This window comes from Estrella lausannensis, from assembly GCF_900000175.1.
Lineage (GTDB): Bacteria > Chlamydiota > Chlamydiia > Chlamydiales > Criblamydiaceae > Estrella > Estrella lausannensis.
Map to the genome: position 1 here is coordinate 1 of NZ_CWGJ01000014.1, position 55,469 is coordinate 55,469.

A 55,469-nucleotide genomic window follows, 5' to 3' on the forward strand; every position below is an offset into this window, starting at 1 on the left:
ACCGAAACCATGCAAGTAGTGTAGGCTATGCGGCTTCTAAGCGGATTTCAAGCCGCCGGGGCCCAGGTTTTGAAAGGTTACAACGTCTCGCCGAAAGCCTCGGGAACTTGGATGTCCCCTTGAGCCTGAAGGGATCGGCTGGAACTTTCTTCCCAAATAGCATCCACTTCTATATCCATTTTTCGCGCCTGTTCATAGAAAACTTCGAAATTCTCCCTTGTCCAACGGGAACCCATGGTTCGCATGCACCCTCTTCTAACCTGATCGAAAGACGAAAAATGGCTTCCGATATATTGCAGAAGATGATGTCTAAACGCCTCGGGATCTTTCTTAAAAGCCTTCACACACTCATAGGCCATAAACCTCTCCAGTTCAGGCGATGCGGAAAATCCTTTACCGAGCATCTTCCAATAGCGAAATATCTTGATGGGGCGCTCCGACTGCCCACCATATAGCCACTCGGAAAGATTTTTAGCCTTGACGGCCAGCTTTCGATCATTGAGATCCTGAATGCCTTTCTTGAACTCGGGTTCGAAAGTCGCTGTGTTGACGTGATAGTATATATTATTCACTGTAAATTCCCGCTCTTCGTCCCTGGCATGGATCGCATACGCGCTCTCGATCCCCTCCATAGCCACACCTTCCCGGGTTCCGATATTGATCACCAGGTAGTTGGGGATTTTGGTATAAAGCACTTCGTTACGCGTTAAAATTTCCTCAAGCTGTTCGATAGTGCAGTCAAATGAGAAATCCAGATCGTTGAGCTGAGGATTATCCGAAAGAATAAGATCGCGGATCGCGCCTCCGGTAAGCCACACATTGTACCCTTCATTCATCACCAGGTTGAATACGTCGCGATAGGTGATATTCATTCCGGGTACCCGGGTGTAGAGGTAGCCTTCAATCCGTTGAGCCAGAAGGATCTCTTCGGTTGTGACCCCGTCATGCTCGAGCGAGACCTGCAGCGGATGCTCTGCCTGGTAAGGTATTGAAACAAAAGATGAAAATGCCAGAAGGCAAGCCAGCGTAAACGAGGAGAGAACCCACAGCCTGCTGTGGAAATAATTCGAGATCATGACACTACCAGGAAATTAAAATTTTGTTTTGCGTAAGAGTATATCACAATTTAAATTAATTTTAAACTCAAAATTTATTAAGATTTGTTAAAGATTCTACTATCAAGCAAACAAATACTGATCAAAACACCTTAGAAAAACAATACAAAAAATAGCACCGATAGGCACTTGTGAGAGGTAAATGAGTGTTCAAACACAAAGACGGGAGCCATCATGAGTACGACAGCTATGGAACGCACAACTTGTGCCTAAATGTCTCAAAATCTGGGTGGGGCAAAGACAGAGTGCTCGCGATTAGAAGTTTGTAAGTCTCTAAACATTTGAAATATGAGTTGAGTTGCGGTCTTTTTAGGGGAGGCTCTTGCTCCGATCAACAACACGCTTTTGAACCACCGAGCTTAAGGGTATCGAGCCGCCATAGAGGTGGTAATATTTGTTGCTTCCACCCGGATTGGCTTCCAAAACCAATCGTCCCGGCAGCTTGGAAGTTTGCACTACTAAAACGATCACTTTTCGCTCTTCGCCAAAAAATTTTTCGATGATGCGGCCAAGCTGCTCTTCGGTCGCGAAATGGATAAATACCTGATCGTGACTCGTGAGGTAGAGATTTACAGAGCCTTGGCTCTTCTCCCAGTTTTCCTCAGTCACCACTTTGTAAAGATAGCGGGGGGTGCTTTGCTGTTCCGTAGCCATGCTAGTACCTAGCCTTATCATTTCTATAGGTTGGGCAGCAATCCATGCTGCAAGAAAAGGGGAAAAGAGATTCATCCTATGCATGTCGGTATAATGGAAGTGGAGAGATGCTTTCAAAACTTTTAATTAAGGTGCTATGAAAGAAACTCTCTGTCCACTGGTTGGTTTGGCTAATGGCTAGGCATGTCCAGTTCCCACGAGGTTGTCAAAAAATAGATGGTTTCCTGTTAGAATTGCTCCATTACAGAGCGAACTCTGGACATATCAATACCTACGGATTCAGAGAATCCAATCAAATCGTATTCTATAGCCATCTGGAGCTCTATGGCCTTGTTTGAAATTTCTTTGATGCGACGAATTAATAGAGCTCGCTTTGAGGCCGTATGCATATCTTCTAGGTTGTTACATACAAAGTTGTGAATTAACCAATTTCTCTCATCAAGTAATGCTCTTAGCTCACTAAAGAAAGTTTCAGGGTAGAGGTCGTTATCGTGTGCAAGTTGAATAGCCTTGCCAAGTGTATGACGTTGGTTGCGTTTTAGACATATGTCTGCCCTATCCTTGGACAAGCTATGTGGATACCTCACATCCTTTTTCAAGGTGATTGAATGGCTGAGGGCCCCCTCCAAGTGTTGGATCATGCATACAGCTTCTCCGATGAGGCAATATAGGTCTTTAACATCTTGCGCTGAATGAGCAGTCATTTAGGATTCCCAAGTCTATAATTTCTGCTTTTTTGCTATGGTGTCTAGACGTTTAAACCGGGCATCAGAAGCGAATGTCGACTCGGACTCAAGGATTTCATCAAGACATAAACTCAAATCCCGTTTGAGATTAGAAAGGCTGTTGGATACGATGTGGTCAAGAAACTCGAGTGATTCTGCGGGAAACTTGGAACATATCTTACTGCCACTTAGGCGGTGAATTGCTATCTCGCAGGAGGTCGTCTTTACCAGCCAACTTTTCATCAGCTTGAAAGCTTCAGAAAACTGATTATCCGCCAAAATGCATATCTCTGCCAAGATGTCTGAGATCCGAGGGTCAATTATGAGTGCTTTGGCTTTGGGCCAGATCTTTTGAAAGTATGGTTCAACGCGGTTTTTCCAGAAGTTTTCTTTTTGGGTCGTACTACCGTTCGCTTCAAAGCTCATTAAAAAGCTTCGGATAGTGCCTAGTGACGCACAGAGGCCCTCCTTTCCTAAATTTGCCGATGCTTCCTGTAGCTCCGAGTTTGAAAATGAATCTTGAGGCTGTAAGGAAACCCATGTGAGTAATGAGGCGTATGATTCAGCGTACTCACCAATTTGGTTGAGGTGGGCACTTGTAGCGAGGAACTCTGCTTTCAACTCCTCCAAGAGAGGAAGGTAATCTCTTGCCGCACTTAGGAACCCGACCCATGTATTTACGACCTCGACTTGGACTTGCGTCCAGGAAAATAATGGTAGCAGGTTTACTTTAGTCCAATCGGGATCCAGTCGAAACAAAGCAATTGAATTGCTTGCCAATTGAAGTCTAGCGTACCTATAACTATCAATTTGCATATCACAGAGTTTAGTGAGTAGAGTTCTCATCGGTTCCTTGATCCCTTGGCAATCTGATGGATTGTCCTTAAATACCCACTTTATGACTGCCTGTGCGGTAATTCCTAACGTATGGTTTATCGCGGAGTGTATCTGATCTTTCGAACAAACCCATGAGTGACTAATTTCCGACTCAAGAATCTTACAACATATGGTTGTAAATTGCTCTTTTTCCTCTATTAAAAGTGCTGCTGCAGCCCTATCGAGGTACCAGCTCAGGCTGTGTGAAATTTCCTTGATTAGCTTGTCAGGGGCAGAAGTAAGTAGCGCGGACACTTTCTCCCAAGATCTTGCAGTCAGTTCTTTGTCTTTGTACCAGCCTGAAAGAGCTTCCTTCCAGCGATAGGGTAGCCACTGATTCATTTGGGAAAGTTTCGAAAGGACTTGAAGAGAAAGGTCTAGGTTGTTTTCGCAAATGTCTTGCCACTCATCTTCTTCGCCCCATTCAGGAGCTGGATGCTTGAGTAGCCAATCTACGAGCTCTGAAACAGATTGGGGCACTGGCTTTTTGGCAAATGGAGAACCACCCCCATAGCTAAACCTAACAGAGGTCTCGAATGCCTCGTCATATAGGTCCCACTTCGGGTATTTTTTGGATATCTCATCTAACTTAGCTTGAGCTTTGGCACAAAGGAGTACTTTGGATGCTTTCGCTTTCGCAAGCCGAACGGCAATTGAGTAGTCCACAATTCGGGCCCATTCCCCACCATTGAGATTATCGGAATAGAGAAATTTCGGAGGCCCTTTGAGAATAAGCTTTTCTAGTTTATTCCATTGGTTTTTACTCAGTTCCGGAGCGATCGCTAAAATCAGTCGTAGTACCTCAGGCTGAGTTTCTACCGACCACAGCCATCGCTGATCGTCCATCGTCAACCAGGCGAGAGCCATTTTTGGAGCAACCACTTTGGTATGGGTCGCGGCAAAAAAAGCAAGACGTTTGAATACAGGAAAGGCTTGGTTATACCAACTTTGGGCAGTGAGGGAAGCCTTTGTGGGCGATATTTGAGCTGCTTCTAGCCATGCATCCCTAGTCAATTCGATTAAGGCTGTCCAATCCTGATATCGGTGGTTTTGCTTCGAGTCATGGATGTATGGTTGGGAGATGTACGAGAGATCTTTTAGTTCATCTGCTTTACCCAGCTCTTGCATTATATTGAGGGCATCCAAAAGCAGTGAGGACGCCTTCTCCAGAAGCTTTGGTAAGTCACCTTTCCAGCCCGGAATATTCCTCAGCTGAGACAAGCTGTAGTGAGGTTCTAACAAACCCAAGAGAATCTGCGAGTCAAGAGGCGAATTAGTCGGGATGCGGTTGTCTTTAAACGATGGATTCAGGCGTACTCGAGGAGAGTAAATCTGGCAAAACTCCTCTGTGAGACCCAGGTGCATCCCCTCTTTTCGATAGCGACTTTCCCAATCAAAAAAAGAGTATTCAGGTGTAGGATGTGCGCATCTTCCTGCGAGAATTAGAGACCAGTATACCTGGATTTCTTTGGGCAGCTTATGAAGGCGTACCTCAATCATTTTCCTAAACCTGTGATGAAGTCTACCACCGCTATTCTGAATCCAATACAGTAATTTGGGGTTCTCCAGATGTCGGCATAGCCATTTGCTGAGGTGCTCCGCAATACGATCTAGTGGGCTAGCCCATAGAGGTAGAAGAGGAGAGGTCCACGCTCCTGGGTATGATGAGTGAGGTCGGGAAAGCAGGTTATATCGGTTGTATGTATCATCCTCTTCTTTTTGATTATGGTCGGTCGGAAGCAGGTCTGCATTGATGCTTTGTTCTAAAATAACATCAAGCCATTCGATCGGAGGGGGAGGATCGAGGTCTGCAAAGCACTTGGCGGGAATACCAGTCGTGTCAGATATGGCCCAGAGCACCCTCCCTACAAAGTTATCCTCCGCAGTACTTAACATTGGTTTAAGGGACGCATATTTAGTGACAAATTGCTCCTTTCCTCTTATGCCTTCCCTGTGATAATCGGCCCATGCTTGCAGCGTGGAATGAAGGGCTGTGTGATCTCTATCCTTGTATCGATACAGAATTGGAACAACATTCTTTGCATCCCATTCGTTCATGACATTTTTACGTTCACCCTCTTTGTATCCAGCGAAAGCATAGGCTTGGGTGGCGGGTTCGCCATCTAACTTGTCAGCTGCGAACGCATCCATAAGATAGCGAAGTACAGGGTCATTTATGCTGTATCCGACGAAGCATACAGTAAATTTCTTAAACAGATCAGTTACAAACTGTGATGCCCATCTTTCGGTTAGATATGCGCGACCAAAATCTCCGCTAGAGAGAATCAGCTGATCGAGTTCTTCATCTGTAGGGTTTTCACGAATTAGCCCATGAAGATATACAAGTCCATTTAATTTGCTTTTAGGAACAGGAAGAAGGGGGGCATAAAAGGGCTCTACCACCCTGTCTTCGTAAATACAGACGTTTTCAAATAATCGATCAAAATTGGTAGTTACCAGCCGGACTTTTCCTACTTTGCTTGTTGCCAATGCAAGCAATGCAGTGTGGGTAGGAGCTACTTTGTGGCGTAAATTAGCCGGGCATAATAGATCGGGCAGATGCTGTCGTACGGTTCGTCTTCCACCTGCGGTACGTCTCTCAAGTAAGTCAATGGCACGATCCAGCTGCTCGAGCTTTATTGCGTTCTTCTGTTGAGTATCCGGAATGACTCCTGCTCGATCGAAGAGGGCAGTGGTGAGTTCAGGGAAACTAGGGAGCCCTTCAGGAAGAGATATTCCTGCACCACAGAAGAATACTACGTCACCTTCCTCGTGCGCTTGAAGTAGTCCCCCAGGAATTTCCGGGCCACCGCTGATAAACTGCATAATAGTTCTCCTATTTTGGCGCTTTTATCCGGGTTCTATTAGCTCGGCCGCCTCAAGACTGCTAATGATTCTACCATCATTTAATACATCCATACCAGCAGCTTAAGTAAAACTTTTCCCATTTCGAACTTAGATAAAGCTTCCCATCTGAGCCAGTAGCCGTGTTCTAAAACTCCTTTAAGTACAGCTTTTATTTCAGCACTATGGATATCTTGCAATGAATAGGAATTGAATAATGAATTTTTCACTTGATCCAGCATACTAACCTCTAGCAATCGGTGTTTTTTTCGTTAGTTAAGTAATCTGAATTTAATTTCGTTATATTACAGCTCTTTAATAGGGTTCCCGTATATACCCATATGCCTTCTCGAAAAGTTCCTGCTCTTTATGGAGCTTGTATTTAAACAGCACTTGCCGAATAACCTTCTAGATTTCTTTTGACCAGCATGTGTGCTTTGCCAACCGTTAAACCGTGTAACCCGAACAATCTTGTCTATATCTTCAACTACATTGGCAGTGATCTACGGAGGGGTATTAATCTTCAACTCAAGAAATATTTCTGTTAGAACTTGCTTGTCTTCCGGAATCACTTCTTCATGAGTCTGATTTTCGAGGTGTACCAAATCGCTCTAAGCGAAGAACAGATTGAATCAATCACGCAATACCTCAAAAAAATCTACCAATCAGGGTCAAAGTTTCATGGTGACAGCCTAGCGGCTCTTCGAACGGAGCAGGATAAAATTCAGAAAAGAATCAATCAGGTGTATGATGACAAGCTCGACGGTTTTGTTGATTAAACGATGAATCTTGAAAGGGTAAAAGATTCAAAGGCTCGTCAGGCTGAAATTTTAGAAGAAATGAAAAGGTACGAAGAGGCCAACGAGAATTTTCACCTTACCGCAAAGATGTTTATGAAATTAGCCTCCCGTGCGAGGGAACTTTTTGAAAGTACTGAAGTGGATGAAAAACGGCAGTTAATGAATTTCGTATTTCAGAACTTGCAACTAAAAAACCTAAGTCTCTCAGTACAAGTACAAGAACCCTCTAATATAATGATGAACTACGATGGTTATCCAGACAGTTGGAGCCGAGGGGATTCGAACCCCTGGCCTCTACAATGCGAATGTAGCGTTCTAGCCAACTGAACTACGGCCCCGCAGCTGTTTTTGTAAATCATATACATAAGGCAAAGGTTGAAATAAACTAAAAAAAAGCCCCCTTGTCCCATCCCGGGACAGGGAGCCTTGTAGGCAGAGTATTCGACTAAGAATGCTTTTTTTAAAGCTGCTCGACCTGATCGATATTTTCAGTTGCAGCACGCTGTACTTCATGCAGGTGCTCGCGTGCCAGATTGCGTTGGCCGATTTCAGCACCTATTTTCAAGGAAAACACAGTTCCTGCTGCGGTGAAGAAAAATGTGGGATCGAAGTAAGACACGGATGCAACTCCGACTGCGGCTACCGTCACTTTTTGATTGAATGACATGCGGGTCCAAATTCCCGATATAGCTCCTTCGATCATCGAAATCCCTGTTTTTGCCATCTCAGGTTTTAATTGGACAAATGCAGCTCCCACTAACGCCGAGACAGGAAACTGGCTAACAGCGTAGATGCCGATCATCGAGCGAAGTCCGGCCTGGCAAGTCCGTTGAACAACACCGGGTTCTTGGGCATAGTGAACAACTTCCGCCCCTTTTTCGATCATATAGTTGGCTGCGTTCCCCAATGTCTGGAAACAGGTTGCTGAATTAGACATACCTGTAGCTTGTGTCGTCATATTAAACTCCTTGATTATGTTTATGTGGATTAAAGCCTGTACTAAAACTTAAATATGTATGCTTTGCCGGCGGATTTAGCTATTCCGAAAGTATACCGAAAATGTCTCAAAATTTGGGTATAACCAAATTCAGCAGTAACGACTACTGATTCTAATTGATGGACAGTCTCTTGTTGGGGATTATAAAATATGCAAGGGAGGAAGACCTCCCTTGCGCTAGGATGGAAATCAATTAAGGCGTACTAAAGGCCCAGAACGTAGTGGAAAACGAGTGGAGCCACAATGGAGGCATCCGATTCGATGACAAAGCTGGGCGTGTCGATGGAAAGCTTACCCCAGGTAATCTTCTCGTTCGGCACCGCTCCGCTGTATCCCCCATAAGATGTCGTGCTGTCAGAAATCTGGCAGAAATAACTCCAAAGGGGATACTTTTCCTGAAGATCCTGACGGATCAGCGGCACAACACAGATCGGGAAGTCGCCGGCAATACCGCCGCCAATCTGGAAAAATCCAATAGGATGATCCTTCGCGGTCTTTTTGTACCAGTCAACCAAAAGTCCCATCTGCTCAGCTCCGGAGCGGTATACGTTGTATCGTGAGATCTCTTTGGTGATGACATGGGAGACAAAAATGTTGGCAAGCGTCGAGTCTTCCCAGCCGGGTGTAAAGATCGGCAAGTTTTTCTCGGCAGCCGCAATTAGCCATGAGTTCTTAGGATCGATCTGATACTTATGCTCGAGCTTCTTGGAGCGGATCAGCTCATACATGAATTCGTAAGGATAAAGGCTTTTGCCTTCCTTATCGGCTTTTTCCCAAAGCTCCAAAACTTCATCTTCGATGTAGCGGATAGCGTGCTCTTCCGGAATGCAAGTATCGGTGACACGGTTCATTCCCTTGTTCAGCAGGTCAAGCTCGTCTTGCTTGGTGAGCTCCCTCCAGTTAGGCACTCGGGCATAATGGTTGTGCGCCACCAAATTGAAGAGATCCTCTTCCAAGTTAGCCCCTGTGCAGGAGATGGCGTGTACCTTGTCTTGCCTGATCATTTCAGCGAGGGATATGCCAAGCTCGGCGGTGCTCATGGCGCCCGCCAGAGTCAGGAACATCTTGCCGCCTTTGTCAAGATGCTGGATCCAGGCCTCAGATGCTTCCACACACACAGCGGCGTTGAAATGCTTATAGTTTTTCTTCATGAACTCGGAAATTTTCATCGCTCTTACTCTACTTTTGACTTTTCGTGAAAAAGATAGCTTAAAATTTTATAGACCAGCTTGGCTGCCAAAAAGTCCGGCGCCGGGTTACCCTCTTTAGGGAGAAGTTCAACGACATCAAGTCCTATGACATTTTTTTTCTCGCTCACTTTCTTAATCAGCGGAAGCACCTGGTGCCAGAAAAGACCACCCGGCTCAGGGGTTCCTGTCGAGGACATCAACGAACTGTCAAACACATCGAGGTCAAAGGTGATGTATACGTTGTCAGCAAGCCTGTCAATCACCTCATCCCACCACTTAGTGTCCTGATGCAGTTCGTGGGCAAAAAAGGTGTTTTCCCTGTCTAAGTTATGCAACTCATCGCTGCTCATGCTGCGGATGCCGACAGAGACGATCTTATCGACCTCTTTTATCTCTTTAACCCTGGCCATGACTGATGCGTGGCTTAGAGGATCGCCAAGATAGGCGTCTTGAAGGTCGGCATGGGCATCAAACTGCAGCACGGAAAACGGAGCGAACTTTTTGGCATGGGCGCGGATGGGGGCTGCGGAGATGGAGTGCTCTCCACCCAGAGTTACCACAAACTTACCCTGGTTTAGATAGTCCAGCGTGCGCTCTTCGGCCTTCTGAAGCATTGCTTTCGACGACGATTCCCTGACAGGTTCGGCTGTATGGATACCGACTTTGTAAACTTCCGAGTGTGTTTCGATGTCATACAGTTCCAGATTCCTCGAAGCTTCGATAAGCGCTTCGGGCCCTTTGTCAGTTCCCTGCTGATACGAAGTTGTCATATCAAAAGGAACGGGCAGAATGACGACAGTGGCGTCATTAAGGGAGGTGTACTCGGCCGGCAGCCCGCCAAAACTTCCTTCGATGCCATGGCCTTGGGTTATTGAAGTTTGTGCCACAATAGGTCCTTTAGTGTTGTTTATACGACAAGATATGTATAGCTTTCGAGCGCCTGCTTGAATTTCTTCTGCAGTTTGGCGCTCTCTTCATTAGTGAGGCGTCCGGCTCGGAGCGATTTTTCGATCGTGCTTCTCAGCCTTTCGTTCAGCGCGTCGGCGTCATACTCGACGTAGTCGAGCACTTCGCTGATGGTGTCTCCTTCGACAACGTGCGTTACCTCCCACATCCCGTCTTCATCGACGTCGACATGGACTGTGTTGGTGTCACCGAAGAGGTTGTGCATGCCCCCTAAGATCTCCTGATAGGCACCCACCAAGAACACACCCAGATAGTAGGGCTGCTGGTTGGGCTCGTGGAGCCTTAAGAAATATTTCGGGCCGATGCGGCTTGAAAAGCAGTCGATTTTTCCGTCGCTGTCGCAGCTTAAGTCGGCGATGATGGCGCGGCGCTTCGGTTCGTCTTTCATGCGGTGGATGGGCATTACCGGGAAGATCTGCCCGATTGCCCACGCGTCCGGCAACGACTGGAAGACCGAGAAGTTGCAGAAATAGACATCCAGGAGCGTTCTGTCGATCGCGTCAATTTCCTCAGGAACATAATCGAGGTTCTTGGCAAGGTGAGCGATTTTCGAGATAAGCTGCTTGTACACCTTCTCCGCATACGCTCTCTCGATCAGACTCATCCCTTCATAAATAAACGAATTGAGGATTTTCTCCTTAAGCTCGATCGCGTCATGGAGGAACTCCTCGCAATTAAGAGTGGTCACCTCGTTATAGAGGTAGCAGAGAGTTTCCAAAATCTCATGGTCTGTCGGCGGCTTTTCAATGTTTTCAAGCGGATCCATGGTCGGAGAGACGTCAATCACCTCGGTGATCAGCACAGAGTGGTGCGCTGCGATCGCGCGGCCGGACTCGGACAAGATCACCGGATGAGGCATGTCCGCCTTATCGCATGCGTCGCCGATTGCCGCCACAACGTCCTTGGCGTATTCATCGATGGTGTAGTTCATTGAAGAGTCGTTGGCAGATTTGGAACCGTCGTAGTCCACACCAAGACCTCCGCCTACGTCAAAGAAGCAAAGGGATGGGCACTCTTTGGCAAGCTCGATAAACATCCGCGCTGCTTCGTTGAGTACTTTCTTGATGGTCGCGATCGTCGGAACCTGGCTTCCCATGTGGTAGTGCAAAAGCTTCAGCCAATGGGTTTTTCCATAGGCTTTCAGCTGATCGAGACCGGCAACGATTTCATGGATCGAAAGACCGAATTTAGCCAGATCGCCACCGGAAGAGCCCCAGCGTCCGCTACCTTTATTGTAAGGTTTCATGCGGAAACCGATCTCCGCTTCCACATTCAGGCGGATCGCGGCGTCGAGTACCATTTTTAATTCATAGAGCTGCTCGATGATGATAATGGAGCGGCGGCCGAGTTTTCTTGCCAGCAATGCAAGTTCGATATACTCGGCGTCTTTGTAACCATTGCAAAGGAGCAGGTTGTCAACGCTGTCATAAGCTAAAACGGCGATCAACTCTGGCTTGCTTCCCACTTCAAGTCCGATATGGCCGGGACGTCCACACTCGTGGACCATGTCGACAACGTGACGCTGCGGGTTGACCTTGATAGGATACGCGGCCTGATAGCGGTTTTTATAACCGTAGTCATTAATGGCTTTATCGAAAGCGGCGTAGATCGCCTTGATCCTGTCGCGAATGATGCCATCAAAGCGCAAAAGAATGGGTGGTTCCACTCCCCTTTGCACAAGCGACTGCACCAGCTGATAAAGATCGCCTGACCGGCCCTCTCTATTGGGCTTGACGAGGACATTTCCTTGCTCGTTAATGTCAAAATATCCGTGACCCCAATTGGCGATCCAGACTTGAGTATTGTGTTTTGGCGATTTTTCTTTATCCATAATGTCGAGTAAAGCCTCCCGATTTTTGAAAGGATGGTAAAATTATCGGGTATTTCGGTTTCTTAGGTCAACAACTATTCCCTTTTTTTTTGTGCAGCTTCCCCGCTGGGCACGCTCCTCTGGTTAAAGGACCCGGCAAGACCGCTTTTCAATTATTTGTTTCACAAAAAAGAAACACCAAGTTATAGCCCGCGATCGACATCCGAAAACTCGTGGTAGTAAAAACACTCTTTACGTGCTGAGTCACAGGTTTTAAGGGATTCCCCCTCTGGCAACTCCCTCTTCAGGCGCGTCAGATCCATTGCCTCTTTGATCACCTCGGGATTTGAAAAGCCCACTTCTTGAAACATCGGAACGGATGACGCCGGCATTTGAACTTGCATCTTATGGCAGCCTCTGCCAAGCGCAAACATCTCGATAAGAGGGATGACTTGCCGTAGCAAGGGAACTTTCTCGACAAACAGGTAACCCGGGCTAAAAACCAAGGAGTGGATTTTGAAGACACCGGCCGCGGAATCGGCAGCCAGCAGGGCGACCACGCGGCTCTCATTGACCAAAATGAGGTGAGAGTCTCCCGCTTCTTCCTTAATGACAGCCCGCTTGGCGATGCCGATAAGTGAAACCACCCCTTTAAGTTCCTGTCTATTATCAACTTGTTCTCGCGAATCGAGTAAAGCGACCGCTTTTTGCTCCCACTCTTCTAAAATTTTAGCGCAAAAATTTCTGTTGGAGGCAAAAGTCACTGGATACAAAAAAACAGCACGTGCCGGATCAACCTGCATATTACGCTCTCCTTATGTTTAAAAATCTTCTTAAGACATGATCAGGCGGATTCGGCGCTGATTTTTTTAGCTTAAAGACTGTCGAAGACAAGCGAATGGTTATAGCAAGAACATTCTATTCAATCCAGCGACATGCTCTTCTCAATAATCGTTGTATACCCTAGAATCCGTGAAAAACAACCATCCCCACCATAAACCACGGCAAGCTCCTTTAGAGACCCTCATGCTTGAAATCGCGATCAAAATGCTTTTTGGAGACCGGGCAAAATACCTGATGCTTGTTTCAGCGATCGCTTTCTGCTCTCTATTGATGACACAGCAGTCGAGCGTCTTCACCGGTCTTATGCTCTGGACGACAGCAACGATCCGCAACACGAACGTTCCCATCTGGGTGATGGATCCTAAGGTTCAGCAGGTCAATGAAGTCAAACCAATGCGAGACACCGATGCCGCAAGGGTGCGCTCCGTCAAAGGAGTGGCCTGGGCAATTCCGTTCTACTTCTCCATTCAGCAGGCCAGACTCTACGACGGCCGTTTCAGATCCATTCAAATGATCGGCCTTGATGCCACCACCCTGATCGGAGCGCCGAGTGTGATGCTCCAAGGGAAAATCACCGATCTTTGGCAGGCCGATTCCGTCATTTTAGATCAAGTGGGCATCGAAAAGCTCAGCGAAGGGCGGCCTAAGCCGATTGAAGTGGGAGATATTTTTGAAATCAACGACCACGAAGTGCGCATCGTCGGCATCTGCCAGGTGGCGCGCTCGTTTTTCGGCTACCCTTATGTTTATACAACCTATGACCGGGCGCTCGAGATTGTCCCCAAAACAAGAAAAAACCTCTCCTTCATCCTTGTGAAACCCCAGGAAGGGGTCCCTCAAGATCTGCTCGCACAGGAGATCACCAAGGAAACGGGGTTGAAAGCGCTTACGGAAAACACCTTTTTTTGGGACACCATCATCTGGTTCATCAAAAACACAGGAATTCCCGTCTCTTTCGGGACCACAATTTTGCTCGGCTTTCTGGTGGGTGTGGCCGTCTCCGGGCAGACGTTTTACTCATTCATCTTGGAAAACATGGGAAACATCGGTGCCTTGAAAGCTATGGGGGCGACTAACTCCCTCCTTTTCCGCATGCTGATCGCACAGTCGCTATTCGTCGGAATCACCGGATATGGCATCGGTATCGGTCTTGCCTCTGTTTTTGGCTTCATGACTCTAAAGACAGGCCAGCCGCCCTTCTACCTGCCCTATCAAGTACTCGTGCTGACGCTTTGCTTCATCCTCTTCATTTGCATGTTTTCTGCATGGCTCGGCATACGCAAAATCAGAAAGCTGGAGCCGGCAGAGGTGTTCCGTGGCTGATCTTCCAAGAACCCGGGCCGTGCATGTGCGCAAAGTCTCCAAAGACTTTTGCCAGGGAAATGACTGCGTCCATGCCCTGAAAGCGGTTGATTTCGACGCCTATTTCGGCGAGCTGCTGATGATCGTCGGACCATCCGGCTGCGGCAAGACGACCCTTCTTTCGGTAATCGCCGGCACACTGCGTTTTGACTCGGGCGAAATCGACGTGATGGAAAAGCCGCTCGAAAAAATGTCGGACAACGAAATCACTCTCTTCCGGCGTCAATATATCGGTTTCATTTTCCAGCAATTTCACCTGATCAAAACACTGACCAATGAAGAGAATGTCGCCATTCCCCTCATCCTGAATGGATATCCCCAAAAAGACGCCCGGGAAAAGGCGAGGGAGATGCTGGCGCGCGTCGGCCTTGAGGGAAGGGAGAAGGAATCGCCCAGGAACTTGTCGGGAGGGCAGCAACAGCGCGTCGCCATCGCAAGAGCGCTTGTTCATGACCCAAAAGTTGTCATATGCGACGAGCCCACCTCCGCCCTCGACGCCGAGAACGGGCACAAGATCATGGAGCTTTTGGTCAGTGTCGCCAAAGATTCCGAACGCACTGTCATCTTGGTGACGCACGACTCCCGAATTTTCAAATATGCCGACAGGTTGGCGAAGATGGACGACGGCTCTGTCACTGAAGTGATATCAAACCATATTAAAACCGGTACGCCGCAATGATGCAAATCTTTAAGAACCCCTCGCTCTATTTAAGCGCTCTCGGTTTTGTCTCCGTCTTGATTCTCATGAATATTCTGGGCAAGCAGCCGCCACCCCAGCCGCCGACGCGCGAACCGGCTGCCAATCCCTACTATCATGCGATTGCCGCGTCCGGGATCATCGAATCGGCAGACCGCAACATCTCGATTGGCGTACCCACTTCAGGAATAGCGACGAATGTGTATGTCTTAGTCGGCGATCCGGTGGAAGAAGATGCGCCTCTCTTTCAGATCGACCCACGGGAACTGGAAGCGGAATTGATCGAACTGAAAGCGAAGCGGGATGTGGCAAAAGCCCAGGAAGTCCGCATCGAAAGCCAGCTGGCCAAGCTCCAGAGGATAGAAGATAAACGCGCCATCAGCCAGGAAGACCTCGACACCAGAGCAAACGACCTCAAGGTGGCAAAGGCGCAGGTCGAAGCCGCAGAAGCCGCTTTGCAAAAGACCCTGCTTCTCTTAAACCGGATGACCGTGAGAGCGCCAAAAAAGGGTATCATACTGCAGAGCAATATCCGCAAGGGCGAATATGTACTTGCCGGAACGACAACCCCGGCCATGATCCTCGGCGACGTCAGCCAACTGCAAGTCAGGATAGACATCGACGAACAAAACGCGTCACACTACCGGGACGGCCTTCCCGCTTTCGCTTTCCTCAAAAACGATCCCAGCGTGCGAATTCCCTTAAATTTTTTACGGGTCGAACCCTATGTAATCCCCAAAAAGTCATTAACCGGAGCTTCGGAAGAGAGGGTAGACACCCGGGTGTTGCAAGTTATCTATACGATCGTGAAAGACCCTGAGAACCGGCTATTTGTCGGCCAGCAGGTCGATGTCTTCATCGAACTGGAGTCGGAGACCAAAAAGTAATATGAGATACTTACTTATCCTCCTTGCGCTTCTGACATCCTGCGGGCCTAGCAAGTGCCACATCCAATCGCCGGAGATCACCGAGGACTGGAAAGAAGAGCCTCCCGAGAATGCCGTTTGCGGCGCCAAAGAGGCCTTTTGCTGCCTCGAAGATAAAGAGCTGATCGAGCTCATCGGACAAGCCCTCGACTACAACAAAAGCTTGGACATCGCCTTTTACACACTATTGGAGGCCAAAGCTCTAGTCGGAGTCGCCAAGGGCCCCCTCTTTCCCAGCCTCGTTTTCAATCCCCAAGGCGTCAAGCAAGAGAGTTTGATCAACGCGCAAGGAATCGTGGCTGCCGAACCCCTCCGCACGATCCAGACAGACTACACCTTTCCCCTGTCGGCAAGCTACGAACTGGATCTTTTCGGAAAGTGGAAAAGCGCCTATTTAAGTTCCGTCCATAATGTAAAAGCCAAGAGGGCCGCCTACCGCGGAGCGCTTTTACTTGTAGCTTCCTCTACAGCCGAAAACTACTACATCCTAAGGTCTCTGGATGCTGAAATCGATGTTCTCATCAAGAGCATCGACATACTGCGGGAGGCGCTGGAAATTAACGAAGCGCGCTATGAGGCCGGCCTCGTTCCCTACACCGATGTGGCAAGAGCTAAAACAGAGCTTGCCAACGTCCAGTCGGACATGGAAAACACCAAACGCTTAAGGCAGCTTGCTGAAAATTCCCTGGCTGTCCATTTAGGGCAAAACCCTTCCCTATACGCCAAGGCATACGACCCCCTCTTCCTCACTCCCCCCGCTGTAACGCCCCCATCTCCGGGGCAACTTCTGGCTATCCGACCTGACATGGCCGAAAAAGAAGAAGAGATCCATCGGCAGATGGAAGATGCCAACGTCGCCTTCGCCGATCTCTTTCCGGCGATCGCCCTTACAGGATCTTTCGGCTACGATTCCTACTCTCTGTCGCACCTTCTGGACTGGAAAGCGAGGTTTTGGTCCTTTGCCATCGGCCTGACGGAAACTGTTTTTGATGCCGGAAGCAAAGAAAGTGAATGGGAAGCGGCAAAAGCCCGGCTCTGGATCAGCCTCGCCGCCTACTACAACCAGGCGCTGATCGCCTTTCGTGAAACGGAGGACGCCCTCTCGGAAATTCGTTTAAGGAAGAGCGAGCGGGAGTATCTGGTCGAAGCGGTAGCTGCCGCCCAGGTGACTTTAGAGCTCACCAACCAGCGCTACTTAAAGGGGCTGGTCAGCTATTTTGATGTCGTAGATGCACAAAGGACGCTGCTCAGCAGCAGAAGAGCGCTCGTGAAAGTTCAGGGCGCGGAGTTTGGCGCCCTGATCGGATTGATTAAGGCCACGGGAGGTGGGTTTTAAAACCCCCACTCCACTGACCCCTCTTTAAGCTCGAGATATCCGGTTGTCACAAGCAGCTTCTTCTCGGAGATAAGCTTGCTGATAACAGGCGTCTTGGAAATATAATCGGCTACAAAACGTGCGTTATCTTTCGTCGCCTTCTCAAGGGCGCCCTTTGCTTTGGGGTCCACACCCTTGATCGCCGGCTGGATTTTCTCGGCAATCGCCTCGATGTCTTGCGTGTTGTTGTCCAAAGTTGCCTGCACCGCGCCGCAACTTTCGTGGCCAAGCACCACGACCAAGGAAGCCTTCAGGTAGAGGGCCGCAAACTCGATGCTGTCGAGCTCCAGAGGGCCCACGACATTGCCTGCTACGCGCACGACAAAGACGTCGCCAATTCCCTGATCAAAGATAATTTCAGGCGACACTCGAGAGTCGGAACAGGCGACCACGATAGCAAACGGCTTCTGCTTCGATGAGAGCTCGGCCCTTCGCTCAGCTCCCCTGTTGGGATGCTGCAAGTCTTCCTTGACATATCGCTGATTTCCCTCCTTCAGTCTCTTCAGCCCCTCTTCCGGGGGAATCCCCATCAAGAAAGCCGGTAAAGCCAAGGCAGCAACGGCAATTATTGCCTGAATCCAGTTTTTCATCTTTTGTCCTCCTTAGATGACAGTGCTTGTTTGTATTTCTTCTGATGGATCGATGCCGTTTGCCAAATACTCATCCTTCGTTGCTTTGATCCTCGCGGTAAGTCCCGGGTAAACAGATTCATCCCGCATAAGCGCGTAGGCTTTGGTGTTGAAGCGCCTGAACGTGTCTGCAATCATCAGCTCGGCGATAGCCTCCTTTTCCGTGATTCCACCGAAAGGCCCCTTGCCCATCGGACCCAAAGTGATGGGCGCAAAGTTAAGGTCCAGGGGAGAGGGTGAGTCGGGTGTGTTTGTATACTGGCTTCTATGCAGCCAAGAGTGCCAGAGTGTCACATGATGGATGTAGTCTGCAGCGAATCGCTCCATCATCTCGCGGTCGTTCCCTTTCGGTCCCGAGGAATCGACAGCTATCGGACGGAAACTGCGCACTCTTGTATCGCTCTCTTTACCCTTGGTCCTTGCCGGAAGAGTGCCGTCGGCTTTGCCGCCAATTTCGTTGGCGTCCTGAAAAACGCTTAAATCCGCTACACCTTCCCAAGGGCGGTAAGGAACCGATTTTTTATGCAACCGATCAAAAAAGGCATGCACCAGCTTCCACTCTTTGACCATGGAACCCCAGTTTTTATCAAAAAACTCCTTCACTGCTTCGCGAACATTTTTATAGTGCACTTTTTGCACTTTGCTGAAGGTGTGATTATTGGTGAGCGGCTCTCTGGGCTCAAAAGAAAACGGATCAAGAGCACCCAGCGTGTCGGCGATCATATGGGAGATACTCTCAACACTTAAGGAAGAGACATTCAGTATTCCCTCCTCGCCAAATATTGCCGTCTTGCCGAGTTCGTTGCTGATTTTTCTGATGAGATGAGTGTGGGGCAGAATGAGCTGTCCAAATGTGGTGTGCTGGAGGAAGTCAAAGGCCGACTGGGCGACAAAGGATCCATAAACATGTCCGATGCCGAGGTGGTATACTGTTTGTCCGTAGACATGAAGGGCGGAGTTCATCGCGCGAAGCCCCTCTTCAAAGTCTTCATCGCCCGGCCTGTAGACCTGCTCATTGTGGGTGAACTCCTCAGGGCTCAGCGCATCCCCCCTATCTACAAAGTCGATGTGAATCTGCTGCAAAACGCCCTTCTCTCCCTCCACCTTAAAGAGCGCTTTGACATTCGGAAGTGCCATCTCCTTGTCAAAGGCGTAACGGTCCCAGCAGATATCGGCCGCAAGCAAGTCGCCCTCTTTCTTCAGATAGAGAGGACAAATGCCATTCAGCATCAACTTCCAGCTGTTTTCCGCTGTCAGCGGAGTGGCCTCCACCCCAAAGGAATTCTGGCAGCTGCTAACGTCATGCGTCCCAAAAAAATCGAATCGTTCTTTCAAATTCTCAATTGCGCCCTGGATTTTAGCGGGAAGGGTGGCTTTGACAACGCGAAGGGTGTAACTCAAAGGCACCCTCTCCGCTTTGAAATAGTCGTCAAACTCCAATTTACCAAGATCGACTTTAGACCCGACTTTAACATCGGGGACTACCTTTTCTGCCACCTCCCAGCGCTCTTTCATGAATTGAAGGCGACGATCGGGAGATTGCTCTTCCTTGAGTAGGCGAAACGTAAGATCGACCTTCTCCTCGCGACTGTTCAGCTTGGGAACTGCTACTTTGAACCGCCCGTCTTCCGAAGTTTTACCGTAGGAGAGAAACTGCCCATCCCCGTCATACACGTTGAATTTAGCCTTCCGCCAAGAGCCGTCTTCGTCTCCGGTAAACTGCCCTTTTACTGAAAAAAACCGTCCCTGACTCACTTCGTTCATCCGAGCCTCCTTGGCGAAACTTTGCTGCAGTAAGAGCTATTTAGCCCCTTCATTATCCGCATAGTTTGTTTTTCAAATATTTAATTCCATCTCCTCCTCATACTACAACGACCGATTACATTTATACCGAAAGTGTCTCAAAAATTGGATTTGTCTTTACGAAAGCTCTCCAAGATCGAAAGATTCCAAGTCGCCTAATACTAGAAACATAAGATGACTTTGTATCCTTTCAATCCCGAGGCTTTCTCAAAGCCCACATGCCAAGTTTGGAGATACTTTCGGTATAAATGCTCAGAGTAACTATTATCTTTTAAAATAGAACCTTGTATGTTATAATTTTTTAATTAATAACTTGGTCACGGACAGTTTATACCGAAAGCGTCTCAAAATTGAGGCTTTTGGCCATGAGAAAGATCCCCAAGATTGAAGGATTCCAACTCACCTCATATTTCTAATATTAGGCGACTCGCATTCTTTCAAGCCCGAGGCTTTTTCTTTGCCAAAAGCCCAAATTTTGAGACACTTTCGGTATCAACTGCCGTCGCTACCCAAAAGAAAGGATGTCATGACCACAGCTCCCTCCACAGAATTCAAACTATCTCTGCCAACGGCTGTCCTCATTAACATCAATATCATGCTCGGAGCCGGCATCTTCATTAATACGCCAAGCCTTGCCCAAAAGGCCGGCCTTCTCGGCGCTTTCATGTATATTTTAGTGGGCATCCTGATGCTTCCTCTGATCCTCTCGATCGCCCGCATGCTCAGAATCCATCCATCGGGAGGGTTTTACGTTTTTGCCAAAGAGGAGATCAGTCCCCTGGCAGGATTTTTAAGCGGGTGGTGCTATTTCACTTCAAAAGTTGCCTCCTGCATGCTGATGATCCACGTCTCGATGACCCTTTTGCAGCATATTTTCCCACCTCTTGCCGCCGTCAGTACTTTTGTCCTCGACTTCCTCACCGTAGGTGTTTTCTGCGGCCTGAATTTTTTGAACATCAAAGCCGGCAGTTCGATTCAAAAGATGTTTATCGCCTTCAAAACTTTTCCGATCTTTTTCGCCATTGCTGCCGGTATTTTCCTTTTAAATGGGGATAATTTCACCGCCCCGCATCTTGAATGGGAGGGAGTCCCCTCCAGCCTGCCCTTGGTTATCTACGCGGTGATCGGCTTTGAGGCGGCCTGCTCGATGAGCAGCAAAATCAAGGACGCCGAGAAGAATGCCCCTAAAGCTGTATTGATCTCTTTTTGCTCGGTGATTCTGATTGCCACCATCTACCAGGCAATATTCTACGGAGCTTTGGGAGATAAATTAGCTGAGTGCGCCGGCCACTGTGATATCTTCCCCGCTATGATAAGCACCCTTTTTGGCGACAGCGACTTTGCCGGCAAATTCCAAGGTATTATTCACTTGGCGATCGCTTCTTCGACGCTCGGCGCTGCCTACGGAATCATTTTCAGCAACTCCTGGAACCTGCACATTCTGGCTGAAAATGGCCATGTGGTGATGTCCAAATTTTTCGCCCGCTTAAACGTCAATTCCATCCCGGCCGCTTGCGTCGTTGTGGAGTGTGTGCTCTGCCTGAGCTACTTAGCTGCCAGCCAAGGGGTTTTGATCCCTCTGCAGCAGATAGGCGCTCTCGGCTGCGTCCTCTCCTACACCTTCAGTGTGGCCTCGCTCTTTTTTGCAGCAAAGCAAGGGCGCGAAAACTCCGGCAGCAAGCTCTTGCCTACCCTTGGCCTGATCAGCTGCTCTCTCCTCATCTCAGCTTGTATCCGTAGTTTCTTCTTAAACGGAATGAGTTCGCTGCTCATATTCGCCTTCTTCTTCACCTTGGGTGTCAGTATGTACTACGGGACAGCAAAAGCAAGGAGAGAGGCCCCGGAAGCAGCCTGACTCTTCGCCTGGAGAGCTCGATAAGAAGTCCGGCTTTAGCATGGATATGCTAGAGCCGGCAATGATCTCGGAATGAAAAAGAATATGCCAGTCGACATCAGTGACCGACAGGCTCCTTGGACAAAATCCTTTTCAGATCTCCATCCGGCAGAAAGGCTCCATCTTCAATTCTATCTTCAATCTCACCGCGGGTCAAAAGCCGGGCGGGAGCGAAGGGAGCATCGCTATCAATGAAGTCATACACTGAGGGGTCGCTGACAAGAAAGTCCCCCCGGCAAGTGGAAAAGAGCGTGTGCAAGAGATCACACAGCTCATTGAACCGCGGAGCATTGACCGACCGGGGCATTCCAAGAAAGAGCAAGCCATCGAATTGATCGAACGGCAAGCCTTCATGCATGATGTCATCCATCTGTTGGATGGAGTAGATGATCAAATCGACAGTCTGATCACTCAACAGCGCCTGAGCGGCTTGATATGACGACGAAGCCGCATGCACTTTCTGTTGATTGATGTAGCCCCCGGAATTGCTCGCCCACCCTATCTTTTGATATCGGCAGGATAGACTCGATTGCAGTTTATCAATTATAACCTCTTCTGCTGCATTGCTGCAGACCACAATGACAGGAATACGGCCTTGATTGGGGACAAACATCTTCAGAAGGAGGGGGTACATGTGCGCTGCAGTCACTGTGCCGATTTGAGGCTGCGCGTTGATCTCGATGACGGCCCCACCCGTTTCCAGGTAAGATTGCCGAATATCGGGCATGATGAGATCGATGCCGGCGATATCGAGTCTAAGCAAAGCCGCCGCTGACTCCGCGAGACGCTTGTTATCGGGATGCACCTCGTCGAAGACCGCCACCGGAACTCCTCCAGAACCGATATTGGAGATCCGGCTTAACTGGACAAATCGACCGGCAGTGGGGACGCTTCTCAAGGAATATCCTTGGTGGGACAGCACCTCATGCGTGTCCTCGTCGACTGCGATAGGCTTCAATGTCGGCACCCGGTCGCCTTCAGGAAGACGCGACCGATTGATCTGATCGATTAGCTCGCGGACACTCTTCTTGCCGTCGCCTGTCACTCCGGCGGGGACCCTCTCAATTGCCCACACCAGTGTCCCGTTGAAAACCAGTAAGCGGTAATCTTTGCCAACGATGTGCTGTTCCAGCAAGACGATCTCAGAGTAGTGCCTAGCTTTGGCAAAAGCTTTTTTTACCTGCTCATCGGTCATGAGCCCGGCGCTGACACCCCTGCCACCGTCCTGATGATTAGGCTTGATTACGACGGGATACCCAAGCTGCCGCGCCATTTCCACGGCCTCCTCCTGGCTCTGAACAACCTCATGCCGGGGAACCGGAATTCCCATTTTCCTTAGGAATTTCGCGGTACTGAATTTGTTGCGGGCTATCGACGCTGCGATCTGAGGTGTTTTATCCGTCAGGGTGCTGTCAAACCATCGGGAATGAGCGCCATATCCTAATTGGAAAGCATTTTGAGTGAGGTAACGCCAGGAACCCCCCTGCTGATGGGCCGTCTCCAATATCCGTAAACTGTTCATACCCTTTGGGGCAAAGCTGTTTAAGTTTTCGATCAAAAGGGCGAGCTCTTCGGAAATTTCTTCCCGGTACGAAAATGAGGGAGCGGCCAGATGATGCAGAAAAAATTGCAGCATAAATGAAACTGCCAAGTGAAAGCACTCTTCCTCGAAGTAGGGAATCCACAGCTTGAAGGCCCCATCCTGTTCCGATAACACCTCAATGCGGATTGTATCAAAAACAGGAAGGCGGGCGGATTGCTGAAGCTTGACAGCGGCCTCACCAAAACAAGCAAGCAAATCTTTTGGGGAACGGATTGTCTTTGGGTGAAAGCAATATCTACCGCCATACTCCTCCAGGGATTGTTGCAAGGAGTGAACATCGGAGAGTCGAAATGATTGAACCTGCAGACTCAAACATCCGACCGACTGGCGAAATCCTTTGATATACCCACGATAAACGCGGGGTTTGTCAACCAAGGCAATGAGTGTGCGGGGTTTGTTGTCGTTTGATTTTTCCATTATATTTTCGAAAGCCTAAAGGTTGGGCAACAGCGGCCGAGATAATAACCGGGAGTGTGCAGACTCTTCTCGGAAAAGTGCCCGGAGAAGATCGATCGGATCTCGCTTTTTGTCGGAAACGTGTAAACCGTGTCTGAGAGGTGGTAAGTATCGATTGTGTCGATGGTCTCGCGGTTCCATTTCAATTTCTGCATATTCTGCAGAACCCCTTGTTTGAAACGTAAATCCCAGGTATTCCATACGTCTTTAAGACAGACACCTTGAGCTGTTTGCGATTGTAGGGAAATGGCGAGGCGCAATTTGAAAGCATGGAAGCTGGCGATTTTCCCTGAGAGTAGATCGTGGTAGATGGACTCGACGGGATCTACATTTTCAGGTTTGGTGAAAAAGCGGATGACAAAGAGGCCATCGGGTTTTAAAACACGCCGAATCTCCTGCGTGAGGGCTCTGTAATCTTTCCAAAGAAGCTGGCTATAGCACCCATCTCCAATAACAACATCAATGGATGACGATGAAAGCGGAAGCTGCAGCCAATTGGCCAATAATCCCATGGGGGTCAAAGTGGCCGTTTTTTTAGGCAGAACAGATTCGATCATTTTCTCGCTGCAGTCAGCCGCAATGAGCCTTGTGTGAGCGGGCCAGGGCAGGTGGATAATCTCCGGTGTGACACCGAGAACCAATACGGTTAAATGCTCCCTTTGAAGCTGCGCCTGTTCAAGAATCCATGCATAGGAAGTGTGGAGTTCTGCCTGTGAGGGCTTGAGAGGTTCTCCGATTAGAGCCCATTGCCGAGCTTGGTTGTCCCAGTGCGCCATAATTGATCGAATTCAAAGAGGTTGATGAATGAGCGGCAAACAACTGATGAAAGCCTCTGCGCTGCTTTTTCGCTAAGCATCCGGCTATCCAACCATATAGAAGTTATTTTGTAAATAAAGGATTGCAAAGAAGCTATCCACAAAGTGGATAGCTTCTTTTGAGCCGTCTCTTAACGACAACAGGCGTTGTCGAAGTAGTACTTAATGCCCACCAGAAAGGCTTGGGTGGCCATCTTTGCTGAAGAGGAGGTCTTGAAACCATCGGCGATGAAGTTGTCGTCTTCACCGTTTGCGAAGGTTGAATCAGCGATTCTTTGTGTTTTGGCTTTTCCGTAATAGGAATAGATGTAATCCGAAGTCAGGCTTAAATTGGGACAGAGTTTCCACTCACAGCCTAAACCCAGTCTCAGAGCTGATTTGTTGCTTTTTTTTGTTGTAGAAAGGGTTTGGACAGAATGCCCTACAAATTCACTTGCCTCTCTTCCATTATACTCAAAGTCCACCCTGTTCTTTGTGCGCAACTTGTTAAATCCAACCCCGACGCGGCCGTACAATAGAGTACAGGAATTCACAAGGAATCCGGGACGCAAATCAATAGCCAATTCTACATTTTGCGTGGATGCAGACGTCTTGGCCTTCAAAGAGGTATTGAAACTGTCAAACAGGGACTGATCGTTATGCTCGGTGTAGGCATAATCGCTTACTGACGTATCACGGGTGGCCGCGCTTACGAAGATTTCACCTGCGATGAACATGCATTTTCCAACTTGCTCGCCGTAGCCTAAATTGAGCGCCCCGGCTCCTCCCCAGCGGTAGACTTTCACGTCTTTCTGTCCTGATGAGATAAGACCGGGAACATGAAAGAAGTTTTCATATTGAGCGCTGCTTTCCCTGCTGAACTCTGTTGTCGATTGTAAAGCTCCCCCCATAACACCGGCGTAAAAGCCGTTAAAAGGACAGTAAGGGTCGGAAAGAAGGGGTGTTGAAGCGCCTAGTCCGGCAACGAGCACCGAAACTTTCAGCGCCAGTCTTGTTAAAGAAAATTTCATATTCCTCTCTCAGTTGATATAAATTTTGCGTTCTTATCTATAGCATACCGAAAGTGTCTCAAAATTTGGTTTTCGGCAAAGAGAAAGTTCCCCAAGATTGAAAGATCACAAGTCACCTAATACTAGAATGATCTTTCAATACCGAGGCTTTATCAAAGCCCACATGCCAAATTTTGAGATACTTTCAGTGTAACTCCTAGACAGTAGCGTAAGGAATCGAGATATAGCGGTCAAAATTTATTTTGTCAGCAATGAAAGAAGCGCGGCCGATCTTGAAAACCACTCTATCTCAGCGGCTCTCGCAAAAGATGGCTACGGATTCGGATTAAGCATGAATTCGTGCGGCTCCTAGAGGTTTGACGCTCTATCGAAAGTTTCTCAAAATTTGGTATTTGAGAAACTTTCAAAAAGCACCCTGCTGCTAACGGGTGATTTAATATAGTTAATCTGCACTGGAGCTGGATGAAGAAAAAGAATAAAATGACTCTTCATCCTCTTCGCTCAGTAGGCCAATGATGAATTTACCGAATTCGTCGGAGAGTTCATCCCCGATATCATCTCCTCCAAAACCCCAGGTGTACATCTTTCCTTCAAATTTCTCAGGAGGAGATTTCATCAGATTTTTTACAAAATCGATAGCCGGGAAGCTCGCAGGCAACTCGGACATTGCCAACTGGATAAGGCTCTTAAGAAACATTCGATTACCTTCTCTCGTTGCTACCTCAAAGCAGTCCATGCCGTCAGCACGTTTGAATCGGTAATCAAGCACATGCCTTAACCGCCAGCGCTGCACTTTATCGGTAGGAACCGGCAGAAACTGGTTTTTCTCCTCGATGGCAAGGAGGACAGCCCTGAGAAGCTTTTCACTGCCGCGCTCAGCCATCGCATGAAGAAGGGTGCAGCTTCCTTGATGATCATGAATTAAATCGGCATTGCTTCGCCATACAAGATTCTGCAGAAGAGAACTCACATGGCAGTATAGTTTCGGCACGATATTGTCTGAGGGCAGATAAAGAAGCTGCTCGTAGAGTCTGGTATGCGGCTTTCCCGGAAGAGTTTCCAATTCATCCTCTCTTTCGAGAAAGGGATTGTTTTGACCTTTATCCATAAAGCTTGCTTGAGATCTATCTCCAGCCATTTCCTGAATTAAGTGGCGCTTAATCTCTTTCAACTCATTCAATCGGTACACGTAGCGGCGCACCTTTCTCTCAACTCGGATCGTGGTTTCAGCCCGTTTCCCGCTGAAAACAATGCCGCTTTCACCCTCCAGGACGATTTGTTCAAAGGGACTAAGGATGCCAAAAGCTGCTGTTTTCACCAGTTTTTCCAGGCAATGACGCTCTTGCTGCTTGATCTCTTCGAGACGCGCTTTAAGACACTCTACCCACACCTCGCAGCGCTCCTCTTTGCTTTTCCCGCTGCTACCGAGGTAAATTTCACCCCAGGCTTCGTAGGTTTTCTTGTGCTCAGAGAGGAGACAGCCCAGACTTGAGAAGTCTTTGATCGCATGAGCGTACATCACGCTATGGTCTAAATCCTCAAGATAATTGCGGAAGTAATTGCGCATCTTTTGTATCTGGCAAGGTGAAAACAATGAGCTATTATCCGCCCCATGACTTGCATCAATTTTATTGGATGAATAGACCCCCTGCCAATACTCTGCATACACCGCAAGAGGATTTTGATCGGGGCTTTTTCCGGAACTCAGAGCTATCATGCCCAGCATATAGCCCGCCGCTTCCCCTATCTTAGGAGCACCGAGAGCTCCTCCCCACTTTTTCCCTTCCGACGCAGCCTGCTCGACATAGTTTTTTCTTGCACTGATCCAATTCCAAAAGGAGCTGTATACCCCCCCTGCCTTTTCATAAATTTGCTTGGCCATGGGCACGAGATCGATCCCGGAAGGAGTTAATTCCCTCTCGAACTCAGCGCTCGAATCGGAGGCGCAGTCGGGGTGACTCAGTGCAAATTGTTTCAAGCAGCACAACTTGATCAGCCGCTCACGCTCGTCAATCTCGCCCAGCAAAAGTTCTACTTTCTGGGATAAGCGCCTCATTTCATCTTCGCAATCGCTTTTTTTCTCTTTAAGCTGATCACATTCGCACATGTTCAGGCTAAGGGCTGCATCAACTTCCTGCATCGTATTGGATAGCTCTGTGATGGCTTTTTTCCTTCTCTCGTGTTCAACCACCTTGTACAAAAGCTCGTTGCAAATTCCTTCAATTTTTGAAACGATCTGCCATGTAAACTCGCTTCGCTCGGCAACTGAAAGGCTCGTTACGATCGTTTCCAAATTCTGCCGGTCCAGAGCCTCCTCGCAATTGGTCTGAAAAAGGGCATCGTCTTCTGCCTCTTGTCCTTTTATCTCCCTGTCCCAGCTCAGACAAAATTTGCACAGCTCTCCACTTCCCACTGCCTGCATAACACTCTCTTTATTAGATGTTTTTTAAGATAATAAATGTTGTTTATTATCTCACAATAAAGAGTTCAAGTAAATTAATTACTAAAAAAGACGTCAAAAACACTAAATTATTATTTTACGATTGCTAATAAGAGATTCGAATCGAGAGGGATTTTGCACCGGCAAGCACAAAAGCGCCCCTTTCATATCAGTGTGTTTCGAATTTAGACTCGATAACAAGTTTTAAGACATGTTCGGATAAGTACAGGCTCTACTCCTGCAGGGGCATATCGATCAGGCGGGGTGGTCGCCAGGCTGTGCGGAGGGAATTTAAAATGGCGAGCACATCGATGATCTCCTGCGAAATAGCGCCCGCGACCGGGGGCAGAAATCCACTCGCAGCAAAGATCATGCCTATAACCGAGAGTGCAATTCCCCCAAGCGCACTTTGTAAACCAATCCTGCGCATGCGCCGGCTGATATGAAGAAGCTCCTCGACTTTGACCAGCGAATCGTCCATGACAACAGCGCCGGCAGCTTCCGCTGTCACATCGCTATTGCGGCCAAAAGCAATCCCCACCGATGCCACCATGAGAGCGGGAGCATCGTTAATCCCATCTCCAAGGTAGGCCGTCCTAGCCTTTTTCGTCTCCTCCACGACAATCTGTACTTTTTCCTCGGGGCTTTTATTAGCGTAGACTTCGGAGATTCCCATGCGCTCTGCGATATACCTGACCTCTTCTTCCCTATCTCCCGAGACAATCATGATCTTTTCAAACAGATGTTTTGGATGCAGATGATTAATGAAAGACCCGCTTTCTTTCCTTGGCATATCACGAAACCGATAATAAGCCGCCAGCTCCCCATCGATCACAATGACGCACTCAAGACCTGCCCCTTGGGGTAAAAGATCTTTTGGCACTTTCACGCCTAGACGGTCTAAATGCTTGCGGCTGGTGAGAATAACTTGAGAGCCTCCGATATCTCCTCTCAAACCCTCTCCTTTCGGTTCAGCAATTCGTTGCGCTTCAATTAAGGAGATATTCTCCTCGGATGCCTTAGCCAGAATGGCGCTTGCCAACGGGTGCTTGGAATACCTTTCTATGCTCGCGGCTAATTTTAAAATCTCCTTTGGGTCGCGGGAGATAAAAACTTTCTGATCTGTTAAAACAGGTTTGCCATAAGTCAGCGTACCGGTTTTGTCGAAAATCATCGTTCTGCACTGATCCAGTTGCTCGAGCACGATGGGATTTTTGATCAAGATCCCGGACCTCGCACACAAGGAGATCGATCCTATGATCGCAACCGGGATGGCAATCAGCAAAGGGCAGGGTGTGGCGATGACAAGAACCGCCTGGCGATGACAAGAACCGCCAAAAAGCGAATTGCTTCGCCGCTTACATACCATGCGATCAATCCAATGATGACGGCAAGAGGGGTGTACCAAGCTCCCAGCTGATCTCCAAGACGACGCATCTTCGGACGTTTTTGCTCTGACTCTTTCATGACGGCCATGATTTTAGCGTAGCGGGAGTCAACAGCTAATTTACTAGCTTCAATAGTCAGAGAGGCTTCTCCATTGATTGCTCCCGACAGAACCGAAGATCCCGGCGCTTTTGAAAGAAGAAATGGCTCTCCAGTCAAGTATGACTCGTCCATGGTTCCCGTCCCCTCGATTACCGCGCCATCGACCGGGCATATCTCATGAGGAAAAACCACAAGCGTGTCCCCAATTTTAATTTCTTCCACAGGGATATCGTCGATCCTGTCTTGCCGCTTGCGGTGCGCGATACTGGGAGCACGTTTAGCAAGCGCCTCGAGAACTTTAGAAGCGGTCCGGATCGCGTAATTTTCAAGAGCCTGCCCTCCTGAGAGCATGAGCACGACAAGAGCACCTGCCAGGTACTGCTCTAAAATGACTGATGTAACAATCGAAATGCCCGCTATCAAGTCAGACCCGAATTCCAGAGAGAACATTTTGCGGAGCAGCTCCAAGACAAGCGGACCCCCGCCGAAAAGAAGGACGACATAGAGAGGATAGTTGGCGTAGACCTCAAAATGGGGAAGGGCAAACCGCAAAACAAGAAAAACGACAATGCCGGCAAGCGCCAGGATTGCTATCGATCCGTGAACCCCTAAAATACTGTCGCTGCTCTTTTTTTTACTCACTCTATCCCTCAAATGGTGTAACACCTAAATTCCACGTCTAAGAATTCTCTACGGTTTCAGAAAAAGTCAAAATCCTCAAAATAAATGTGATGCCGTTTAACTCCTGCATTCATCAATCCTGCCACGAATGGACGTGTCAGACTTTTGGGGCCGCACATGAAGATATCTTTTTGCGGTAAATCCGTCTCAGTTTCCATTAGATGATTAATAGTCAAACGCTTGTTATTTTCCGTGCAATGAAGAAAGCAGCGAAAGTTATCATTCTGGATGCGTTGAAATTGATCGAGCAAAACCGCATCTTCCATCCGATGAACGCAATAGAAAAGATCAATTTTTCCCGGCCACCCACGGATTTGCTCTTTCCAGGCCAAAAAAGGCACTATCCCAATCCCCCCTGCTATCCAAATTTGATTCTCCCTGCCTTTCATGAAATCAAACCGGCCATAAGGACCTTCGAGACAAACCCTCAAATCAGGATGAACGCTGCGGTAAAGGGACTTTGTAAAATCCCCTCTTGCTTTGACAAAAATTGAAATGCGGTCATCCGATTCTTTGCAGATTGTAAAGGGGTGCTGCTCTTTGGAAATTTGATCTTGAAAGGAAAAGAAGGCGTATTGGCCGAGACGAAACTTAAGCGGCTCGGCTTCGGGTTTGAATGTAATCTTAACCACATTTTCGTTTATCTTTTCGGCTTCCGACACTTTGTAAATCGCCCTGCTTGAGTAAAAGGGGGCAAGTACCTGCCTGTAGAGAATGCCAAGCAGCCCCAATCCCATAGGGGCGCAAACAAGGGCAAGAGCGGCATTTGAGGAGCTAAAAGGCTTTTGTAACAAAAGAATATGGAGGGTAGCTAAAATGTAGGCCAGACTCATCAACTGATGCAGCCGCTTCCACTTGTCATAGGATAGCACTTTAAAAATTGTAGCTCCTATGATTAAGAGCATCAGCCAAAAAGCTAACGAGCCCAAATTGACCGCTAATCGGGAGTGCACGGGAAAAATAGACAAAAAGAATTTATCCGGGCGACCAAAGAGCCATTTCGCTGCGAAAAACCAGGGGTGGCACACGATAAAATAAAAACCCCACAGCCCGATTTTGTGATGCAGGTAGTAAATCTGATCTAAGCCCCCGAGCCAATCCTCCAGTTTTTTGATGCGGGATGATAAAAATAGAGAAAGCGAGAACAAAACATATCCCACAAAGCCGATCGCCCTCCCCACCTCCTTTAAAATGTGAAGAGTGTCGCCGACTTTCCAATCATCGATTGTGATGTAGATCCATGCAGCCAAAAGGGCTGCGCTGGTGGCACACGGCATCAAAAAAAATTTTGCGGTCTGAAAATAATAGCTGCAGTCCTTCACACATCCTCATAAAACGCGATTCGCCGCCTCACGCCTGATTTAACAAAAAGGGCGCAAATTAGCAAGGAAGGCTGAGAAACATAGGGGAAAGATTGGTGAGCTGAAAAAAGTTTTGGAAGATGTGAGGCACTCCCCCGCCTGCACTAAATCGGCTACGCGAAAGACCAAAATTCTCCTCAAAAAAATCTTACCTAAAAATTATCAATCAATTAAACGCCGATGCGAAAGAAAAACCAGCATAGTTTCTATACTGAAGTGTGTCAAAAAAGGGGGAATGGGGATCTAAAAAAATAAAGGAACTGCGGTAAACCGACAGTTCCTTTAAGTAAGAGGGTAACTAAGTCATAAAGACTCACCCTCTTGCGGTTTGGCTTACTCGGAGTGGGACTCGAACCCACACGGGATTGCTCCCAAGGGATTTTAAGTCCCTAGTGTCTACCATTCCACCATCCGAGCGATGATACATGGCGTGAGTTACCAAATTTAGATGAGTCGAAGATATCCGTCAAGGCCACACTCACTCCCCTGCTTTTTTTTAGAGACTGAATTTACCTTCCACGAGCATCTCTCAAATTTTTTTTAAGCAAAAATGAGAGCTTTCGTGCCAGATTTTGATGAGCTTTCGACCTATCAACCCTGAAAATCCTTAACTAACTGAAGATTACAACTCTATAAAGCAACAGTGCATACTGATCTGTGCTTGCGGGCTCTCTCCTACTCCTTCCGGAGGACTTCTTAAAGGAAAATTAATGTAGAGAAATATTTAAAATTTTAATTTATAATTGGCCATAAGCACAAGACAAGTACAAATCATATTCTCTGTACGCCCGTTGAAGTCTTATTCTACAAGAGCAAGGAGGTCTCCTATGAAACAAATACTCAATCTGAGCCTGGTCGCGACTGCCCTTTTGTCCCTCGCCTGGCTGCCACTTGGCGCTGCTTCCAATAACACAGAAATCGCCCGAGGCGGCGGTCATGAAGGAGGGCACGGTAGCTTCGAAGGTGGTGAGCATATACAGCACCAGCAAAACTTCGACCAGCAACACCGCCCCTATCAGCAGCAATACCATCCCAACGCGCAGCGAAACTTTAATAATGAGCAGCGAAGAACCTTGGACAATACCGAGCGCCGGGATTGGCAGTATCAACAAGACAGACGCATCGACAACGAGCTGGAAAATGACATTGTTCCGGTAGCTCCCTACTACGACGGCATCGACAGCACCTATCCTGACGATAGCTCGAACCAGCAAAATGACGGCTCAAGTCAGCAAAACGATAATTCCGATCAGCAAAACGACGATGCCAACTTCGACAGCCAGATCTGGGACTTTAACAAATAAAGCTAGTTGCCCTGGATGTGCTTTTCGATTGCGCTGACAAGCTGAGGAAAGAAAACGGGGTTCAAAACATGCCCCATCCCCTCTATGGAAAGAAAACGGGCGGCTGGTATCGCATCAGCCGTCTTTTCACCATGGGGCGGCGGCAAGATAGGATCTTCCTCCCCTGCGATGACAAGGGTTCGTCTCTGGATGCTTTTAAGCTCATTTTTTGTCAGGGGGCTTGTAGCGGATGTGGCAAGAGCATGGTTGCTCTCATGCCCAACCTTCTGAGACTTGCCGTCAACTCGTCTAAGAGACTCTTCAAACAGGCCGTAGAAATATTCCCTGTCGTACGGTGCTTTGCCGCCGTTAGCTTCCCTGAAATTATCGACCATCAGTTCAATTTTATCATGCAGGGTGTTGATCGGTCTCTTTTTTAACTCCAAAATGGCATTGATAAATGAATCCTTAGGAGGAGGAAGCTCTGCCTGAGAGACATCTTTTCCCATGAAGGCATCGTTTTTGATTGTAAGGTCGATCGACGTCATCATCAGAGTCAGCGTAAGCACTTGATCCGGATAGTTCAGGGCAAAAAGCTCGGCAATCACTCCTCCTGTCGAAAAGCCCACAATATGCGCTTTCTCTATCTGCTCCGTCCTCAAAAGCTGCAAGGCATCGGCAGCCATATCTTGCAGCGTATAGGGATTTTCTGAGAAGTCGATCCAGTTCGAGAGTCCCGTATCACGCTGATCGAAGCGAATGACGTAGAGACCTTTGTCAGAGAGCATCTGACAGAACTGCTTAGGCCAGAGCGTCGCGTCGCAGCTGTTGCCCATCATCAAAAGAAGCGCTGGATCGCCCTTTTTTCCAAAAGTTTCATACCAAAGACGCGTGCCATCTTGCCCGGTCGACCAGTGCGCCATAAACTTTAAACTCCGAGTGCTTGTTGACAGGAAGGAGTGTATCGCAAAATGTGTGTTTTGGGAAAAGGAAAGGTTTAAGCCAAATTTCGATAGGCTTTCTGTATAACGTGAGAATAGAAGCAAATCCTGCTGAGCGTAGCGTAGTGAGGCTGCTTAAGAGTCTTGAGCAGCCTCATCTATTCATAGGTTAGAAACCGACGTTCAAACCGACAGTCAGCCCATGGAAGCCGATGGTTCCATTATTGACCAGATTGGACTGCGCTATCTGCGCCTCGCTGCCGGAAATCTGGCGCGGGCTCATCAGACCACCTGGTTGCAATACATCGGCGCTTTCCTGGAATCTGCGATAGGTGGGGACATTGGTCCAGGCCACAAATTCATAGCCCAGTTTGAAGGTCCAGTCGCAGCCGCAGCTGTTGCCATCATAGGCAAGGCCCAGTTGGAGGTGGCAGCCCGGCAGGATATGACAGCAGTCATCATCCTTAACATGCATGTAGTCTTCTCGAGTGCTTTCCTCAAATGTTGTCTGTCTGAAAGAAAACTGCGATGAGGTGTCGCTGTCACCGATCACAAGGCTCGCTGCCGCGGAGGCAAACAGTTTGAAGTCGCCGCAAAGTGCGTAGGTGTAGCTGGTACCCAGCTTTAGACCTGCTCCGGTGTAATCAGACTTCCATTTGGAATCGATGGTGGTGACCGAAAGGTCAGAAAGAGGTCCCTCTTCAAATGTGCCGACAAGCGTATCTTCGTATTTACCCTTGATCTCCTGATCGAGCTTGACCACCTGGACGCCGAAGAAAGGTGTTAAAGTGTGGCATGAGCCGAAAGCAAGCTGATACGAGAGGAGAATATCAAACGTCTGGTACTCCATCTCCCACTTTCCTCTGCCGGAATCAAAAAAGGAATTCTCATTGGGAAATCCCACATTCTTGAGGTTGACGAATGTCGGAGGAACGAGCGTAGGAGCAATTCGCTCGCCGTTGTCCGCTCTTGCCGATCCTGAATCTCCCGATTCAAACCATGTGTAGGCAAGGCTTAAGCCAAAACATTTCCAGGCATTTTCCCGGCTCAAAGTGATGCGGAATCCGGGCTCCCAATCAGGACAAATGCTTTTGTAGCTTACCAGAAGAGGACGATCAACATCTTCAATATTTCCCGAAACTTTCGCTGCAAAGTCAAGGTCATCGACGCAAGGCTTCCAGTATAAAAAATCGACTCCTACGTCAAAATCAAAACAGCAACCGCTGCTCTCTTCATGACACTCCCTCGCTTGAGCCTGGCCGAAGACACCCCCCAGCATCAGCACCATCAAGGCAGCTCCCAGTTTCATCTTCCTCATGAAATACTCCTCAATATATTTGATTGGTTGTTCCGAATGTGGCTCAAAGTTTGATTTTTGGCAAATCTCAAAATACAGTCGGTATACTTGGGGATGCTAGCTTTACGCCGAATGCTAAATCAAGAAAAAATTAAAGTTGTGTTTTCAGGCAGAGAGCACAAGACCACTACACATAAAGCATTGGATACATACCACTTACAAATAAGCTACTCTCTACGTCTCCTGCAAACTACCCCATGAAAACCGCAGCAATTTAATGACAATCAATGACGCAGCGGATATACCGAAAATGTCTCAAAATTTAATTAACAAAGATTTGGCAGCGATTGAGCTTATCCATGCAAATGCTAAAGCAAATACTTAAATTCGTTTTCTACAGCGTCATTACGGTCGCGACGCTGGTGATCATCATCAGTTACATCGAAAAAAAGATAGAAGACGATGGAGAGATTACTCTCTATGGCAACGTAGACGTCAGACAAGTCGATATCGCCTTCCGCGTCCCCGGCCGGGTATCCAAGCTCTACCATGAGGAGGGAGACTTGGTGAGCAAAGGGGCCATCCTGGCCGAACTGGAGAGAGATCCCTACGATCAGGATGTCGCTGAAGCAGAGGGCAATCTGGCGATTGCATCCGCCACGCTTGAAAACGCAAGCGTCATCCTAAGCCGAAGGAAAGACCTTATCGCCTCGGGTGGAGTGGCGCAAGAAGATCTTGACCGCGCCGCCTCCAGCTTCAGCGAAGCTCTCGGCAATCACAACGCTTCAAAAGCGAGCCTTCTGAAAGCGAAGGACCGGCTCTCCTACACCGAAGTTTATGCTCCGACCGAGGGAATCATCTTGGCGAGGGTCAGAGAACCGGGCAGTGTCGTTAAAGAAAGCGATCCGGTTTACACACTGTCCATCACCTCACCGGTTTGGATCAGGGCTTTTGTCGCCGAACCTCTGCTGGGCTCGGTTTTTTATGGAATGGAAGCGGAAATCACAACGGACTCCAAGGGAGCTCCAGCCTATACAGGTAAAGTCGGATTTATCTCCCCTGTCGCCGAGTTCACTCCCAAAACGGTCGAGACGACCGAACTGCGCACAGATCTGGTCTACAGGCTGCGCATCTATGTGGACAATCCGGATGGAAGGCTGAAACAGGGCATGCCCGTGACCGTGACACTCCACCCCAAACGCCACGATGAATAACCCTCTTGTCCTTGTCGATAACGTCTCGTGGAGCCCGCCCAGCTTAACCGGCATCAGCGCTTCCATTCCCAGGGGACAGCTTGTCGGGTTGGTAGGCCCCGATGGGGCAGGAAAGACAACCTTTCTCAGGCTCCTGGCCGGGCTTTTAAAGCCGCTCACCGGCTCCATCACTATTGAAGGCAAAGACACCATAAACGACGTCGACCAAATCCACGAACTGATTGGATACATGCCTCAGAAATTCGGCCTGTACGAAGACCTCTCTGTCATCCAAAACCTGAACCTCTATGCGGATTTAAGGAATGTCTCTAAAAAAGACCGTAAAGCCGTGTTCGACGATCTTTTGAGCTTTACAGGGCTAAAACCTTTCACGGAAAGACGCGCCGGGGCGCTCTCCGGTGGCATGAAACAAAAACTCGGACTTGCCTGTTCCCTTGTCAAAGCGCCGACTCTGCTGCTGCTTGACGAACCGAGCGTTGGCGTCGACCCCATCTCCAGAAGGGAGCTTTGGAAAATCACCTCCAGCCTAATCGAAAGAGGAATTTCCATTCTCTGGAGCACCGCCTACCTGGACGAGGCAGAACGGTGCGATACGGTGCTGGTGCTGAACAAGGGCCGGCTGATATTCCAGGGCAGACCGGATGAGATGACAAACCAGGTTCGCGGGCGAGTCTTTAAGCTGACAGATATCCAGGGAAGCAGAAGGGCCCTGCTGTTCGACTTTTTGAACAACCCGCAGGTAATCGATGGGGTTATCCAGGGAAGCAGCCTCCGTCTTGTCATGAAAGAGGGTGGGATTCCCGAAACTCCTTTGGCTAAAGTCGAACAAACCAAGGAGCGTTTCGAGGACGCCTTTATCACCCTATTGGGGGGAGGGCCGGGGGGCGCCTCCAAGCTCGCCGAGGCCAGGACAAAAGTGCAAGAAGCCAATACTTGTCCCGTAGTTGCCAAAGAACTCACCAAAAAATTTGGATCCTTCACCGCGGTGAACAATATTTCTTTCGATGTGGTGCGTGGGGAGATTTTTGGCCTTCTTGGACCGAATGGGGCCGGGAAAACCACCACCTTCAAAATGCTATGCGGACTGCTGAATCCCACCCACGGCAATTGCTTTGTCAACAGCAAAAGCCTGCAGACAGCTCCCGGAGAGGCGCGTTCCCACATCGGCTACATGGCCCAAAAATTTTCACTCTATGGCTTTTTGAATATCGAGCAGAATCTCGATTTCTTCGGCGGCATATACAACCTCAAGGGGCGCAAAAAGAAAGAAGCGATCGACAAGATGGTCGATATCTTCGAACTTAAACCCTACCTTAACACCTCAACCGGCGAACTCCCCTTAGGGTTTAAACAGCGTCTTTCCCTCGCGGCGGCCAACATGCACTTTCCCGACATCCTCTTTTTGGACGAACCCACCTCCGGAGTCGATCCCCTGACCCGGCGTGAATTCTGGAACCACATTAACGGCCTGGTGGAAAAGGGAGTCACCATCTTGATCACCACCCACTTTATGGAAGAGGCGGAGTATTGCGACAGGATCGCTCTCGTCTACAATGGGGAGATCATCCATCTGGACGCCCCCGACCGGCTGAAAGCTCTCGTTCAATCCGCAAGCAACCCCGACCCCTCTTTGGAAGATGCCTTTATTCAAATTATAGAGGAGTACGATGCTCGCAGGGTATAGAGTCAAAGCTCTGATCAAAAAGGAGTTGATCCAGATCGTCAGAGATCCGAGTACGCTCCTCATCAGCGTCGTGCTTCCGCTTATTTTGCTGTTTCTCTACGGTTTTGGTGTTTCGTTAGACCTTAAGCATTTAAGAATTGGCGTGGTGCTCGAAGACACGGGGCCTGACGCCCAAAGCTTCTTGAGGGCTCTGATGGATTCACCCTATTTTGACGTGACCACTTCACGGGACCGCTATGAGCTGACTCACGCTTTAACCGTAGGCAAACTGCGTGGGATGGTGGTAATCCCCTCTTATTTCTCCGATTTTAAAAACCGGAAAGGGCAAAGCGCCCCCATCCAAGTCATCGCGGACGGCAGCGAACCCAATACGGCAGCGATGCTGCAAAATTATGTGGATGGCGCCTTTCAAAACTGGATTCGGCAAAAGCCCCTGATCCGGCCGGTACCGAGGTTTTGGTATAACGAACAGCTCGAGAGCCGCAACTTCCTCCTGCCGGGATCGCTAGCCCTTATCATGACACTGATCGGCACCCTCCTGACAGCGCTCGTCGTGACAAGGGAGTGGGAAAGAGGGACTATGGAGGCTATGATCGCGACGCCCATCACCAAGGACGAACTGATCATCGGCAAGATCCTCCCCTACTTTGCCTTGGGATTCATCTCCATGGCCATCTCTGCCTCTGCCTCCATTTTCCTCTTCAACGTTCCTTTCAGGGGTTCATTGCTGGCCCTTTTTTTGGTCACTGCAGCATTCCTCTATTGCGCGCTGAGCCTGGGGTTGATGATCTCCACTATCGCCAGAAGCCAGCTGATCGCCTATCAAATCGCGATGGTAACGAGTGTGCTGCCGGCATACATCCTTTCCGGGTTTTTGTTCGAAATCTCCAGCATGCCGACTTGGATCCAGTTTTTAACCTATATCATCCCTGCAAAATACTTTGTGCAGAGCCTCCAGACGCTTTTTTTAGTTGGCGATGTATGGAAGCTGATCCTGATCAACACTGTCCCCATGCTAATTTTAGGAACACTCTTTTTGTTCATTTCCAAACGAAAAACCGCGAAGAGGCTAGATGCTTAGCAGAGTATTGAACCTGATACGCAAAGAGCTTTTAGCGGTCTTGCTCGACCCAAAGAGCCGATTTGCCATTTTAATCCCCCCTTTGATCCAACTTTTCATCTTCGCCTACGCCGCAACTCTCGACGTAAAAAACGCACCCATCGGCATCTTGAACAGAGACAACGGCAAAGAGTCGCAGGAGATCATCCAGCGATTTCGCGGCTCGCCTTTTTTCACTAAAATTCTTTATCTGGACACAGTCTCGGAGATCACTCCTTTTCTCGATGAGCAAAAAGGGGTCATGGTCGTCTCCTTCGACGAGCAGTTTTCCAGGAATGTCAAAGCGGGCAAGCCTGCGGAAGTGCAAATAATCTTAGATGGCCGCAAGTCCAATACGGCGCAGATCGTTTCAGGATATGTGCAATCCATTATCGCGCAGTATGGAGCGGATCTGGGAAAAGGAAGGGACGTCCACCTTGTACCAAGAAACTGGTTCAACCCCAATTTGATCTACCTCTGGTATAATATCCCCTCTCTCTTTTCCACTCTTGCGATGATGACCTGCCTCATTGTGACAACACAGTCGGTAGCCAGAGAAAGGGAACTTGGCACTCTCGACCAGCTGCTCGTCTCCCCGCTCACCCCCACGGAAATCGTCATCGGCAAGATCATCCCCGGAATATTGGTCGGCATACTGGAAGGAACTCTGCTGCTCCTGGTGGGAACCCTCCTGTTCAAAGTTCCCTTCCACGGATCGCTTTTTCTTCTATATTTCAGCCTGCTCCTTTTCGTTGCTGCAATCAGCGGCATCGGCCTTTTCATCTCTTCCGTCTCCGCCACTCAGCAACAGGCGATGCTCGGCTCTTTTGTGACGATCATGCCATCGATTCTTTTATCCGGCTTTGCCACTCCGATCGAAAACATGCCGGTCTGGCTACAGCCGTTTACCTATCTGATTCCCTTGACGTACATGCTTAAAATATCGAAAGGCCTATTTCTGAAAGCCCTTCCGGCAGCGGATGTGTTCATGAATCTATGGCCTGTTGTTTTGATCGCCCTATTCAACATTATAGGCGCCGGCCTTTTCTTTCGCAGGAGACTTCAATGATCGTGATTTTCTGGCTGATCCCTTTTTTATGCGGCTGTGTCGTCGGACCCGATTATAGAGCACCACGTCCTTGCATCCCCGAATGGGAAAGTATCGGAGCGGAAGCCTCCGATGAAACCCCTGTCAACGAATGGTGGGCGCTCTTTAACGACCCTCTCTTAGAGAGCTATATCGAGATGGCAAAACGCTACAACAAAGATATCCGGATCGCAGAAGCTAGCATACTGCAGGCAAGAGCGAACCGGCAGATGGCCGCCTCCGCTCTATACCCGCAAGTCATTGCCGATCTCAACGCGACAAAAACCTACTTTAGCAAAAACGGCCCCATCTTTGCGATTGGACCGGCCGCCGGAAATCCTGCCGATACTCCTTCTGCGACGACAGGTCTGCCGGGAACAGTACAGGCGCCGCAAACCCAGACACTCTTCAATGCCCTGATGGACGTCAGCTGGGAAATTGACCTGTTTGGAAAGAATGCAAGAGGCGTGGAGGCGGCTGTTGCTGCCATCGGAAGATCCTTCGAAGACAGAAACGACATCCTTCTATCCATCTTAGCAGAGGTGGCGAAGAGTTATATCGAAGTTCGGGGGATGCAGCAGCGCATGGTTCTGATCGAAGAGAACATCACATTACTTGAAGAGAACAAGAATATAGTGGAGGCGAACTACAGGAGAGGACTCGTCAGCAGGCTGGATCTCGAAAGAAGCGAGGCGGATCTTACCTCCTTAAGAGCCACCCTCAATGGGGCTATCGCCGAAATCTACAAAGGCATCTACACTCTGTCGCTTCTGACAGGAAACTTCCCTGAGGCACTACTTGATGAAATGCTGCCTCAAAGACCGCTGCCGGAACTCCCTGAGGATATCGCTGTCGGACTGCGTTCCGATCTTTTAAGACGAAGACCGGATATAAGAAGGGCCGAGCGCAACCTCGCAGTTGCAACCAACCCCCCCCCTCCCCCCTGCCAATGTCGGTGTGGCTGTCGCCTCTTTCTTTCCCTCCTTCACGCTGATCGGCGATGCCGGCTATCAATCCCTGAAACTGAAGAATCTGTTCGATGCCAAAAGCACAACCTGGGCCTACAGCGGAGATGTTTCCATCCCGGTTTTTCAGGGTGGAAGCCTGATCGGCAACTTAAGAGCCCAGGAAGCCGAACAGATACGGGCGGCCCTTTTCTATCAAAAAAGTGTGCTGACAGCTGTTTCTGAAGCAGAAACATACCTGAAGCAATATAAGGAAGACAGCAAGAGAGTGAAAGACCTCCTGTTGACACAGGAGAGATACCGAAATCTGAACATATTGACTGAAGAGAGGTATCAGAAGGGCTTAGTCAGCAAACTGGATTACATTCGCAGCAAGATTGAGCTGATTCAATCCGATGAAGAGCTCCTTCAAAGTGAAACATCGTCCCTGTTGTCACTCATCATGCTCTACAAGGCGTTGGGAGGAGGCTGGCATTGCTGCCAGCCTTAGAAAAATCAACTAAGAGAAGCTTCTCATTAGTAAGTCACGTTGAATCCTGCCGTCAATCCATGAAAACCGATCGATCCGACGTTGACCGGTGTCGACATGGCAATTCCGCCTTCCCTTCCGATAATGTCACGAGGTGATGCGTGAGAGCTTCTGGGGCTTACCTCCACAGATTCAAAGTAGCGTCTGGGAGCGGCTATATTGTTCAGGGATAAAAACTCATATCCGGCTTTGAGTTCGTAAGGAATGCCGCACACCGTTGTTTTCCAAAAGATTCCGGCCTGCAGGTGATAGAGCGACATAACATGACAGCAGCCGCCTTCACTTTTTCCGTGTCCTACGCTGATGTGGTTATCTCCTACCAGCAAGCTTCCTGAAACGGCTCCAAACAGTTTGATATTGTGGCAGATTTCCCGCGTATAGGCTGTACCGATCTTAAGTCCGGCCCCTTTATAGAGCGACTGCCACTCTGTGTTGACCGCAATGGATGCTATCTGGGGCTGTTCGCCAAATACTTGCGTGTCGAAATAGCTCCCTTTGATTTTCTGGTCAAACTTCAGGTACTGAAACCCAAAGAAAGGAGTGATCGACTGACAGTTAGCGAAGGGACACTCTCTTGCGATCACAAAATCAAACGATTGGTAAAGCATCTTCCATTTCGCTCTTGCCGTATCAAAGAAGCCGTCGCCACTGAAGAGAGCTGCCTCGTTAATCGTTGTCGGATCAGCCAGCACCGCTGCTATCCTCTCGCCGTTATGAGCTGTTGCTTTGCTGGAATCATGCGAACGAAACCAGGTGTAGGAAAAGTGAAAGTCAAAGCAGTTCCAGAAGGAGGCTTTTTTTAGATTGATTCGATAGCCAAGATCCCAGTCGGGACAAATGCTGTGATAATCCACTTTCCTGGGATTGTCGACATCGCTTATCTGCCCCTTCACTGTGGCTGCAAAGTCAAGATCATCGACACAGGGCTTCCACGCCAGAGTGTCCATTCTAACTTGAAGGTCCAGGCAGAAAAGCCCGTCATCGGCAGATAAAGATCCGCCGACAGCTGTGCCTATTGCTAGGGCGGCAATCATAGTGGGTATTTTCTTCATAACAGTCTCCGTGAAAAACCAAGTGTGTCGTGCAGCTTCAGTCCGGCCTGTTCAGCCTTCTTCATCAATCGCAGAGCACAAATGGGGTCACGATAAAAAAAAGAGTGTAATAATGCAATAGGTTGTTTATCAGAGATTTCACGGAACGAAAATCGGAAATGACTGTCCGCCGAAATGGCAGGACTTCCTCGCGGACAGTCTTCTTAAGAAAAATGATTAGAACTTCACATCGAAGCCGGCAAAGGCTCCGTGCATGACCAGCAAGCCCTTCTCTGTCTTGTCGGAGCCGGCAATATTGCCGTCTTCAAGTTCAGAGAAATACCCTCTTTGTGTGGCGAGGTTGCAAAGACCTATCACCTCATAGCCTGCGCGCAAAGACAACTCGCAGCCGCATAAATCAACTTCATAGGCAGCTCCCACGCGCACATCCCATCCGGGAACAATCCGGCAACACTTGTCATCATCAAAACGATAAAGAGTCGACTGGTTGATGCCGCTGTTATTTTCAATGGTGACAATCTGTTTGTCCTTCACCGAAAACTCCCCCGCCAAAAGAGAGCCGGATGCCCGGGCGATGAGGGAAAATCCCTCGCAAAGGGCATATCGATAATCTGTTCCGGCGATCAGACCGGCCCCTTGAAATCTGGACTTCCAGTCGGCCTCAACTGTGCGGGCGCTTCCACCTAATTGGCCAAGGTACGTGGTATCCATCGCTTGGCGATAGGAGACGCACTGCACACCGGCAAAGGGTGATATCGAATGACAGATGGCAAAAGGGCAAGAGTAGGAGAATATAAGATCCAGTGCCTGGTATTTCCCGGAGAGATCTGCTTCCGCAGCGTTGAAGAATTGCACTCCGCTCTCTCCGACTACAAAGGGATGCACCCTTGTGGCCGCCAAATTGGCATCGGTTCCTAGATCCTCTTTGGCATCTGTTTTAAACTCGATCCAGGTATAGCTTGCCGAGAAGTCAAAGGTTCTATAAGCCTTCGGCAAGGCGACTGTCCCGCGGACTCCAAACTCCCACTCAGGACATACGAACTGGTATTTGACCTTCTGAGAAGAGCTCTCTCCGGAAGAAGAACCGGTCACTTTTGCCACAAAGGGGGAATCCTCGTTGAGGCAAGGTTTCAAATACAGGGCATCGACAGCAATTTCTGCACAAAAACAATCGCCCCGGTAAAATGAGGCCCTGTCGAAAGAACAGGCATCATTGTCATAGGAATATCCATTGGTGGGAAAAAAGGCTTGAACTCCGGCCAGAAGGGTAAAAAAACGCGTTTTGGCACCCATAACCCGACTCCTTGATTAACGGGAAATTTTCATACTTAAGAATCAGACTCTTGAAACCGGCACCCTACCGAAAGTATCTCAAAATTTAAGGCTCTCTCATTGCCAAAAACCAAATTTTGAGACACTTTCAGTACAAAGTATTTCATTGAATCAAGAGCATCTATGAAAAATAACGAAGGCACTTTAGCAAAACGCTATTTTGACAGATAGAAAAAAAATGGCCGCTCTTTAGAACAAAAGCGGCCTTAGAAATCCTTGTTAGAACTTCACTTCGATGCCGGTCAGGAGACCGTGAAATGCGAGCGTTGTGGTGTTGGATTGTGTCGACTGAGCGATGTTTCCGCCTTCAGTGCTCTCAAACCATCTTCTCGGGTTCTGCAGGTTGTACCATTTAACGACTTCATAGCCAAAGCGCAGTTTATACTCGCAGCCGCAGGTGCTATTCTCATACTGAAGCCCAAGCTGCAGATGGCATCCGGGGATGACATGGCAGCAGTCATCGTCCTTAAAAGTGACGTAGTCAGGCGAGGGAGCCGACTGGATGATGCCTTGGCTGTCTACATAGTAGAATGTTTGCTTGTTCTCTGTTTTAGCATCGCCAATCGCAATCGTGCCGGAGGCTCTCCCAAAGAGGCTCAAGCCTTCACAGAGCAAATAGCTGTAGTCTGTTCCAAGCTTCAAACCAGCGCCTTTGTAATCGGAACTCCACTCGGCAGTAGCCTCCACTCGGCAGTAGCCAGTGCGGAGGGTACTCCACCGGCAGGGGTGAGCTCATACTTGGCGTCCCATTCCTGATCGAACTTGACAATCTCCACGCCGAAGAAGGGCGTGATCGTGTGGCAAGAGCCGCAGCGGAAGGGGTGCGAGAGCAAGATATCAAATGTTTGATAGGTCAGCTCCCATTTGCCGCGAGCAAAGTCAAAGTAGTTGCTGTTTTGGTCGACTGCGTCGACGAGAAGCGGATGCAGGCCTACCGCGGCGATGCGCTCACCATTGCCTGCATGGGATCTTTCGGAGTCATCCGCGTTGAGCCATGTGTAAGAAAGGCTTAAGTTGAAAGATTTCCAGGCATTTTCCTTTTTCAGGAAGATGCGGTAGCCGGGTTCCCACTCAGGGCACACACTTTTGTAATCGACATGGAGAGGAGTGTCGATATTGGAGACTGTGCCGTGTACTTTCGCAGCATAGTCCAGATCGTCAACACAGGGCTTCCAGTAGAGAGTGTCAAGACCCACCTCAAAGGAGCAACAGTCGGTTGTTACAGGAGCACATGCGGGGGTACAAACAGCCGGATGCGCCGGTGCACACTCGCAAGGATCGCAGACACACGGATCACAAACGCAGCTGGCTGTGGGAGCGTCTGCCGCATACCCCGTTCCAACTCCTATAGAGCCCAGAGTCAGAAGGAGAGAGGCAAATCGCGTAGAGAGTTTATTCATAAACGTTTCCTTGGTTATTGGAGATTTGATTCGCTAACGAGATAACAGAAATCCCATTTCGAAATAAGAAAAATATATAGCGGTCATATCTGTATGCAGCGCATCCGAAATTTTAAGCTCTGAAAAAAAAGTTTCTTACTGATCTTGAATTGGAGCTGCAAGCTTTCAGCTCGTTCTCATTGAAGAAAATAAACTTCAATAGGTAAGAAACGAAACCGGTTAAAAATGTCTTATAAGGGGATGTGAAGGGGGAAATTGAGATGAATGAATCTTAAGGCGAAGAGCTTCTGCTCTTAAAAATAAACAAGGCCGCTTTCCAACTTTTTGGAGGCGGCCTTGTCAAACAGGGAAATTATAAGCTATAAACTAGCTTAGAACTTCACTTCGATACCAGCTAAGAGACCGTGGAAACCCAAGGTTGTTGTGTTGGATTGTGTCGACTGAGCGATGTTTCCCTCTTCAGTGTTCTCAAACCATCTTCTTGGGTTCTGCAGGTTGTACCAGTTGACCATCTCATAACCGAGGCGGAGTTTGTACTCGCAGCCGCATGTGTCATCTTCATACTGAAGACCCAGTTGGAGGTGGTATCCTGGAACTACGTGGCAGCAATCATCGTCTTTAAAGTCGATGTAGTGCTCATCACCTAAGATCGGTTGACCTTCTGTTATAGTGAACTCATATGCAACCTGTTGGTTTGTTGTGGTCGCATCGCCAATCGCGATCGTTCCGGAGGCTCTTGCAAACAGGCTCAAACCTTCGCAAAGTGCGTAGCTGTAGTCTGTTCCCAACTTCAAACCAGCGCCTTTGTAGTCAGATTTCCACTTCGAGCCAGCGACTTCAAAAGGACCTTGCTCGTTTTGGTACTCATAGCCCGTTTTCCATTTCTGATCGAGTTTAACAATCTCTACGCCGAAGAAAGGAGAGATTGTGTGGCAGGAGCCGCATTTGAACGAGTGCGAGAGCAAGATATCAAATGTTTGATAGTTAAGTTCCCACTTGCCTTTTGCAATATCATAGAAGCTATTTGTTGCCTCGTTACCAGTTACGAGGTAAGGATGCAGACCTACAGCAGCGATGCGCTCGCCATTACCAGCATGAGTCGACTGGGAATCATCCGAATTGAGCCATGTGTAGGAGAAGCTCAAGTCGAAGCTTTTCCAAGCCTGTGCTTTACCCAGGGTAATGCGGAAGCCAGGCTCCCACTCAGGGCAAACACTCTTGTAGTCAACATGAAGAGGGTTGTCGATGTCGGAAGTTATGCCGTGAACTTTTGCAGCATAGTCGAGATCGTCGACACAAGGTTTCCAGTAGAGGAAATCCACACCTACATCAAACGAGCAGCAGTCTGATGTTGTGTTGCAGGGATCGCAGCTCTTAGGAGCGCAATTATCTGCATAGCAGCTTTCAGCGCTTGCAGCAGAAGGCATCAGTCCAGCAAAACCCAGCGTCAATATAGCGAGGGCCAATTTTTTATTCATTTTCTTCATCATTTATCCTTGTTTGATATTCTTAACGCCGTAAAAAAAATCACCATTCATATCGATAGCACAAACCGCTGTTATGGGAACAGAATTTTGTTACAAAAGGAAAAAAAATCTACGCATCACAGGGTTTTGAACGGCTCAACGAGCAGATAACTTCACGATTTAGGAAGACATAATTGCCCCATCGGCATCTAAAAGGCTGCACTGCCAAATCAGCAATTCATTAATCCACAATCAATTAAAGATCACCTTCCGATCTACGAAAGCAATTTCACAATCCTCATGACTTTTCAATGGAACGTGTGAACTGAAAGATACGCGGATCTCACCGCTAATCAACTTTCACGAAATTCTTAGATTCCAATCCTCCAGCACCTCTTGGCTGACTTGAAACTAATAGTATTTGTGTTAGTCTGTTGCACCCCTCTCGACCCAATCCCTGGCGCTATTGAGAACCTGGCGGGTACGAGTCATCATTTCACGTGGAGCGGTACTATTGCGACCAGGGTGCTGCATAACCAACTTTCTGAGTTTATGTCGAAGCTTATAAATTATGAATAGACAAGCATACTAATGCGTGTTTTGGACGCCCTCTAAGAGACCTCAAAACAATGCCAAGAAGAAAACAATCGAATGCAGCTTCGAGATGAGTGGTGGAAGGAACCGAGTGAGGATGGAAATCGTGCTCAAACCTTAGAAATGAAACAAGGCCGTTCTCCGACTTTCCGGAGGCGGCCTTGTCAGTGAATTTAAGCCAAAGGCTTTAGCTTAGAATTTGAATTCTACACCAGCCAGGAGGCCATGGAATCCAAGAGTTGTTGTGTTGGAGTGTGTCGACTGAGCGATGTTTCCACCATCAGTTGCTTCAAACCATCTTCTTGGGTTCTGGAGGTTGTACCACTTCACCATTTCGTAGCCGAGGCGGAGTTTGTACTCGCAGCCGCATGTTTCGTCTTCATACTGAAGACCGAGTTGCAGGTGGCAGCCTGGTACTACGTGGCAGCAGTCGTCATCTTTAAATTCGATGTAGTTTGCTGTTTCTGGAACAATCGTTCCGTCTGCGTTAATTTCAAATGCAGATTGACGGTTTGTCGTGTCGGCATCGCCGATCAAGATTGTTCCGGAAGCTCTTGCAAACAGGCTGAGGCCGTCGCAGAGCAGATAGTTGTAATCTGTTCCAAGCTTCAAACCGGCGCCTCTGTAGTCAGACTCCCATTTCAGGGCAGCGACTTCAGCAGGACCTGTGCTGGCTTGGTACTCGTATGCAGCTTTCCACTCTTGATCCAACTTAGCAACTTCGACGCCGAAGAACGGAGTGATTGTGTGGCAGGAGCCGCAGCGGAAAGGATAGGAGAGCAACACATCAAATGTTTGATAGCTCAGCTCCCACTTACCTTTTCCTAAATCATAGAATCCTGTTGGGGAGTTTTCATCCACGAGGAAGGGGTGCAGACCAACAGCAGCGATGCGCTCGCCATTGCCGCCATGGGAGGACTGGGAATCACCCGCATCGAGCCATGTGTAGGAGAAGCTCAGGTCGAAGCTCTTCCAGGCACTTTCTTTTTTCAAAGTGATGCGGAAGCCAGGTTCCCAATCGGGGCATACGCTGTTATAGCGAACTTCTAAAGCATTGTCGATGTTGCCGACTTCGCCAGAAACTGTTGCGGAGTAGTCGAGATCGTCAACGCAAGGTTTCCAGTAGAGGAAATCCACGCCTACATCAAAGGACCAGCAGTCCGATGATGTGTTGCAAGGATCGCAAGATTTTGGAGCGCAGCTGTCAGCGCTAGCAACGCTAGGCGTCAGAGCAGCAAAACCCAGGGACAACATAGCCAGGGCTAACTTTTTATTCAGTTTTTTCATGTTTTTCTCCTTACCATTTTTGGAGTTTATTTCTTTGAAGCAATCAATATCATGATTAGACTTTCTTTTGCAAAGAATTTTTTTTTGATCATTTACTTTTCTATCAGTTTCAGATCCCCTCTAGGAGGTTGAGAAGCCGATCCCGTTGATCTTCACTGCTTTTTGTCACAGTGAATAACTTTGCAAAATTTCTATTTTTTGTTTTCTAACCTTTTCAAAAAAAGCGGTCGCCAAAACTCCCGCTCAATTTAAAAAATCCGTCTCATGTTTGCAATTAAAAATTCACTTGCAGGCCAATAAGCGCCCCATGAAGCCCCAGAGCAGACGTGGAGGGCGAAGTGCTGATCGGAAGCCCTTCAGAGCCTGTCACGTAGCGTCTTGGATTCGGCAGGTGGTGCCAGCGCATGAATTCATAGCCGGCATCCAGCCTGAATTTCTTGCCGCACAGCTCCTGGTTGAAGCTGAAGCCCACTGCGATCTTGTAGCCCGGCACAAACAGACAATCGTTATATCGGAACTTAAAATCTTGATCCAAAGCATCTAAGACATTGGTTCTGAAGTGATCATCCATGTCGGCGTCTCCACGGATGATCCTTCCGGAAACATCTGCAAAGAAACCAAAGCACGACGTCAGCTTCCAGTCGTAGCGCATCCCTAAGACAACACCCACACCCCAGTAATCCGACTCCCATCTCGAGGAAAGATCCTCTTGGCCCGCTAAAAACTCAGATTTAATCATCTGATTGAGTATCAGAGCTTCAGCGCCAAAATACGGATTGAAGAGATGGCACTCGTTGCACTGCATGGGATGGTTTATCAAGATATCGATAGTCTGAATCCTCAAGCTCCATTTGGCTCTCGCTTCATCCGCATTGAATGCGCTCGCCCCCAAATTGCCAAGATGGATCATCGTGGGCAGTAAAGTCCCGCCCTCAGGCCTTGTCTCCTTAGCGGACTCCTCACCCTTTAAGTAGGAGTATCCGAGAGAGACGCCCCAATCCTCGATGATATCATCTTTTCCTACCTTCAGGCGGAAACCGCTCTTCCAGCCCGGGTCAAGGTGCTTGACAGACCCTTCCCCTGTGACATTAAAGTCCCCGGCGATGTTTTGCGAGGACTTCACAGCCCAGTCGAGATCGTCGACACAAGGTTTCACGAAGAGATATTCCGCCTCCGCGTAGATAGCGGGAAGGCCTCCACATTCGTTCTCGCAGCAAGGGTCGTAGCGGTCAAATGCGGAGAGCGTGTTTACAGAGGCCAGCGAGCTTAAGCTAAGCGATGCGACGCAAAAAGCTCTGATCCTTTTTTTCATAGTGTGTGCTCCTTAAACGATTCTTTTCATAAACATTTCTTCCCAAGCTCGCGGTGCACGCCTCGAAGAGTTTCTGTGCGCCCGAGAAGGGGTGTCCATTAAAATCTGGCCTGTAAGCCAGCAGAAAGTCCCTGGAAACCCAAAGTAGTCGTCGACCTCGAGCTTCCTGTACCGATGCGAATCCCGTCATCCGTGAAGCGTCCGGGATTGGCAACGCCATGCCAGGCCATAAACTCCCAGCCGAGGCGCATGCCCACGTCGATACCGCACCAGCACTCATGAAACAGCACGCCAACGGCCAGTTGATACCCCGGCACGAACAGGCACTCATGCGACTTCAACTTCAAATCAGTCAGGTCAGTAGGCCCACTTGTGTTCAGAGTCCTTGCGATTTTAACATCTTCGTCGGAGTCACCGGTGACTAAGCTGCAGTAAGCTTTGGCATAAAGATCAAAGCATTCCGTCAGTTTGTAGTTGTAATCGGCGCCCGCTTTAAGTCCGTAGCCTGTGTAGCCGGATTTCCAGTTATACAGCGCTTCATCCCCTGTAAGATCGGATTGATAGCGTGCTTTGATGTCTTGATCCAAGACGACGATGGTCGCACCCACAGCAGGAGTGACGCGATGACCGCCTTCGCAGCAAAAATCATAGGAGAGCAGAATGTCGCCTGTTTGGAAAGTCAGGCCCCATTTTCCCCTGGCATGGTTGATATTGGAAATATCAAAACCTCCATGGCTGATTGTCGGAAAGAGCGCCTCCGTGCCTTCGGCCGAAGTAGAGTGGGAATCGGAAGCTTCCAGGTAAGTGTAAGAAGCGCCCATATTGATTCCGCACCAAAGATCGCGCATGAGCAAGCTGCCGCGGTAGGCCGGCTCCCAGTCCAGATGGACATAGTTATAGCGCCCTTTACCATCGGCGGTATCTGTTCCGAAATTGACAATCCCCTCTTTCGATTTCCAGACGTAGTCCAAGTCATCGACATAGGGCTTCAGATAAAGAAATTCGACACTTGCCTCAATACCGCATCCACACCGCAATGCACACAATTCCTGATTGGCGGAAGCACACGTTTCCTGATTGGCGGACAGGGGCGACGACAGAACCAGCATCCCGGCAACAAATAGAGCCCTGGATGCGGTGACATGCCACTTTTTCATATTTTTCTCCTGCATGGGTAAACTGATTCTATTGATCCTGATTCACTTTTCGCTAACTAAAATGGACAATAAGTCCTTTGTTCCAAGCCTTAAAAGCCGATATCAAATCCCGCGGTAACTCCGTGGAATCCAAGCTGCGACGTTGTGTTGGAGTAGTGTCTCGCAAGACTTTCTCCACCAGCCGGAAAACGGCGTTGGTTCGGGATATTGAACCACTGAACGAACTCATACCCGATATGGATGCCGGCTTTCAGTTCTTCCGACTCCATTCTGTAGTAAGCGCCGATTCCCAAAGCGTAACCGGGAACGATAATATTTTCTTTGGATTTGAACTTTAGCTCCCCTTCAGACAGAGGAACGTTCACCCCTTCCTCGATATTTTCGCGCTCGCTTCTGTAGTGCGAACAATCTTGCGCAGCAAGCAACGCTCCCGATGCCTTGGTGTAAACTCCAAGTCCGTCGGTAATTTCGAACCTGTACTCGCAACCCACCTTCAGACCAGCTCCCGAAAGATCAGATCTCCAGTTGGATCTGCCGATGATGGTATCGACTACGTCGGTCGCTTCCGATTTAAGATTTTGATACAGGAAAAGGCTGTCAAAGCCAAAGAAGGGAACGAGATAACCGCAAGCGCCGCAATCGACTTTATGCGAAAGAAGGGCATCAAATTCCTGGTAGTGCAATCTATATTTCCCGCACACACTGTTGCCGGCAAATGTGTTTTGCGCATGCATCAGAGTGGGCCAGGCATGTCCTGGAGGAGATTCCAGCGCGCATCCACAAGCTGAGGAGGCCGCATAGGTATAGGAAAAGAAAAAATCCCATCCATTCCAGATATCGCTTTTGCCAAGACGCGCCTTCACTCCTCCCTGACCATGGGGATGCAGATAGCGGTACTTGCCGACAACGGCGCCGCTCTCAGCAACCAGGGGGGCTGGGGCCTCCGGGTCGATGATATCGTCGCTGACCAAAGCAAAATCCAGGTCATCGACACATGGCTTCCAATAAATAAAGTCTATACCGACTTCAAGGCTCATTCCACCACAGGACGAATCCTTGCTTTCTGCCTCCTCACCGCTTAAAGTCAGGGGGATCGCAAGCAAAGAGAGGTGCAAAGCCGCCAAAGCCAATTTCATATTCAGCTTCCTCATAAGGTCGTTTCTCCTTTACGAATTTCGGTCAGAAAAAATACAATGGATAGGAATAACACACCGTTCGCGAAAAGAAAAGAAATCTTTACAACCAATAAAAAAATCTTTTTCCGACTTCTATGGCAAATCTCAAATTTAACCCACTACCTTGCTCCGTAGGGCCCACACTAACACGGAAAGCGCCTGCTTTGTTTGCTAAATGAGGCTTAGAACCTATACTAAAACTGAAATCATATGCTTTGTTTGCTGATTTGAATTTCAAGACAGGCTATTGAAGAGACTGTTTTAAGCGGTCATCCATTTTAATCTCGCTCTTAAAGGGAGCGATGACTAAGTTTATGGGCAATCGCCATCACTAACCGGTAATCTGTAGGAGAACTCCTATGCACATGATGCTCATCCTTCTAATGACCCTCTGCACAATCTGCGCATATCCCGGCGAAATTCTGAAGGAAAACATCTCAAGAGCCTCCCGAGGAGACTGGCTTACGCTCTCCTTTGATAAAAATTACACCTACTTCCGGGTGCAAAACAAAGAAGCGGAAACGGTGGACCTCGAAGAGGTGTCCATTTCCTGTAAAAACTTCAGCTGTCAAAAGCTATCATTCGCTGAGTGGGCGAAGAGAGGATTCCCTCTAAAAGCCAGCCACGTCGTGTATAAAATCGACTTGAAAAGCGGCCGGTTTCTTCAGATCGCCTCCAGGACAGATCACACCTCCCTTTCCGTCAATCAAGGCAACGCTTTTTTAACGACCCTGCTCAACCTCAACCTGAAAAAAATCCCGGATAGTCAAAGGCGCCGCGTCGGCCCTCCGGTGTTCGGCTCCGGCCCCGTGGATACAAGAAAAGTATGGCAGCCGCGCCTTGTCTTTCAGGGAACGGTTGTCCAAGGTGTCAATTTTGATGCCTTCACAGCTCTTTGGCCCCATGACGGAAGCGACCTTTCAGGCAAGTTTGTCGAGATCTACCTGCCGCAGGAGGGACAGAAATACCCTTCCTATTTTCCCTATTATATGGAAATCAGCGGGATGATCGGCAAGGCGAAGCTGCACATCGTGGACTCGGGAACAGAACGCGATGCGATGCCCCATTGAAAAGCGGGGTTTTAAGACTATACCGAAAGTATCTCAAAACTTGGGATTTTGGCTTTGAGAAAGTCTCGGTATATCCACAAACAGCAAGTAACGAAATACAGGATCAATAACTTATGTGCGCCCTCCCCTTTTTTTCCAAAAACAAGGGTTATACCCTTTCCAAAAGCCACCATATCCTCTCACACGCTTATGGATTATATAAAAAAAAGGGAAGATCCCTTGCCAAAGAGGCGCTGCAGTCGTTTGAACAAAAGCTGCAAGAGCTCGACCAGGCATGTCTTGGCAAAGACCGCCAAAAAGCTTCCGAGCTCGCGCAATGGGTAGAGAGGTTCATCGCCAACCACTTCAAAAAAAACTTCTTCGACTATTTTAAGGAGTTTGCCGTAGCCCTTCTCTTAGCCCTCGCCATCGCAACCGTGGTGCGCCAAAGCTGGTTTGAGATCTATGAGATTCCGACCGGCTCCATGCGGCCCACCTTTAAGGAACAAGACGATTTAACCGTTTCCAAAACAGCCTTCGGCATTAATATCCCTCTGAAAACTAAACACTTCTACTTCGATCCTGCGCTGGTGGAAAGAGGCGGGGTCATCATTTTTTCCGGCGACGGCATCGATCTGCCCGACACAGACACCACCTATTTTGGACTGTTTCCGGCAAAAAAACGCTACACCAAGCGCATGATCGGAAAGCCAGGGGATCACCTCTACTTTTACGGAGGGAAAATCTATGGAATTGACAAGAACGGCCATGAAATCCGGGAGCTGCTCGAAGCTAAGTCAATGCAGCAACTAGAGCATATCCCCTTCCTTTCTTTCGAAGGAAAGCCGGCCTCCCTGTCCTCTACTGAAATAGTTCTCAAGCATATGAATATGCCCATCGGAAAAATTCTCTATCTGCCTCAGGAAGGACTCGTCGGCGAGATCAATACCGGAGAGAACTGGAAACGGGAGAAACTCGCATCCGAAAAAAAGAATGAACCGGAGGAGTTTGGCGACTTTTTCGGCATCGGCAATTTCGCCATGGCAAGGATCATCACCAGGGATCAATTGCCTGAAAGCGTCAGGAAGAGCAAACAGGCCACAGAGGGAACATTCTTTCTTGAGCTCGCCCACTCCCCCAGCCTTACCTATCCCAAGCCAAAATTCACGGAGAGAGACCTCTCCTTTGGCATCCTGCTGGATCCTGAACACTCCTATATTCCGCTAAGCGAAGTGCACCTGCAAAAAATCTTAGAGAACCTCTACACCGCCCGCTTCAACGTCAAAAATCAATTTGCCAAAAGATACAGCGTAGAGAACGGACCCTTCACACCCTCAAACCCTAAAATGACGGGCATACCCGACGGCACATACGAGTTTTACTACGGCAAGGCCCACCAGATCGGCTTTTGGGGAATATCAAAAGAGCTGCCTCAAAGCTCCCCGCTCTACAACAAGGACCCTCGTTATATTAAACTCTTGTTTAACCAGGGCATTGATTTTTTAAATTTTTATGAGCCCAGCGCCGATGGAAACCGCCTGTTTCCCCATCGCTACGCCTATTTCCGCGACGGAAACCTCTATCTGATGGGATCGCCCATTCTGACTAAAGACGATCCAGTTCTAAAAGAGTTTGTCAAAAAGGAAAAAGAAAAGCAGTCTCTTTCACCCAAGGACAGGCCCTACAGGCCATTCATCGACCGGGGTGCTCCCATTAAAGAGGGCAAGTTTGACCGCGATTTCATCGAAAAATTCGGATTGAGCATCCCGGAAAAACACTACTTTGTGCTCGGCGACAATCACGCCATGAGCGCCGATAGCCGTATCTTTGGCTTTGTTCCGGAGAGCAACCTGCAGGGAGCGCCGAGTCTTTTGATCTGGCCGCCCGGCGAGCGGTTCGGCTTTCCTAATCAGCAACCCTACCCTTTTCTCAATACCCCCCGTCTCATCGTCTGGGGAATTTTCCTCCTGCTCGTAGCTGCCTACCTTCTTTACAGAAAGAGAGAGAGGAGCCGTCCGGTGTTTAAAAAGGTCGGTTTCAAAAGCTAGATAGCCCGCCCCCAAACCGAAAACGTGCGGGGGCTATAAGAGACTGTCCTAAAATCTGAAAGATTTTCAGCATTTTAATCCAATATACCGAAACAACTTAAAGAATTGGAATTTAGCCAGAAGGGCCTTAAGAATTTT

The 55,469-nt window shown here is 48.6% G+C and carries 41 protein-coding genes, 2 tRNA genes and 2 pseudogenes; 15 read left to right on the top strand and 30 right to left on the bottom strand.

Annotation, left to right across the window (positions count from 1 at the left end; genetic code table 11):
• Positions 1-77 precede the first annotated feature (77 nt).
• The 4 genes from ELAC_RS06400 to dsr1 all read right to left on the bottom strand — a co-directional run bounded on the left by ELAC_RS06400 (position 78) and on the right by dsr1 (position 6,196).
• Positions 78-1,076: a nucleotidyltransferase family protein gene (locus ELAC_RS06400; protein WP_098038465.1), complete on the bottom strand. Its 999-nt coding sequence runs from the start codon at positions 1,074-1,076 to the stop codon at positions 78-80.
• A gap of 348 nt (positions 1,077-1,424) precedes the next feature.
• The gene (locus ELAC_RS06405) at positions 1,425-1,769 is read right to left on the bottom strand and encodes a DUF952 domain-containing protein (protein ID WP_158227823.1); all 345 of its coding nucleotides are present in this window, start codon (positions 1,767-1,769) and stop codon (positions 1,425-1,427) included.
• A gap of 227 nt (positions 1,770-1,996) precedes the next feature.
• Positions 1,997-2,473, bottom strand: coding sequence for a hypothetical protein (locus ELAC_RS06410; protein WP_098038467.1), 477 nt, complete (start codon positions 2,471-2,473; stop codon positions 1,997-1,999).
• A gap of 15 nt (positions 2,474-2,488) precedes the next feature.
• A complete protein-coding gene (gene dsr1, locus ELAC_RS06415) occupies positions 2,489-6,196 on the bottom strand; it encodes an anti-phage defense-associated sirtuin Dsr1 (RefSeq protein ID WP_098038468.1) in 3,708 nt (1,235 codons plus the stop codon).
• 596 nt (positions 6,197-6,792) lie between these two features.
• Here dsr1 and ELAC_RS06425 point away from each other — a divergent pair.
• Positions 6,793-6,993, top strand: a complete 201-nt coding sequence (locus ELAC_RS06425) for a hypothetical protein (RefSeq protein WP_098038470.1) — start codon at positions 6,793-6,795, stop codon at positions 6,991-6,993.
• A gap of 285 nt (positions 6,994-7,278) precedes the next feature.
• Here ELAC_RS06425 and ELAC_RS06435 read toward each other — a convergent pair.
• From ELAC_RS06435 to ELAC_RS06460, 6 genes are all read right to left on the bottom strand, one after another.
• Positions 7,279-7,352 (bottom strand) — tRNA-Ala (locus ELAC_RS06435).
• A 122-nt stretch (positions 7,353-7,474) separates the two neighbouring features.
• Positions 7,475-7,972, bottom strand: coding sequence for a hypothetical protein (locus ELAC_RS06440; RefSeq protein ID WP_098038471.1), 498 nt, complete (start codon positions 7,970-7,972; stop codon positions 7,475-7,477).
• Positions 7,973-8,214: 242 nt separating this feature from the next.
• On the bottom strand, positions 8,215-9,180 hold the full coding sequence (locus tag ELAC_RS06445) for a deoxyhypusine synthase family protein (protein ID WP_098038472.1): 966 nt from the start codon (positions 9,178-9,180) through the stop codon (positions 8,215-8,217).
• Between the two features lie 5 nt (positions 9,181-9,185).
• Complete coding sequence (speB, locus tag ELAC_RS06450) at positions 9,186-10,088, bottom strand: agmatinase (protein WP_239414416.1); 903 nt, start codon at positions 10,086-10,088, stop codon at positions 9,186-9,188.
• A gap of 20 nt (positions 10,089-10,108) precedes the next feature.
• Positions 10,109-11,998, bottom strand: coding sequence for a biosynthetic arginine decarboxylase (gene speA, locus ELAC_RS06455; RefSeq protein WP_098038474.1), 1,890 nt, complete (start codon positions 11,996-11,998; stop codon positions 10,109-10,111).
• A 182-nt stretch (positions 11,999-12,180) separates the two neighbouring features.
• The gene (locus tag ELAC_RS06460; protein ID WP_098038475.1) at positions 12,181-12,780 is read right to left on the bottom strand and encodes a hypothetical protein; all 600 of its coding nucleotides are present in this window, start codon (positions 12,778-12,780) and stop codon (positions 12,181-12,183) included.
• Positions 12,781-13,003: 223 nt separating this feature from the next.
• Here ELAC_RS06460 and ELAC_RS06465 point away from each other — a divergent pair, with 223 nt between their 5' ends.
• Genes ELAC_RS06465 through ELAC_RS06480 form a run of 4 tightly spaced genes read left to right on the top strand, consistent with a single transcriptional unit; the run spans position 13,004 to position 17,141 of the window.
• The gene (locus ELAC_RS06465; RefSeq protein ID WP_098038476.1) at positions 13,004-14,143 is read left to right on the top strand and encodes an ABC transporter permease; all 1,140 of its coding nucleotides are present in this window, start codon (positions 13,004-13,006) and stop codon (positions 14,141-14,143) included.
• A complete protein-coding gene (locus tag ELAC_RS06470; RefSeq protein WP_204250539.1) occupies positions 14,136-14,861 on the top strand; it encodes an ABC transporter ATP-binding protein in 726 nt (241 codons plus the stop codon). The genes ELAC_RS06465 and ELAC_RS06470 overlap by 8 nt, the downstream gene beginning before the upstream one ends.
• Complete coding sequence (locus tag ELAC_RS06475) at positions 14,858-15,766, top strand: efflux RND transporter periplasmic adaptor subunit (RefSeq protein WP_098038477.1); 909 nt, start codon at positions 14,858-14,860, stop codon at positions 15,764-15,766. The genes ELAC_RS06470 and ELAC_RS06475 overlap by 4 nt, the downstream gene beginning before the upstream one ends.
• Before the next feature lies 1 nt (position 15,767).
• Positions 15,768-17,141: a TolC family protein gene (locus ELAC_RS06480; RefSeq protein WP_158227824.1), complete on the top strand. Its 1,374-nt coding sequence runs from the start codon at positions 15,768-15,770 to the stop codon at positions 17,139-17,141.
• Here ELAC_RS06480 and ELAC_RS06485 read toward each other — a convergent pair.
• Together ELAC_RS06485 and ELAC_RS06490 are read right to left on the bottom strand one after the other, a co-directional pair.
• Entirely contained in the window at positions 17,138-17,770 is a 633-nt protein-coding gene (locus ELAC_RS06485) for a carbonic anhydrase (RefSeq protein WP_098038479.1), read from the bottom strand. The genes ELAC_RS06480 and ELAC_RS06485 overlap by 4 nt on opposite strands.
• Positions 17,771-17,782: 12 nt before the next feature.
• The gene (locus tag ELAC_RS06490; protein WP_098038480.1) at positions 17,783-19,573 is read right to left on the bottom strand and encodes a hypothetical protein; all 1,791 of its coding nucleotides are present in this window, start codon (positions 19,571-19,573) and stop codon (positions 17,783-17,785) included.
• A gap of 565 nt (positions 19,574-20,138) precedes the next feature.
• Between ELAC_RS06490 and ELAC_RS06495 the strand changes: the two genes are divergently transcribed.
• A complete protein-coding gene (locus ELAC_RS06495) occupies positions 20,139-21,467 on the top strand; it encodes an APC family permease (RefSeq protein ID WP_098038481.1) in 1,329 nt (442 codons plus the stop codon).
• 97 nt (positions 21,468-21,564) lie between these two features.
• Here ELAC_RS06495 and ELAC_RS06500 read toward each other — a convergent pair whose 3' ends face one another.
• The 7 genes and pseudogenes from ELAC_RS06500 to ELAC_RS06530 form a co-directional block, all read right to left on the bottom strand.
• The gene (locus tag ELAC_RS06500) at positions 21,565-23,526 is read right to left on the bottom strand and encodes an acetate--CoA ligase family protein (protein ID WP_098038482.1); all 1,962 of its coding nucleotides are present in this window, start codon (positions 23,524-23,526) and stop codon (positions 21,565-21,567) included.
• Complete coding sequence (locus tag ELAC_RS06505) at positions 23,526-24,341, bottom strand: class I SAM-dependent methyltransferase (protein ID WP_098038483.1); 816 nt, start codon at positions 24,339-24,341, stop codon at positions 23,526-23,528. The genes ELAC_RS06500 and ELAC_RS06505 overlap by 1 nt, the downstream gene beginning before the upstream one ends.
• 170 nt (positions 24,342-24,511) lie before the next feature.
• Positions 24,512-25,390 (bottom strand): outer membrane protein, encoded by an 879-nt coding sequence (locus tag ELAC_RS06510; RefSeq protein ID WP_098038484.1) that lies wholly within the window; start codon positions 25,388-25,390, stop codon positions 24,512-24,514.
• 442 nt (positions 25,391-25,832) lie between these two features.
• Positions 25,833-27,812 (bottom strand): hypothetical protein, encoded by a 1,980-nt coding sequence (locus ELAC_RS06515; protein WP_098038485.1) that lies wholly within the window; start codon positions 27,810-27,812, stop codon positions 25,833-25,835.
• A 250-nt stretch (positions 27,813-28,062) separates the two neighbouring features.
• Positions 28,063-29,960 (bottom strand): annotated as a pseudogene (locus ELAC_RS12075) (heavy metal translocating P-type ATPase).
• Between the two features lie 56 nt (positions 29,961-30,016).
• On the bottom strand, positions 30,017-31,276 hold the full coding sequence (locus ELAC_RS06525) for a ferredoxin reductase family protein (RefSeq protein ID WP_143406464.1): 1,260 nt from the start codon (positions 31,274-31,276) through the stop codon (positions 30,017-30,019).
• Positions 31,277-31,694: 418 nt separating this feature from the next.
• Positions 31,695-31,777 (bottom strand) — tRNA-Leu (locus ELAC_RS06530).
• Positions 31,778-32,187: 410 nt separating this feature from the next.
• On the opposite strand from ELAC_RS06530, the gene ELAC_RS06535 reads away from it, so the two are divergent.
• A complete protein-coding gene (locus ELAC_RS06535; protein WP_098038487.1) occupies positions 32,188-32,664 on the top strand; it encodes a hypothetical protein in 477 nt (158 codons plus the stop codon).
• Between the two features lie 2 nt (positions 32,665-32,666).
• On the opposite strand, the gene ELAC_RS06540 is transcribed toward ELAC_RS06535, so the two are convergent.
• Positions 32,667-33,566 (bottom strand): alpha/beta fold hydrolase, encoded by a 900-nt coding sequence (locus tag ELAC_RS06540; RefSeq protein ID WP_098038488.1) that lies wholly within the window; start codon positions 33,564-33,566, stop codon positions 32,667-32,669.
• 187 nt (positions 33,567-33,753) lie between these two features.
• Positions 33,754-34,902 carry an Lpg1974 family pore-forming outer membrane protein gene (locus ELAC_RS06545; protein ID WP_098038489.1) on the bottom strand — a complete coding sequence of 383 codons (1,149 nt, stop codon included), beginning with the start codon at positions 34,900-34,902 and terminating at the stop codon, positions 33,754-33,756.
• A gap of 338 nt (positions 34,903-35,240) precedes the next feature.
• Between ELAC_RS06545 and ELAC_RS06550 the strand changes: the two genes are divergently transcribed.
• The 6 genes and pseudogenes from ELAC_RS06550 to ELAC_RS11905 all read left to right on the top strand — a co-directional run bounded on the left by ELAC_RS06550 (position 35,241) and on the right by ELAC_RS11905 (position 41,420).
• Positions 35,241-36,095, top strand: coding sequence for an efflux RND transporter periplasmic adaptor subunit (locus ELAC_RS06550; RefSeq protein ID WP_098038490.1), 855 nt, complete (start codon positions 35,241-35,243; stop codon positions 36,093-36,095).
• Positions 36,088-37,779, top strand: a complete 1,692-nt coding sequence (locus ELAC_RS06555; protein ID WP_098038491.1) for an ATP-binding cassette domain-containing protein — start codon at positions 36,088-36,090, stop codon at positions 37,777-37,779. The genes ELAC_RS06550 and ELAC_RS06555 overlap by 8 nt, the downstream gene beginning before the upstream one ends.
• Positions 37,763-38,860 carry an ABC transporter permease gene (locus tag ELAC_RS06560; protein ID WP_098038492.1) on the top strand — a complete coding sequence of 366 codons (1,098 nt, stop codon included), beginning with the start codon at positions 37,763-37,765 and terminating at the stop codon, positions 38,858-38,860. The genes ELAC_RS06555 and ELAC_RS06560 overlap by 17 nt, the downstream gene beginning before the upstream one ends.
• On the top strand, positions 38,853-39,947 hold the full coding sequence (locus tag ELAC_RS06565) for an ABC transporter permease (protein WP_098038493.1): 1,095 nt from the start codon (positions 38,853-38,855) through the stop codon (positions 39,945-39,947). The genes ELAC_RS06560 and ELAC_RS06565 overlap by 8 nt, the downstream gene beginning before the upstream one ends.
• 176 nt (positions 39,948-40,123) lie before the next feature.
• Positions 40,124-40,732, top strand: a pseudogene (locus ELAC_RS11900) (TolC family protein); the annotation flags it as partial.
• 190 nt (positions 40,733-40,922) lie between these two features.
• Positions 40,923-41,420, top strand: a complete 498-nt coding sequence (locus tag ELAC_RS11905; RefSeq protein ID WP_158227827.1) for a TolC family protein — start codon at positions 40,923-40,925, stop codon at positions 41,418-41,420.
• A gap of 26 nt (positions 41,421-41,446) precedes the next feature.
• Here ELAC_RS11905 and ELAC_RS06580 read toward each other — a convergent pair whose 3' ends face one another.
• From ELAC_RS06580 to ELAC_RS06620, 9 genes are all read right to left on the bottom strand, one after another.
• Complete coding sequence (locus ELAC_RS06580) at positions 41,447-42,511, bottom strand: Lpg1974 family pore-forming outer membrane protein (protein ID WP_098038496.1); 1,065 nt, start codon at positions 42,509-42,511, stop codon at positions 41,447-41,449.
• A gap of 216 nt (positions 42,512-42,727) precedes the next feature.
• Positions 42,728-43,804 carry an Lpg1974 family pore-forming outer membrane protein gene (locus tag ELAC_RS06585; protein WP_098038497.1) on the bottom strand — a complete coding sequence of 359 codons (1,077 nt, stop codon included), beginning with the start codon at positions 43,802-43,804 and terminating at the stop codon, positions 42,728-42,730.
• 258 nt (positions 43,805-44,062) lie between these two features.
• Positions 44,063-44,485: an Lpg1974 family pore-forming outer membrane protein gene (locus ELAC_RS12005; RefSeq protein WP_098038498.1), complete on the bottom strand. Its 423-nt coding sequence runs from the start codon at positions 44,483-44,485 to the stop codon at positions 44,063-44,065.
• Positions 44,482-45,243 (bottom strand): Lpg1974 family pore-forming outer membrane protein, encoded by a 762-nt coding sequence (locus ELAC_RS12010; RefSeq protein ID WP_098038499.1) that lies wholly within the window; start codon positions 45,241-45,243, stop codon positions 44,482-44,484. Before ELAC_RS12010 ends, ELAC_RS12005 begins: the two co-directional genes overlap by 4 nt.
• A 371-nt stretch (positions 45,244-45,614) precedes the next feature.
• Positions 45,615-46,721, bottom strand: a complete 1,107-nt coding sequence (locus ELAC_RS06600) for an Lpg1974 family pore-forming outer membrane protein (RefSeq protein ID WP_143406465.1) — start codon at positions 46,719-46,721, stop codon at positions 45,615-45,617.
• Between the two features lie 774 nt (positions 46,722-47,495).
• Complete coding sequence (locus ELAC_RS06605) at positions 47,496-48,590, bottom strand: Lpg1974 family pore-forming outer membrane protein (RefSeq protein WP_098038501.1); 1,095 nt, start codon at positions 48,588-48,590, stop codon at positions 47,496-47,498.
• A 274-nt stretch (positions 48,591-48,864) separates the two neighbouring features.
• A complete protein-coding gene (locus ELAC_RS06610; RefSeq protein WP_098038502.1) occupies positions 48,865-49,902 on the bottom strand; it encodes an Lpg1974 family pore-forming outer membrane protein in 1,038 nt (345 codons plus the stop codon).
• Between the two features lie 98 nt (positions 49,903-50,000).
• Positions 50,001-51,059: an Lpg1974 family pore-forming outer membrane protein gene (locus ELAC_RS06615; protein WP_098038503.1), complete on the bottom strand. Its 1,059-nt coding sequence runs from the start codon at positions 51,057-51,059 to the stop codon at positions 50,001-50,003.
• 89 nt (positions 51,060-51,148) lie between these two features.
• Positions 51,149-52,210, bottom strand: coding sequence for an Lpg1974 family pore-forming outer membrane protein (locus tag ELAC_RS06620; protein ID WP_098038504.1), 1,062 nt, complete (start codon positions 52,208-52,210; stop codon positions 51,149-51,151).
• A 383-nt stretch (positions 52,211-52,593) separates the two neighbouring features.
• Between ELAC_RS06620 and ELAC_RS06625 the strand changes: the two genes are divergently transcribed.
• Together ELAC_RS06625 and lepB are read left to right on the top strand one after the other, a co-directional pair.
• A complete protein-coding gene (locus ELAC_RS06625) occupies positions 52,594-53,304 on the top strand; it encodes a hypothetical protein (RefSeq protein WP_098038505.1) in 711 nt (236 codons plus the stop codon).
• A 113-nt stretch (positions 53,305-53,417) separates the two neighbouring features.
• On the top strand, positions 53,418-55,331 hold the full coding sequence (gene lepB, locus ELAC_RS06630) for a signal peptidase I (protein WP_098038506.1): 1,914 nt from the start codon (positions 53,418-53,420) through the stop codon (positions 55,329-55,331).
• The last annotated feature ends 138 nt before the right edge of the window (positions 55,332-55,469 follow it).

Coding starts and splice junctions, on each gene's coding strand:
- ELAC_RS06475 (WP_098038477.1), top strand. CDS start 14,858: ATGATGCAAATCTTTAAGAACCCCTCGCTCTATTTAAGCGCTCTCGGT.
- ELAC_RS06585 (WP_098038497.1), bottom strand. CDS start 43,804: ATGGGTGCCAAAACGCGTTTTTTTACCCTTCTGGCCGGAGTTCAAGCC.
- ELAC_RS06410 (WP_098038467.1), bottom strand. CDS start 2,473: ATGACTGCTCATTCAGCGCAAGATGTTAAAGACCTATATTGCCTCATC.
- ELAC_RS06620 (WP_098038504.1), bottom strand. CDS start 52,210: ATGAGGAAGCTGAATATGAAATTGGCTTTGGCGGCTTTGCACCTCTCT.
- ELAC_RS06600 (WP_143406465.1), bottom strand. CDS start 46,721: ATGAATAAAAAATTGGCCCTCGCTATATTGACGCTGGGTTTTGCTGGA.
- ELAC_RS06615 (WP_098038503.1), bottom strand. CDS start 51,059: ATGAAAAAGTGGCATGTCACCGCATCCAGGGCTCTATTTGTTGCCGGG.
- ELAC_RS06440 (WP_098038471.1), bottom strand. CDS start 7,972: ATGACGACACAAGCTACAGGTATGTCTAATTCAGCAACCTGTTTCCAG.
- ELAC_RS06610 (WP_098038502.1), bottom strand. CDS start 49,902: ATGAAAAAAAGGATCAGAGCTTTTTGCGTCGCATCGCTTAGCTTAAGC.
- ELAC_RS06405 (WP_158227823.1), bottom strand. CDS start 1,769: ATGGCTACGGAACAGCAAAGCACCCCCCGCTATCTTTACAAAGTGGTG.
- ELAC_RS06460 (WP_098038475.1), bottom strand. CDS start 12,780: ATGCAGGTTGATCCGGCACGTGCTGTTTTTTTGTATCCAGTGACTTTT.
- ELAC_RS06465 (WP_098038476.1), top strand. CDS start 13,004: ATGCTTGAAATCGCGATCAAAATGCTTTTTGGAGACCGGGCAAAATAC.
- ELAC_RS06515 (WP_098038485.1), bottom strand. CDS start 27,812: ATGCAGGCAGTGGGAAGTGGAGAGCTGTGCAAATTTTGTCTGAGCTGG.
- ELAC_RS06500 (WP_098038482.1), bottom strand. CDS start 23,526: ATGGAAAAATCAAACGACAACAAACCCCGCACACTCATTGCCTTGGTT.
- ELAC_RS06535 (WP_098038487.1), top strand. CDS start 32,188: ATGAAACAAATACTCAATCTGAGCCTGGTCGCGACTGCCCTTTTGTCC.
- lepB (WP_098038506.1), top strand. CDS start 53,418: ATGTGCGCCCTCCCCTTTTTTTCCAAAAACAAGGGTTATACCCTTTCC.
- ELAC_RS06495 (WP_098038481.1), top strand. CDS start 20,139: ATGACCACAGCTCCCTCCACAGAATTCAAACTATCTCTGCCAACGGCT.
- ELAC_RS12010 (WP_098038499.1), bottom strand. CDS start 45,243: ATGAATAAACTCTCTACGCGATTTGCCTCTCTCCTTCTGACTCTGGGC.
- ELAC_RS06545 (WP_098038489.1), bottom strand. CDS start 34,902: ATGAGGAAGATGAAACTGGGAGCTGCCTTGATGGTGCTGATGCTGGGG.
- ELAC_RS06605 (WP_098038501.1), bottom strand. CDS start 48,590: ATGAAAAAACTGAATAAAAAGTTAGCCCTGGCTATGTTGTCCCTGGGT.
- ELAC_RS06485 (WP_098038479.1), bottom strand. CDS start 17,770: ATGAAAAACTGGATTCAGGCAATAATTGCCGTTGCTGCCTTGGCTTTA.
- ELAC_RS06550 (WP_098038490.1), top strand. CDS start 35,241: ATGCAAATGCTAAAGCAAATACTTAAATTCGTTTTCTACAGCGTCATT.
- ELAC_RS06480 (WP_158227824.1), top strand. CDS start 15,768: ATGAGATACTTACTTATCCTCCTTGCGCTTCTGACATCCTGCGGGCCT.
- dsr1 (WP_098038468.1), bottom strand. CDS start 6,196: ATGCAGTTTATCAGCGGTGGCCCGGAAATTCCTGGGGGACTACTTCAA.
- ELAC_RS06625 (WP_098038505.1), top strand. CDS start 52,594: ATGCACATGATGCTCATCCTTCTAATGACCCTCTGCACAATCTGCGCA.
- ELAC_RS06540 (WP_098038488.1), bottom strand. CDS start 33,566: ATGGCGCACTGGTCGACCGGGCAAGATGGCACGCGTCTTTGGTATGAA.
- ELAC_RS06400 (WP_098038465.1), bottom strand. CDS start 1,076: ATGATCTCGAATTATTTCCACAGCAGGCTGTGGGTTCTCTCCTCGTTT.
- ELAC_RS06555 (WP_098038491.1), top strand. CDS start 36,088: ATGAATAACCCTCTTGTCCTTGTCGATAACGTCTCGTGGAGCCCGCCC.
- ELAC_RS06580 (WP_098038496.1), bottom strand. CDS start 42,511: ATGAAGAAAATACCCACTATGATTGCCGCCCTAGCAATAGGCACAGCT.
- ELAC_RS06490 (WP_098038480.1), bottom strand. CDS start 19,573: ATGAACGAAGTGAGTCAGGGACGGTTTTTTTCAGTAAAAGGGCAGTTT.
- ELAC_RS06525 (WP_143406464.1), bottom strand. CDS start 31,276: ATGCCGTGTGCCACCAGCGCAGCCCTTTTGGCTGCATGGATCTACATC.
- speA (WP_098038474.1), bottom strand. CDS start 11,998: ATGGATAAAGAAAAATCGCCAAAACACAATACTCAAGTCTGGATCGCC.
- ELAC_RS06505 (WP_098038483.1), bottom strand. CDS start 24,341: ATGGCGCACTGGGACAACCAAGCTCGGCAATGGGCTCTAATCGGAGAA.
- ELAC_RS06560 (WP_098038492.1), top strand. CDS start 37,763: ATGCTCGCAGGGTATAGAGTCAAAGCTCTGATCAAAAAGGAGTTGATC.
- ELAC_RS06565 (WP_098038493.1), top strand. CDS start 38,853: ATGCTTAGCAGAGTATTGAACCTGATACGCAAAGAGCTTTTAGCGGTC.
- ELAC_RS06425 (WP_098038470.1), top strand. CDS start 6,793: ATGAGTCTGATTTTCGAGGTGTACCAAATCGCTCTAAGCGAAGAACAG.
- ELAC_RS06445 (WP_098038472.1), bottom strand. CDS start 9,180: ATGAAAATTTCCGAGTTCATGAAGAAAAACTATAAGCATTTCAACGCC.
- ELAC_RS06510 (WP_098038484.1), bottom strand. CDS start 25,390: ATGAAATTTTCTTTAACAAGACTGGCGCTGAAAGTTTCGGTGCTCGTT.